This is a genomic window from Streptomyces sp. NPDC002513, from assembly GCF_053595355.1.
The window spans coordinates 169,612-225,338 of sequence record NZ_JBSFXK010000004.1 but is presented as its reverse complement, the minus strand read 5'-3'; the positions used below and the strand labels follow the sequence as shown (position 1 = coordinate 225,338).

The window sequence follows — 55,727 nt, the reverse complement described above, 5'->3', positions numbered from 1 at the left end:
TCTCGCCGACCGTCTCCTCCTCGTTGAGCGCGGGCAGCACGACGCTGACCGACGAGCCCGAGGCGCGTTTGGCGGCCAGGATCTGGTGGAGCGGACGATCGGTCACGGACCAGGAGCGGGTGCTCAGCCAGCGCTCGACTTCTTCCAGCACGGTCTGCGGCTCCTTGTCCCCGGCTTGACTCCGGCTTGTCCGTGGTGATCCATCTCGCGGTTCGGACGACTATCTCAACTGTCGTGGCCTTCGGTTACAGTCTTGAACAACGCCGGTGACCATCGCATGTCGGGGGTCGCCGCTGCTGACAACCAGTGAAACAACCGCATACAGCTCATCCAGAGGGGCAGAGGGACACGGCCCGATGAAGCCCCGGCAACCCTCCAGCCGGTTCTCGTAGATCAGTGATGATCGTCCTCGCGAGGCTCCCGGCTAGGGAAGGTGCCAAATCCGTCTCACGGCGAGATGCGTCGTGAGGAAGATGAGGAGAGAGGGCCTCGCCTGACATGGCTGTGCAGACAGTTGCAAGCAGCACCGACTCCGTGAACTCCGTGGACCTCGGCCCCGCCGCGGCCCTGTCCTGCCGCGAGTGCGGCCACCGGGTGCCGCTCGGCCCGGTCTTCGCCTGCGAGGAGTGTTTCGGCCCGCTGGAGATCGCGTACGACTTCTCGGGCTACGACACCGAGGAACTGCGCCGGCGGATCGAGGCCGGCCCCGCGAACATCTGGCGCTACGCGCCGCTGCTGCCGGTCCCGGCGGACGTCGCCGGCAAGCCGAACCTCAACCCCGGCTGGACCAAGCTGGTCAAGGCCGACAACCTGGCGCGCGAGCTGGGTGTGACCGGCGGGCTGTATGTGAAGGACGACTCCGGCAACCCGACGCACTCCTTCAAGGACCGCGTGGTCGCCCAGGCGCTGGAGGCGGCGCGCGCCTTCGGCTTCACCACCCTTTCCTGCTCCTCCACCGGCAACCTGGCGGGCGCGGTGGGCGCCGCGGCGGCCCGGGCCGGGCTGCGCTCCTGCGTCTTCATCCCGCACGACCTGGAGCAAGGCAAGATCGTCATGGCCGCGATCTACGGCGGCGAGCTGGTCGGCATCGAGGGCAACTACGACGATGTCAACCGCTTCTGCTCGGAGCTGATCGGCGACCCGGCCGGCGAGGGTTGGGGCTTTGTCAACGTCAACCTGCGTCCGTACTACGCGGAGGGCTCCAAGACCCTGGCGTACGAGATCGCCGAGCAGCTGGGCTGGCGGCTGCCGGACCAGATCGTGGTCCCGATCGCCTCCGGCTCCCAGCTCACGAAGATCGACAAGGGGCTGCGGGAGCTGATCGAGCTGGGACTGGTCGAGGACCGGCCGTACCGGATCTTCGGTGCCCAGGCCGAGGGCTGCTCGCCGGTGTCGACCGCGTTCAAGGCCGGCCACGACGTCGTACGGCCGCAGAAGCCGGACACGATCGCCAAGTCGCTGGCGATCGGCAACCCGGCGGACGGTCCCTATGTGCTCGACATCGCGCGCCGCACCGGCGGGGCCGTGGAGGACGTGACGGACGCGCAGATCGTGGACGCCATCAAGCTGCTCGCCCGCACCGAGGGCGTCTTCGCGGAGACGGCGGGCGGCGTGACGGTGGGCGTGACCCGCAAGCTGGTCGAGAGCGGTGCGCTCGACCCGACGAAGACGACCGTCGTCCTCAACACCGGCGACGGCCTCAAGACCCTGGACGCGGTGGCGGGCACCGGCCTCACCGCGACGATCCGTCCGACCCTGGACTCCTTCCGAGAGGCTGGCCTCGCATGAGCGTGACCGTACGTATCCCCACCATCCTGCGCCCCTACACCGGGGGCCGGGCCGAGGTCGCCGCCGAGGGGGCGACCCTCGCGGAGGTCATCGCCGACCTGGAGAAGAACCACACCGGCATCGCCGCCCGCGTCCTGGACGACCAGGGCAAGCTGCGCCGCTTCGTCAACGTGTACGTCAACGACGACGACGTCCGCTTCGAGCAGGGCCTTCAGACGGCGACCCCGGACGGCACGGGCGTCTCCATCATCCCGGCGGTCGCCGGCGGCTGACGGCCGCTCACCCCGGCGCGATCGTTCGCCTTCGGTAAGGCAAAGCGCCGAGAGTTCATCGAATTGCCCTCTCCGCGAGAGAAGCGGAGGGGGCAATTCTGCATGGTTGAGCACGGTAGAGTTGGGGAACCCGCTCCCGGATTCCGGTCGCGCCACCGGAGTCCTTAACCACCCGCTGGGCAAGAAGTAGCCAAAGTGGGCATGGGTTTTGCGCCATCCATTCCTTTTGTCGGGCCCGACTTGCCCTGAATTCTGGTGAATTCTCCGTACATTCCCGACCGGTCATGCCTGGATTTCTCGTCCAAGTGACCTGTTGCGCAGGGCAGTTGGACAGATACATTCAGCCGCGGTCGACGCGTTCCGGCGCACGCCCCCAACCGTTGGGGGGTGAGGTCTGACCCGGATCCGCGAAGTGTGGATCTGTGCAAGGGCCAGTAATAGGGGAGTTAGGCATGGCTCAGGGCACCGTCAAGTGGTTCAACGCGGAGAAGGGGTACGGCTTCATCGCGGTCGACGGTGGTGCGGATGTATTCGTCCACTATAGTGCGATCCAGATGGACGGCTACCGCACCCTGGAAGAGGGCCAGCGGGTCGAATTCGAGATCTCGCAGGGTCAGAAGGGGCCGCAGGCGGACATGGTCCGCCTGGCGGGCTGAGGTAGCGCGCCGACGACTGAACTGTTCGACGTGTCGAGGGGCTCGTATCCCGTAGGGGTACGAGCCCCTCGGTCTGTCCGGATCCGGTGGGTCGGTGGGTCGGTGGGCCGGGGGTGCGGCGGGGGCGCGCGGGAGCGGTGACGCGGGCAGGTGTGTGCCCCCCCTGGGCGGGCTCGCTTCGCGGGCGCGCCGTGCGCCCGCCCGTCACCCGGCCGCCACCCCCCGACGAGCCCGCTTCACGGGAAGCGCCTTGCACTCGACCGGGGCGAGTGCTAATCATTGGCGTTAGCACTCTGAAGGTGAGAGTGACAAAGAAGGACCGAGTCGGTGAGGCTGCGGGCCGGGTGGGGCAAGGAACCTCCGGTCGGGGCCGTCCGTCGCGGGCGCGGGCGCGGTCCGGAGTAATCACCCCCAGTCCTGGAGGGACCACTTCACATGGCCAAGATCATCGCGTTCGACGAGGAGGCGCGGCGCGGCCTCGAGCGCGGCATGAACCAGCTCGCGGACGCCGTCAAGGTGACCCTCGGCCCCAAGGGCCGCAACGTCGTCCTCGAGAAGAAGTGGGGCGCCCCCACGATCACCAACGACGGTGTCTCCATCGCCAAGGAGATCGAGCTCGAGGACCCGTACGAGAAGATCGGCGCCGAGCTGGTCAAGGAAGTCGCCAAGAAGACGGACGACGTCGCCGGTGACGGTACGACCACCGCGACCGTTCTCGCCCAGGCGCTGGTCCGCGAGGGCCTGCGCAACGTGGCCGCCGGTGCCAACCCCATGGCTCTGAAGCGCGGTATCGAGAAGGCCGTCGAGGCCGTCTCCGCCGCCCTGCTGGAGCAGGCGAAGGACGTCGAGACCAAGGAGCAGATCGCCTCCACGGCCTCCATCTCCGCCGCCGACACCCAGATCGGCGAGCTGATCGCCGAGGCCATGGACAAGGTCGGCAAGGAAGGCGTCATCACCGTCGAGGAGTCGCAGACCTTCGGTCTGGAGCTCGAGCTCACCGAGGGCATGCGCTTCGACAAGGGTTACATCTCGGCGTACTTCGCCACCGACATGGAGCGTATGGAGGCGTCGCTCGACGACCCGTACATCCTGATCGCCAACTCCAAGATCGGCTCCGTCAAGGACCTGCTCCCGCTGCTGGAGAAGGTCATGCAGTCGGGCAAGCCGCTGCTGATCATCGCCGAGGACGTCGAGGGCGAGGCCCTGTCGACCCTGGTCGTCAACAAGATCCGCGGCACCTTCAAGTCCGTCGCCGTCAAGGCCCCGGGCTTCGGCGACCGCCGCAAGGCCATGCTCGGTGACATCGCCATCCTCACGGGCGGCGAGGTCATCTCCGAGGAGGTCGGCCTCAAGCTGGAGAACGCGACCCTGGACCTCCTGGGCCGCGCCCGCAAGGTCGTCATCACCAAGGACGAGACCACGATCGTCGACGGTGCCGGCTCCGCCGACCAGGTCGCGGGCCGGGTGAACCAGATCCGCGCCGAGATCGAGAACAGCGACTCCGACTACGACCGCGAGAAGCTGCAGGAGCGCCTGGCGAAGCTGGCCGGCGGCGTGGCCGTCATCAAGGCCGGTGCCGCCACCGAGGTCGAGCTCAAGGAGCGCAAGCACCGCATCGAGGACGCCGTCCGCAACGCGAAGGCGGCCGTCGAGGAGGGCATCGTCGCCGGTGGTGGCGTGGCCCTGCTCCAGGCCTCCCAGGTCTTCGAGAAGCTGGACCTGAACGGCGACGAGGCCACCGGTGCCGCCGCCGTCAAGCTGGCGCTCGAGGCCCCGCTGAAGCAGATCGCCGTCAACGCCGGCCTCGAGGGCGGCGTCGTGGTGGAGAAGGTGCGCAACCTGACCCCGGGGCACGGTCTGAACGCCGCGACCGGCGAGTACGTCGACCTGGTCAAGGAAGGCATCATCGACCCGGCGAAGGTGACCCGTTCCGCTCTGCAGAACGCCGCCTCCATCGCCGCGCTGTTCCTCACCACCGAGGCCGTCATCGCCGACAAGCCGGAGAAGGCCGCCGCGCCCGCCGGCGGCGGCATGCCGGGCGGTGACATGGACTTCTGATCGACCCCTGGTCGATCGACGTCCCTAGCCGAGGGCGGCACTCCCTGTTCCGACAGGGGGTGCCGCCCTCGGGCGTGTCCGGGGTCACGCGACCCAGTGCCGGGGTGTGGAATGCGGGGTGCCGGGCCGATGGTTGTTTGAGGAGGTGCAACAATGCGCGTGCACATACCAACCGGTCAGCAGAGTCATCGACGAGGAGCCCCCACGTGACCGTCACCCCGCCCCCCGCCTCCCGCGCGGCCCGGATCCTGTCCCGGCCGATCGCCCTCAACGGCCTCACGGTCCCGAACCGGATCACGATGGCCCCGATGACCCGTATGTTCTCCCCGGGCGGCATCCCCGGCGAGGACGTGGTGGCGTACTACGCCCGCCGGGCCGCCGCCGGTGTCGGTCTGATCGTCACCGAGGGCACGTACGTGGGCCATGAGTCGGCGGGGCAGAGTGACCGGGTGCCCCGCTTCCACGGCGAGGAGCAGCTGGCGGGCTGGGCGAAGGTCGCCGAGGCGGTGCGCGCGGCGGGCGGCACGATCTTCCCGCAGCTGTGGCACATCGGCATGGTCCGCGAGCAGGGTCAGCCGCCGTTCGCCGACGCCCCCGCCGTCGGCCCCTCGGGTCTGCGCATCGGCGCCACCGAGGCCACCGGCAAGGCCATGGACCGCGCCGACCTGGACGCCGTCATCGGCGCGTTCGCCCAGGCCGCGGCCGACGCCGAGCGCATCGGCTTCCACGGTGTGGAGATCCACGGCGCCCACGGCTACCTCGTCGACCAGTTCCTGTGGGCGGGCACCAACCGCCGCACCGACGCCTACGGAGGCGACCCGGTGGCCCGGACGAAGTTCGCGGCGGAGATCGTGGCCGGCATCCGGGAGGCGGTCTCGCCGGAGTTCCCGATTCTGTTCCGGTACTCGCAGTGGAAGCAGGACGTCTACGGCGCCCGGCTCGCCGAGACGCCCGAGGAACTGGACGCCATCCTCAGCCCTCTCGCCGCGGCCGGTGTCGACGCCTTCCACGCCTCCACCCGCCGCTACTGGCTGCCGGAGTTCGACGACTCGGACCTCAACCTGGCGGGCTGGACCAAGAAGCTCACGGGCAAGCCGGTCATCACCGTCGGCTCCGTGGGCCTGGACGGCGACTTCATCAAGGGTTTCCAGGGCGAGGGCGCCCCGGTCAAGGCCATCGACAACCTCCTGGACCGCCTGGAGGCGGAGGAGTTCGACCTGGTCGCGGTCGGCCGCGCCCTGCTCCAGGACCCCGAGTGGGCGGCGAAGGTCCTGGCGGGCCGCTTCGACGAGCTGAAGCCGTACGACGCGGCGGCGCTGAAGACCCTGTACTGATCCGTGCCCGGGCGGTCCCCGCGCCCCGCACGGGCGTGGGGACCGCCCGGCCCGTGTCCGAAGGGGGCGTGGGGGAGCAGGACGGGGCGGCAGGCCCGACGGAATTCTCTTGCTTAAGTCAATCAATCCCCATAAGGTTGCCCGAGTCAATCACGCCTGCACTCCGACGGAGGCATCCTTCATGTCCGACGCACTCGCCCGGCCCGCCGGAGCCGGGCCGTCCGCGGCGCCGAGATCGACCGTCCTGGTCGCGGTGCTCGCCTTCGGCGGCATCGTGGTCTCGCTGATGCAGACCCTGGTCATCCCGATCGTCCCGGAGCTGCCGAAGCTCCTGAACGCCTCCTCCGCGGACAGCGCCTGGGCCGTCACCGCGACGCTGCTCGCCGCCGCCGTCGCCACTCCGGTGATGGGCCGCCTGGGCGACATGTACGGCAAGCGCCGCATGCTGCTGACCGGACTGACGATGCTGGTCGTCGGCTCGGTCACCGTCGCCCTCAGCGACGCCCTGACGCCGGTGATCGTGGGACGCGCCCTTCAGGGTCTGGCCTCCGGCGTCATCCCGCTCGGCATCAGCATCATGCGCGACGAACTGCCCGCCGAGCGGCTCGGTTCGGCGACCGCGATGATGAGCGCCTCGCTCGGCGTCGGCGGCGCCCTCGGTCTGCCCGCCGCCGCGGTCATCGCCGAGAACTCCGACTGGCACATGCTGTTCTGGACCTCCGCCGTGCTCGGTGTCGTCGCCGCCGTCCTCGTCCTGGCCCTGGTCCCGGAGTCGGCGGTGCGCAGCGGCGGCCGGTTCGACGTGCCCGGCGCGCTCGGCATGGCGGCCGGTCTGGTGTGCCTCCTGCTGGCGATCTCCAAGGGCGCCGACTGGGGCTGGGCCAGTGGCGCCACCCTCGGCCTGTTCGCCGCCGCCGTCGTGATCCTGCTGGTGTGGGGCGTCTTCGAACTGCGCGTGGCGGAGCCGCTGGTGGACCTGCGCACCACCGCCCGCCGTCAGGTGCTGGTGACCAACCTCGCCTCGGTGGCGCTCGGCTTCGGCATGTTCGCGATGTCCCTCGTCATCCCGCAGCTTCTGCAACTGCCCGCGGCCACCGGCTACGGCCTCGGCAAATCGCTGCTGACGGCCGGCCTGGTCATGGCGCCCTCCGGCCTGGTCATGATGGCGACGGCCCCGGTGTCCGCGGCCGTCTCGCGTGCCAAGGGCCCGAAGGTCACCCTGATGACCGGCGCCCTGATCGTGGCCGCCGGCTACGGCGTCAACGTCGCGCTGATGGACCAGGTCTGGCACTTCGTGCTCGTCTCCTGCGTCATCGGCGCCGGCATCGGCTTCACCTACGGCGCCATGCCCGCCCTCATCATGGGGGCCGTGCCCGCCTCCGAGACCGGGGCCGCCAACAGCCTCAACACCCTGATGCGCTCCATCGGCACGTCCACCGCGAGCGCGGTGGCCGGCGTCGTCCTGGCCAACATGACCACGACCCTCGGGCCCGTCACCCTGCCGTCGGAGAACGGTTTCAGGACCGTCCTGGCCGTCGGCGCCGGCGCCGCTCTCCTCGCCTTCGCCGTGGCGTCCTTCATCCCGCGCCGGGGTACGGCCGACGGGCAGAACACGACCGCCGCGGCGGCCGGCGAACCGGACATCGCGAAGGTGACGGCCGTGACGCAGGAGTAGGTCTGCCGGTGGGGCCCGGGTGCCGGATCATGGGAAGTGGTGCCGAACGCCGAAGCCCCCTCGCCCGGGAGGTCGCCGATGACCCAGCCCCCGCTCCCCGGAGTCCTCGCCGATGCCGCGCCGGTCCTCGACCACTGGGGCTATCCGGCCGTCGCCGTCCTGGTGTTCGCCGAGGACTTCGGTGTGCCCGTGCCCGGTGAGACGATCCTGATCGTCGCCGCCGTGTACGCGGGCGCGGGCCGGCTCAACCTCGTCCTGGTGGCCGTCCTCGCCTTTCTCGCCGCGGTCCTCGGCGACAACGTCGGTTACGCGATCGGCCGCTTCGGCGGCCACGGGGCGGTGGAGCGCTACGGCCGCTACGTCCTGCTCACCCCGGCCCGAGTCGCCCGGGCGGAGGCCTTCTTCGCCCGGCACGGCGGCAAGATCGTCTTCGTGGCGCGGTTCATCGAGGGGCTGCGCCAGGCGAACGGCATCATCGCCGGGCTGGCCCGGATGCCCTGGCGGCGCTTTCTGCTCTTCAACGCCCTCGGCGCCGCTCTGTGGGCCGGCGTCTGGGTCACGTTCGGCGCCCTAGCCGGAGCCCACCTGAAGACGCTGTACCCGGCGATCAGCCGCTACGAGCTGTACGTGCTCATCGTCCTGGCCGTCCTCGTCGTGCTCCTCGCCGCCCGCCACCTCAACAGCCGCCGCAAAGCGGCCCGCTGATCCCGGGGTCAGCCCGCCGCCTTCGCCAGCGCCGTGCGCAGACGGCCGTCGCTCTCGGCGAGAAGCCGGGCCGCCGCCGGGCCGTCCACTGTGCCGAGGATGGTCAGGATCGCGTTCTTGACCTCGCCGTCCGTGGCCGCGAGGGCGCGTTCGACCTCCTCGTCGTCCGCGCCCGTCGCCAGCGCCACGATGCGGCGGGAACGGGCGCGCAGCTTGTCGTTGGAGGCGCGCACGTCGACCATCAGGTTCCCGTACGTCTTGCCCAGCCGGATCATCGTGATCGTCGAGATCATGTTGAGGACCAGCTTCTGCGCCGTGCCCGCCTTCAGCCGGGTCGAGCCGGTCAGCAGTTCGGGGCCGACCACGATCTCGATGCCGTGGTCGGCCGCCGCCGCGAGCGGACTGCCCGCGTTGCAGGACAGACCGACCGTGAGCGCACCGGCCGTCCGGGCGTGCTCCACCGAGCCGACCGCGTACGGCGTGCGCCCCGAGGCCGAGACGCCGACCACGGTGTCACGGGCCGTCAGCCCCAGCCCGTCGAGGTCCCGGGCCGCCAGCTCCCGGGAGTCCTCCGCGCCCTCCACCGAGCTCACCGTCGCGCGGGGCCCGCCCGCGATCAGACCCACCACCTGCGAGGGGTCCGTGTTGAAGGTCGGCGGGCACTCGGAGGCGTCGAGGACGCCGAGCCGCCCGGCCGTGCCCGCGCCGGCGTACACCAGCCGGCCGCCCCGGGCCATCCGTTCGGCGACGGCGTCGATCGCGGCGGCGATCTGCGGGAGCCGCGCGGCGACCGCGGCCGGGACGGTCGCGTCCTCGCCGTTCATGAGCTGCGCGATCTCAAGGGTCGGGAGCCGGTCGATCTCGGCCAGCTCGGGGCGGAACGCCTCGGTGGTCAGGGTCTCCAGCTCGGCTCGCACGTCGTGCTGGTGGGACGAGGAGGTCATCGGGCGCGCCTCTTTCCGGTGCGGCACTGCTCGGGAGGGAGGACGGGCAAGGTCAGCGCTTCGTTCCGCCACGCGGGTGGTGACGGTGCGCCAGGGCCTCGTACGACGCGGACAGCGCCGGCGCCGCGGTCTCGTACGTCCGCTGCGCCACGCCGACGAACAGGCAGTCCACGACGAGGAGCTGGCTCGTGCGGGACGACATCGCGGCCGGCCTCAGCTCGCTCTCGCGCGCCGTGGAGGTGGTCAGGACGTGGTCCGCGTACTGCGTGACGGGCCCGTCCGGACGGCCGGTGACGGCGACGGTGGTCGCCCCGTGCTCGAAGGCCACGCGCAGCGGTTCGATGACGTCGCCGGTGGAACCCGAGTGCGTGATGGCGATCGCCGCGTCCTTGGCGCGCAACTGCACGGCGTTGGTGACCGCGAGATGCGGGTCGCTGTGCGCATGGGCTATGAGCCCTATCCGCAGCAGCTTCTGGACGAGGTCCTGGGCGACGAGCCCGGACGCCCCTATGCCGTACACGTCGATGCGGCGGGCGGCGGCGAGCGCGGTGACGGCGGCGCCGAGCTGCACGGTGTCGAGACCGGCCGCCGTGTCGGCGAGGGTCTGCTGCTCGTCGTAGGCGAGTTTCGCGACGACGTCCGCGATCGGGTCGTCGACCGCGATGTCGGCGGTGACGGACGGGGCGCGGCCCGACTGCTGCTGGGCGGCGAGGCCCGCGAGGGCCAGGCGCAGGTCCCGGTAGCCCGGATAGCCGAGGAGGCGGGCCGTGCGGACGACGGTGGCCTCGCTGGTGCCGGTCAGCTCGGCGAGCCCGGTGACCGTGAGCGCCGCGCACCCGGCCGGGTCGGCGGCGACGGCCTCGGCGACCCGCTGCATGGACCGGGTCATGGAGGGCGCGAGGGTGCGCACTTTGGCGGCGAGCGCGGCGGGTGCGGGCGGCGTGTTCCGGCCCGCCGGCCCCCGGCCCGACGAGGCGGAGAAAGTTTCCTTCGCGCGCTGGGTCACAATGTGAAAGATATTTTCCGTTCGGAGGTCCGGTCAAGAGGTGCGCACAATAGGGGCATGGATCCCATCATTCCCCTGGAGCAGGCCCTGCACGCGGCCCGAGCCCTGGTGCTTGCCGACCTGGTCGCGGGTGAGGTCGCCGAGGCGGATGTCGTCTCGCTCGTCGAAGACTCCGTCGCCCAGCGGCGATGGTGGGTCGAGCAGTGGCCGCAGGGCGCGGACTACGTGGCCGGGCTGGTCGCCCAGGACGTCCAGGACGCCCTCCTGGAGCGGTACGGACGCTGGCCGTTGTGCCCCGTCTGCGGCTCCGGCGACCCGCACGCCCTCGACGTCGAGCCCGAACTCGGCGCCGATCCGCACTGGGTGTGCGCGAAGGCGGGCGTGAAGGTCGCGGCGGTGGGGTCCCTCGGGGCGGCCACGGGCGGGATGTCCTCCTCGTGACGGTCTATATCGACCCGCCCACCTGGCCGGGCCACGGCCGGCTGTGGTCCCACCTGATCAGCGACGTCTCCTACGACGAACTGCACCGGTTCGCCGAGCTGCTGGACGTGCCACGCCGGGCCTTCGACCGCGACCACTACGACCTGGCCTCCCACCGGTACCGGGACGCCGTCCGGGCGGGAGCGGTGGAGGTGGACAGCCGGGAGGTGGTGCGCCTGCTGCTCGCCTCCGGTCTGCGCCTGCGCAAGGGCCGGGCCCCCACCGCGGCGCGCCGGTCAGCCTCGTAGCTCGTACGTCACCCGCGTGCCGGCCGTGCCCACCCGGCGGAACCCGGCGCGCGAGACCACCCCGTGCGAGGCGAGGTTGTCCCCGTCCACGACCGCGCACAGGGTGCGGACGTCCTCCCGGGCCAGTGTCCGCGCCGCCAGGGCGCGCAGGGCCTCGGTCGCGTAGCCGTGGCCGCGGGCGGCCTCGGCCAGGTCGTAGCCGACCTCCGCGCGTCCCTCCTCGCCCGGCGCGCCGTGGAAGCCCATGCCGCCGACCGCGCGGCCGTCCTTGGTCCGTACGAGGACGTACAGGCCCCACTCCGGCCGGTACACCCCGTTCTCGTACGCGGTCACCACCATCCCGGCGGCGTCCCGCGTGCCCTGGAAGGGCCCGCCCTCGATCCACTCGAACCCCCCGTCCCCGCCCAGGAGCAGATCACGCGCCGCCGCGGGTGTGACGCCCTCCAGGGTCAGGCGTTCCGCCGGGACCACCGGGGTGTTGTGCCAGCGCCACTCCGTGACCGGGGCGCGGCCGGGCAGGTCACCTCGCCCGGTGGCCCACAACAGGGTGGGCCAGGGCGCCGGTCCGGGCCGGACCTGCGGGAAGATCCGGGTCAGCACGTCCTCGCACAGCCCGGCGGGCGGCTCGTACCCGAGCCCCAGGCCCTCGGCGATGTCGTGCGTGTGCAGCAGGACTTCGGCGACGCCCATCGCGGCGAAGCCCTCACGGTTCGCGCTGCGGAAGGGGAACGGGTGGAAGGCGCGCACCGCGCGCGGGGTGGTGCGGACGGCCGCCGAGAGCAGGGCGCCGGTCGCCTCGATCACCTCCAGCACGCCCGACTCGTCGGTGCCCTCGTCGAGGGTGAGGGCGAAGGGCACGTACGCGTCCTGCGGCGCTCCCGCCAACTGCCCCGCGTAGGCGAGGAGATCGCTCGCGATGTGCTCCGCGGTCCGGCGGCAGCTCCACTCCAGCCGCCCGGCCTTCACCCCCTCCCAGTCCCGGTCCGTCGCCGTCCGCAGCAGGCCCGTGCAGCTCGCCACGGCCTCTTCCACCTGTTCCCCGCCCATGTTCCTCATACGGGCAGGCTAGGAGACCGCCGGTCCCGGGGTCGACAGCATGTCCAGTTCGGAGCCGACGTTGTAGCGGGCCGTCGCCTCCCACCGGGCCTGCCCGTACGGGGTGCGGAACAGCCGGGGCAGGGCGAGGAGTTCGCGCAGGATCGCGGAGCGGCCCGCACGGAAGGCGTCGCCGGGCACGAAGCCGTACTCCTCGCGGACGGCGGCGGTGTAGGCGGCGTACGCGGACGGGGGCGAGGCCAGGACCGCGAGGTCGGCGTCGCACAGAACCTGGCCGTCGCGGTCGTCGTCGGCCGGGTCGTGCGTGAGGGTGAGCCGGACCAGCCGGGCGACCTCGGCCGTCCGGTCCCCGGCGACTCCTGCCTCGGACAAGGCGCGCTCGGCGAGCCGGGCGGAGCGCTCCTCGTTCTCGGAGCGGTCGGGCAGATAGACGGCGTCGTGGAACCAGGCGGCCAGCCGCACCAGGTCCGGATCGTCCGCGTACTCCTGGAGGACGTCGATGTGGTCGAGGACCGCGGTCAGATGCGCGAGCGTGTGGTAGTGGCGCTGCGGCTCCTGCCAGCGGGCGAGCAGGTTCTCGGCGTACGGGGCGGGATCGGGCCCGCCGGCCGGTCCCCGGACTTCCTCCAGGGCCTGGGTCCAGCGTTCGCGCAGGGCTTCGAGATCGGCCATGCAGCCATTGTCCCTGTCGTGCTCCGGCCGTTCGACCGTTGTCCCAGGGCGGCTGGACGCCGGTCTGTGCGGGAGAGGGCGGTCGACGCGAGAAGGCCGGGCTCGGTTCGTGCCGTCTCCCTGTCGGCGGCCCGTCGTCGTACGCTTGGATTGGACTAGACCTGTAGCCGCTCCAGGGGAACACCAACGGAAGGGGTCCTATGAGCACGCGTGCAGTCCTGGAGGTGATCGCCCTCGGACCCGAGGACGCGGTCGCCGCCCAGGCCGGAGGCGCGGACCGCCTCGAGCTGGTCACCGACATCGCCGCCGACGGGCTCACCCCGCCGGTCGCGGCCTTCGCCGGGATCCGTGCCGCCGTCGACATCCCGCTGCGCGTGATGCTCCGGAAGCAGGACGGGTTCGCGGCCGGTGACGGCGGGGCGCTCGTCCGCGCCGCGCGCGAGCTGCGCGCGGCCGGTGCCGACGAGTTCGTGCTCGGGTTCCTCGGCGAGGACGGCGGGCCCGACCTCGACACGGTGGAACGGCTGCTCGCGGAGCTGGACGGCTGCCGCTGGACCTTCCACCGCGCGATCGACCGCGCCGCCGACCGGGACGCCCTGCGCAAGCAGCTCGCCGATCTGCCGGGCCTGGACACCTACCTCACCGCCGGCTCGGCCGACGGCGTGGACGACGGCCTGCCCACCCTCCTCACCGAGGCCGCCCGGCGCGGCGAGCCCGGCTACACCCAGCGGCTCATGGTCGGCGGCGGCCTCTGCCTCCACCACGTCCCGCCGCTGCGTGCCGCCGGCGTGGACGCCTTCCACATCGGCGGCGCGGCCCGCCCGGCCGGCTGGACCGCACCGGTCTCCGCGCGGGCGGTACGGGAGTGGCGTTCGGCCCTCGACGGCTGACGTCAGCCGAGCTGGGGCGGCAGCGGGGCCGCGTGGGTCACGGTCAGGCCCGAGACGGCGCGGGTGAGGGCCACGTACAGGCGGCGCAGGCCCGTCCGTTCGTCCGGTTCGCCGTCGACGACCGCCTGTGGCTCGTCGAGGACCACGTAGTCGTACTCCAGACCCTTCGCGAGGGACGCCGGGACCAGGGCCAGCCGGATCTCCCGGGTCGTCTCCTCGCCGGGGCCGAGGTAGCCGACGCCCGCGGCGGTGAGCGCCTCGGCCAGTACGGGGATCCGGGCGTCGGCCGCGATCAGGCCGATCGAGCCCTCGTGCCGCAGCGACTGCGCGCACGCGGCCACCACGTCGGCTGCCTCCGCGACCGGGCGCACCTCGAAGGACCCCGGGTTCTCACGCACCGACGCCACGGGCGTGAGCCCCGGCGCGATGTGCGGCAGCAGCCGGGAGGCGTAGGCGATCACGTCCGTCGGCACGCGGAAACCGGCCGTCAGCTCCTCGATCACCGCGTCCGGCTTGCCCAGGTGGGCGAGCGCCTCCTCCCAACTGCGCGTCGCCCAGGGCGTGGTGCCTTGCGCGAGATCGCCGAGCACGGTCGCCGAACCGGTGGTGCAGCGCCGGCCGACCGCCCGGTACTGCATCGGGGAGAGGTCCTGCGCCTCGTCGAGCACGACGTGCCCGAGCGAGTGGGTGCGCTGGACCAGGTCGGAGGCTTCGTCGATCAGGACGGCGTCCGCGGGTGACCACCGGGCGGACTTGACGGACCGCACCGGCCTCGTCCAGAGGATCTCCTTGCGCTCGTCCTCGTCGAGCAGTCCCTCCGCGTGCTCGGCGAGGAAGCCGGCGTCCGTGAGCAGCCGCAGGACCAGCTTGGCCGGGTCGACCGGCGGCCAGATCGCCTTGACCGCCGCCTTCACGGCGGTGTTGCGGGCCACGGCGTCCTGCACGCGGTCGTCCGGTGCCTCCCCGGCCCGCTCCATCTGGACCAGCACGGCGTGCGCGATCCGCTGCGGCAGGGCCTCGCGGGCGGCGCCGTAGCGGATGTCCCGGTCCAGCAACTCCCGGACGATCTCCTCCAGTTCGTACGCGGGCACGCGCCAGCGCCGGGAGCCGCGCACCACCACGACGGGCTCGGCCGGCAGCGTCACATGCGCGCGGACGGCCCGCCGCAGCACCTGGGCCATCCGGGCGTCGCCCTTGACGACGGCCGCCGCCGCGGTGTCCGTCCCGTGCACCTCGACCCGCGCGACGAGGTCGTCGACCGTCGCCTGCCGCACCTCCAGCTCGCCGAGCGCGGGCAGCACCTGCTCGATGTAGTGCAGGAAGGACGCGTTCGGCCCGATGACGAGGGTGCCGGTGCGGGCGAGACGCTCGCGGTGCGCGTACAGGAGGTAGGCGACCCGGTGCAGGCCGACGGCCGTCTTTCCGGTGCCGGGGCCGCCCTGCACACAGACCGTTCCCGACAGCCCGGACCGCACGATCTCGTCCTGCTCGGGCTGGATGGTGGCCACGATGTCGCGCATCGGGCCGACGCGCGGGCGCTCGATCTCCTGCTGGAGCAGTTTGCTGGTGGTGGCGGCCTCGGCGGGGTCGGACAGGTGCTCGTCCTCGTACGCGGTGAGGTCGCCGCCGGTGTAGCCGAAGCGGCGGCGCAGCCCGATGTCCATCGGGTCCTTCTTCGAGGCCCGGTAGAACGGCTGGGAGACGGGCGCGCGCCAGTCGATCACCATCGGGTCGCCGTCGGCGTCGTGCACATGGCGGCGCCCGATGTAGAACCGTTCGCTCTGCGCACCCTCCGCCTGATCGGCTCCGGGTGTGTGGAGATAGTCGAGGCGGCCGAAGAACAGCGGGGTGTGGCTGAGGTCGGCGAGGGCCTTGATGCGCTCGTCGATCTGGCGGGCGAGCACCTCGGCGTTGACCCAGTTCGCGGTGACATCGCTGATGTCGAGGTTCTCCACGTCCTCGCGCATCGCGCGCAGCGCGGCCCGGGAGGCGGCGAGGTGGGAGCGTTCGCGGGAGAGGGGGTCGGCGTCCGGGGAGCCGGAGCCGGAGCGGGGGGCGGGGGTTGACGGGGTGGACACGGAAAGCTGCCTCCGGGGCGGTGGCTCGTCGCGGGGACGGGGGCGGTGGTGCCGTCGACGGGCGGCGGTGGTGCCGTCCGGTTTCCGTCCGGACGACGGCTCTCCGTGAAGGGAGGCGGGCAAGGGAGGAGATTTTAGGTGACGGCGCCCGCGGCGGCCAACGGATTTCGCGGCGCCCCGGGGCGCACCCGCCCGTCACCCCCGGGGCCATGCCCGCCCGGCACCCCAGGGCCGCCCGCCCGGCACCCCTAAGGGGAGGGGTCCCTCCGGAGTACGACACCGGGCCGCCGCAAGGGGTACGCGAAAGCCGCGCAGATTACGTCCTTGGACCGACGCCATCCGGGGCCGGCGGTTCCACCATGGAGACATGAGCGCAGCAACCTTCACCCCCGCCCGACACGGCCCGCCGCCCGGTGCGACCGCCCTCGACGGGAAGAAGCAGCACCGTCACCGCCTCGGGGACGCCCTGCGCGCCGCCAAGGTGTTCCTGGGCGCCGCGATCGACGTGGTCGTCCTCGGCGAGTACGGGGAAGAAGCGGGCGTCCGCAGCCGCCGGTGACGGCGGCTCACCGGGCGCTCCACCCGCCACGGCCGGGCTCCACCGCCCGGAGGCGAGGGCCTCGACCCGTTCCCTGGCGGACCGTGACTCTTTGGCCACTCTCTGTGTCTTCGTCTCTGTCTGAGCCGTTGAAGCCCTGAAGTCTCGAAGCCCTTGACCCTCAGTTCTCGGCCAGCAGTTCGTCCGCGTCCATGATCCGGTACGCATAACCCTGCTCCGCCAGGAAGCGCTGGCGGTGGGCGGCGAAGTCCTGGTCGATGGTGTCGCGGGCGACCACCGAGTAGAAGTGCGCCTGGTGCCCGTCCGCCTTCGGCCGCAGTACCCGCCCCAGCCGCTGGGCCTCCTCCTGCCGCGACCCGAACGTCCCCGACACCTGGATGGCGACGGTCGCCTCCGGCAGGTCGATGGAGAAGTTCGCGACCTTGGAGACGACGAGCACGTTGATCTCGCCCTCGCGGAAGGCGTCGAAGAGCTTCTCCCGCTGCGCGTTGGAGGTCTCGCCCTTGATGACGGGCGCGCCCAGGTGCTCGCCCAGCTCGTCCAGTTGGTCGATGTACTGGCCGATGACCAGGATCTGCTGCCCCGCGAAGCGCCGCACCAGCGCCTCGGTCACCTTGCGCTTGGTGTCGGTGGTCGCGCAGAAGCGGTACTTCTCCTCGGTCTCCGCGGTGGCGTACGCGAGGCGCTCGGCGTCGGTGAGGTTCACCCGCACCTCGACGCAGTCGGCGGGGGCGATATAGCCCTGGGCCTCGATCTCCTTCCAGGGCGAGTCGAACCGCTTGGGCCCGATGAGGGAGAACACGTCCGACTCGCGGCCGTCCTCGCGCACCAGCGTCGCGGTCAGCCCGAGCCGCCGGCGCGCCTGGAGGTCGGCCGTGAACTTGAAGACGGGCGCGGGCAGCAGATGCACCTCGTCGTAGACGATGAGCCCCCAGTCGCGCGAGTCGAACAGCTCCAGGTGCGGGTAGACACCCTTCCGCTTGGTGGTGAGCACCTGGTACGTGGCGATGGTGACCGGCCGGATCTCCTTCCTCGCACCGGAGTACTCGCCGATCTCGTCCTCGGTGAGCGAGGTCCGCTTCACCAGCTCGTGCTTCCACTGCCGGGCGGAGACGGTGTTGGTGACCAGGATCAGGGTGGTGGCCTTGGCCTGCGCCATGGACCCGGCGCCGACCAGGGTCTTGCCGGCGCCGCAGGGCAGTACGACGACTCCGCTGCCGCCGTGCCAGAAGTTCTCCACGGCCTGCTTCTGGTACGGCCGCAGCGCCCATCCGTCCTCGGCCAGCTCGATGGGGTGCGCCTCGCCGTCGACGTACCCCGCGAGGTCCTCGGCGGGCCAGCCCAGCTTGAGCAGCACCTGCTTGATCTGCCCGCGCTCGGACGGATGCACGGCGACGGTGTCCTGGTCGATCCGGGTCCCGACCAGCGGAGCGATGCGCTTGGACCGCAGCACCTCCTCCAGGACGGGCCGGTCGGTGCTCGTCAGGACCAGGCCGTGGGCCGGGTGCTTGGTGAGGGTCAGCCGCCCGTACCGGTCCATGGTCTCGGCGATGTCGACGAGCAGCGCGTGCGGCACGGGATACCGGCTGTACTGCACGAGCGCGTCCACGACCTGCTCGGCGTCGTGCCCGGCGGCCCGGGCGTTCCACAGCCCGAGCGGGGTCACCCGGTAGGTGTGGATGTGCTCGGGCGCCCGCTCCAGTTCGGCGAACGGTGCGATGGCGCGACGGCAGTCGTCGGCCTGCTCGTGATCGACTTCGAGAAGCAGGGTCTTATCGGACTGAACGATGAGCGGACCATTCACGCGCGGCACCCTTTCCGTGTGGCCAAACGTCCAGTGTGCCTCATCGGGGGGTGATCACGGCTGGTCGTCCGCCAGCTCGGCCACTCCCGTGACCCGGTGCAGCGGATAGGTGCGGACCTCGTCCGCCGTGTGGTCGTACGCCGTCACGAAACCGCCCTCCACCCGCAGGGGGGCGATGACGCGCTGGGAGGCGGTCCCCTCGGCGTTGACATAGCCGATCCACACGGCGGTACCGGTGAGGACGGCGGCCTGCATGGTGGCGAGGGTCTCGGCGGAGGTGGTGCGCGGCAGGTCGCCGTCGGCGGCGGCCGGGGCCGGGCCGGGTTTGCGCGGCGCCGTCGAGGCGAGGTCCCCGGCCCGGATGGCGCGCAGGGCCGCCGTCAGCAGCGTCGCGTCGGGCGTCGGCGGCCCCTCCGGGACCGGCTCCGGCGCGGTACGGGGCGGGGTGCGGTGGGCATGGGCCCGGGTGATCAGCACATCGCCCTCCGCGGACTCCGCGGCCGGGGCGAAGCCCATGGCGCGCAGCCCCTCCAGCAGCGTCGCCGGGTCGGCCCCCGCGGCGAGGACCGTCGGGGCCAGCCGGCGCAGGCGCAGCGAGGCGGAGCGCTTGTCGGCGAGGATCTCGTTCAGCATGTTGTCGTCGTCGCAGCGCACATACGCCGAGGCCGCCCCGACGCGCAGATGCCCGTGCCTGCGCGCCACGTCGTCGATCAGATAGGCGAGCGGCTGCGGGACCGGGGTGCGGGAGTGCGTGGCGAGGAACGCGTGCAGATCGCTCGCGCTGCGCCCCGCGTCCAGGGCGCGGCGCACGGAGGCGGGCGTGAAGCGGTAGACCGTCGCGCCGCCCTTCGACTCGACGTCCGCGAGCACCCCGAGCACGTCGGCCAGCGGTCGCTGAAGCGGGCCCGGGGCCACCGCCGTCAGATCCGCCTGGAGCAGCACATGGTCCAGGGGCTCGGGCAGCAGCGGGGCGAGCAGCCGCGCGGCGCGGGCGGCGGCCGCCGCCCGCTCGGCCGCCGTGAGGGGCTCGCGGAGCGCGGGGCGGTGGTGCCGGTGGTGCACCGGCAGCTTGTCGCCGGGGCCGGCCGGCTCGGCGCCCGGCGCGTGCTCAGTGCCCTCACCGGCCCCGCCGGCCTCAGCGGCCCCGCCGTTCTCGTAGGCCTCGCCGAGCAGGGCGCGCCCGTGGACGGACAGCGCGCCACGGCCCGTGACGCCCAGCAGCTCCGCCTCGGACAGCGTCCACTCGGCGAGGCGCCCGCGCAGGTCCTCCGCCGCGGGCTGCGCGCCGCGCAGCGGGCGTTCCCAGCGGAGCCGGGCGAGGACCGAGTCGGGGGTGGCCGCGGCGCCCTCCGGCAGACCGGCGAGCAGCGTCAGCACCCGGTGGCGCACCTCGGGGGCGGGCGAGCGGTCCAGCCCGGGGCCGAGCGCGGACAGCGTGCGGTCCTTCGCGTCCCGGCCGCCGACCAGGCCCGGGGTGCGGGTCGCCGCCAGCCAGGCCGCGGCCAGCCGGCTCCACCGCTCGGCGGCGGGCAACTCCCGCCACTCGTCGTACGCCGGGGTCGCCGCGTACCGCTCGTCGGCCTCGCCGTCGGAGGCCAGCAGCCCCGCCGCGTAGGCGAGTTCGACCCAGAAGGCGGCCACGGGCTCGGACACGTCGAGCGCCACCGCCGTCCGCTTCAGGTCCCGCACGCTCAGGCCGCCCGCGCGCAGCACCGCCGGCCCGCCCTCGTCCCAGTCCTTCAGCAGCTCCTCGACGGTGGCGAGCGCGCTGTAGGCCTGACCGGCCGCCGTCGCGTCCACGAGCTGCGGACGGTGGGCGGCGGCGACGGCGAGGGCGGGCGGCAGCGGCTCGGTGTGCCGGTGCGCGCGCCCGGACCGCAGGTGCAGCGCCACCTCGCGGGGGAGGACGACGGTCCCGGGGGCGGTCGGCAGCAGCAGTCCCCGGTCCAGCAGCCAGCGCAGCCGCGCCGCCGGAGTGGCGGTGACCTGGCCGTACGGCGGTCCCCACACCAGCCGCGTCAGCACCTCCAGGGACTCGGCGGGGGCACCGGCGAGGAGCGCGGCCATCCGGGCGCGGTCGGTGAACAGAGCGGTCAGGGAGGCCACCGCGGACACCGCGTCATGGGTGCTGGGCAGCCCGGTGGCGGTCACGATCTCCTGGATCCGGCCCGGGGACATGCCGGAGGCGGCCTCGGCGGCGGTGGGGCCGAGACCGGTGGGCGAGGGGTGCTGCGGGGACGGGGCGAGCAGCTCCCGGGCCGTACGCACCAGCCGCAGGCGGTCGTCGGGGCCCCAGGCGAGGGCCTGCTCGCGGAGGGTGGCGAGGGCGCGCGGGAGGGCCTCGGCGACGACGGGGTCGGCCTCCGCGCCGCCGTCCGAGGCCATCAGCCCCAGCAGTTCGTCGTACGACGCCGGGTCCGGGGCCACGGCCAGGGCCTCCGCCGTCTGCAGGGCGAACCGGTCGAGGCGCTCCAGCGCCCGGACGACGCTCGCGCGGGTCGCGGCGCGGGTGGCGAGCTGGGTGAGGTCGGTGGGGACGGGGGTGATGAGATCCGGGCGGGCGCGCAGGAGAGCGGACAGGGAGGCGTCGTCCCGCGCACGCAGGGATTCGGCCAGTGAGCGGGGTGCGGCGGCGCCGGTGCCCGCGGCTTCCTTGCGTGAGCGCTCCTCGGGGGTCATCCGGTCAACCGTAGCGGGTGACGCCCGCTCATGGCCCGTCCGGCGCCCGAGGAGGAGGCCGGGGAGGCCGACAGGAGTCCCGGGCACGGCTTCCGGGAAGCATCCGCCGGGATACGGTACATACGGACAGCGGCCCACCCGGAGGGGCTTCGTGGGGATCGAGAGCGACCAGCTTGTCTTCGACTATCTGAGCCGGGTCGGAGACGTGGCCCAGCAGCACCAGCTGCCGTCGGCCGCGCGCATGCGGCTCGTGTCCGGGCTGCGCGAGGAGATCGACCGGCGGCGGGCGAAAGCCCCGGTGGACAGCCCGGCCGCCGTCCGGCGCATCCTCGCACGGCTGGGTACCCCCGACGAGGTCGTGACCGCCGCGTCCGAGGACACCGCGGGCGGCGGCGCCGCTCCGAGCCGTTCCGTGACCGTCCCCACACAGCGGACGAACGGCGTCGAGGACCTCGACCGCCCCAGGGGCCTGCGCCGTGTCGTGCCCCGCCCCCGCCGCGCCGAGCCCGGCCCCCCGGGTCCCTCCCGCAACGCCCCTTCGCCGCCCCATCTGGCCGGCCCGGACGAACTGGGCGACAGCGCCGCCCTGTCCGACTGGTGGCGGGTGGCCGGCACCTCCGGCGGCGGGTTCGCGCTCGGCGACTCCGTCCCCGGGTTCACGGGCGGGGTGGAGATCCCCGAACTGCTGAAGCCGCCGCCCCGGCCGGGCGGCCCGTCGAAACCGGGCACCGCGAAGGAACCGGCCGCCGACGGAACGAAGGCGAAGGAGCCCGCCGTCGAGGCCGCCCCCGTCGGGGAGAGCACCGGCAGGCGCCGCCGGCTGCCGCCCCTTCTCACGGCCCGGAGCAACCCGCTGCTGCTCCTGGCGGCCGGACTCCTGCTCGCCGGGGCCGTGCTCGGGAGCTGGCTCGCCCTGGGCCTCGGCTGGCTGATCGCCTGGGTGTCGCGCCGGCTGACCCCCGCGGAGTCCAAGTGGGCGGTCATGGGCCTGCCCGGCCTGGCCGCGGCCTCGGGGATCGTCTGGCTCTGGGGCCGCACCAGCGGACGCTGGGGCGATCCGATCGCCCAGGGGCACATGAACGACGCCCTCGCCCAGACCTGGCCCTGGGTGGTGCGCGGAGCGGCCGTCGCCTCGGCCCTGTATCTGGTGTGGCGGTCACAGCGGCAGAAGTGAGGCGGCGGCCGGCCCGCGGAGCCGCCGCCGGTGCGCAACGGCGGCGCTGGGACAATGGCCCCCATGACGTCTCGCGCCCTCACCGTCGGCTTCGACCTCGACATGACGCTGATCGACTCCCGGCCCGGTATCCACGCCTGCTATCGGGCGCTGTCGGCCCGCACGGGAACGTACATCGATGCCGACCTCGCCGTCACCCGGCTCGGCCCCCCGCTGGTGGACGAACTGGTCAACTGGTTCCCGGCGGAGCGGATCGAGGCGATGGCCGATCTCTACCGCGCGATGTATCCGGCCATCGCGATCACCGCGACGCCCGCCCTGCCCGGCGCCCGCGAGGCGATCGAGGCCGTGCGGGCGGCCGGCGGGCGCGCGATCGTCGTCACCGCCAAGTACGAGCCCAATGCCAAGCTGCACCTGGAGCACCTCGGGATCGAGCCCGACGAGGTGATCGGCGACCTGTGGGCGGAGCAGAAGGCGGAGGCGCTCCTGGAGCACGGCGCGGGTGTCTACGTCGGCGACCACGTGGGGGACGTGCGGGGTGCCCGTACGGCCGACGCGTACTCCGTCGCCGTGGCCACCGGCCCCTGCCCCGCCGAGGAGCTGCGGGCGGCGGGCGCCGACGTCGTGCTCGCGGACCTGACCGAGTTCCCCTCCTGGCTGACGGCGTACGAGCCCCGGTAGGCGCGCCGGCCGGTCAGGAGCGTGCCCCGCGGGCCCGTCTGCGGCCCTCCGCGATCGACCGCAGGAGGCCTGCGCCGGCCATCAGGAAGCCGACGCCCATGAGCATGCTCAGACCGAACATGAACGTCGGGAAGGGCTTCGTCCCGAGCAGGAACGGGGCCACGGTGACCAAAGTGGCCACCGCTCCGACGAAGAAGACGATCGCACCGGCACGGATCAGCCGGTCGCCGGCCGCGGCGGAATTCGCTTGGGTTTCGTCACGCACTGGACCAGGGTAGTTCCCGTCGCGAGGAACGACTCGGCGGCGTCTTGTCACCGGCCCCCGGACCACTAGCCTTGGTACCGGCGGGTCCGGGCGACCCGCCGCGGTGCTCTCCAGAGTGGTTTCCCGAAATACTTTGCAGACGCAGTTTCCGACGAGTACGAGTACGAGTACGGATGTGCCCACCGGCGAGGTGAAGCGGTTCAGCCGGGTACACCCGGTCTCCGCGCGCTTTCCGACGAGCCGTCCGGCTCCGACACACCGAGGACGAGGTTCAGGCTGATGCCGACGGGCAAGGTCAAGTGGTTCAACAGTGAGAAGGGCTTCGGCTTTCTCTCCCGCGACGACGGCGGCGACGTCTTCGTCCACTCCTCGGTTCTCCCCGCCGGAGTCGATTCCCTGAAGCCGGGACAGCGCGTGGAGTTCGGAGTGGTCGCCGGTCAGCGTGGCGACCAGGCGCTGTCCGTCACCCTTTTGGAGCCGGCTCCCTCGGTCGCGGCGGCCCAGCGCAAGAAGCCGGACGAACTGGCGTCCATCGTCCAGGACCTGACGACGCTCCTGGAGAACATCACCCCGATGCTGGAGAAGGGCCGCTACCCCGAGAAGGCCTCCGGCAAGAAGATCGCGGGCCTGCTGCGCGCGGTCGCCGACCAGTTGGACGTCTGACCGCGCGCACGCCGGTCCGGGACGGGACCTCCGTCAGGGGAACGCGAGCGCGTCAGGGCCGAGGGGCGGCAGCAGCCCCTCGGCCGCCGCGCGGGTGAGCAGGCCCCGGACCGCGGCGTAGCCGTCCTCGCCCAGGTCCGCGGTGAACTCGTTGACGTACAGCCCGATATGGGCGTCCGCCACCGCCGGGTCCATCTCCTGCGCGTGCTCCATGACGTACGCACGGGAGGCCTCGGGGTCGTCCCAGGCCGCCCGTACGGAGGCCCGCGCGGACTCGGCGAGCAGCTTCAGCGTGGCCTCGCCCAGTGAGCGCCGGGCGATGATCGCTCCCAGCGGGATCGGCAGGCCGGTCGTGGCCTCCCAGTGCGCGCCCATGTCGGCGAGCTTGTGCAACCCGTAGTTCCGGTAGGTGAACCGGGCCTCGTGGATCACGAGCCCCGCGTCGACCTTCCCGTCCCGCACGGCCGGCATGATCTCGTGGAACGGCATGACGACGATCTCGCCGACCCCGCCCGGCACGGTGTCCGCGGCCCACAGGCGGAAGAGCAGGTAGGCCGTCGACGTCTCGCTCGGCACGGCGACGGTCCGGCCGGTGAGCGGGGCCCCCGGCTCCCGGGTGAGCACCAGCGGCCCGCAGCCCCGGCCCAGCGCGCCGCCGCACGGCAGCAGCGCGTACTCGTCCAGGACGTACGGCAGCACGGCGTACGACACCTTCAGCACGTCGGACTCGCCGCGCTCGGCCATGCCGTTGGTGATGTCGATGTCGGCGAAGGTGACGTCGAGCTCCGGTGCGCCGGGGACACGGCCATGAGCCCATGCCTCGAAGACGAAGGTGTCGTTCGGGCAGGGGGAGTAGGCGATCCTCAGGGGCTGGGGCTCACCGGGTGCGGTCATGCTGTGTCCACCTCTCGAGTGCGGGCGCGAGCTTCCCGAAGCCCTCGGTGAGGGCCGCGAGGGCGTCGCCGACGCGCCAGGCGGCGCGGTCGCGGGGGCCGACGGGGTTGGAGACGGCCCGGATCTCCACGACGGGTGTGCCGTGCGCGGCGGCAGCCTCCGCGACGCCGAACCCCTCCATCGCCTCGGCGAGCGCATACGGATGCCGGGCGCGCAGCTCGGCGGAGCGCCGGGTGCTGCCGGTGACGGTCGAGACGGTGAGGACGGTGCCGGTCAGCGCGCCGGAGGCGGCCGCGAGGTCTCGTACGAGTGATGCGGGCGGCCGGTGGCTGACGGTCCCGAAGCCGAGGTCGGTGACCGGGAGGAAGCCGTCCGGAGTCTCGGCACCGAGGTCGGCGGCCACGATGTCGTCGGCGACGACGAGTGCGCCGAGGGGGGCGTGCGGTGCGAAGCCGCCCGCGATGCCGGCGCTGACCACGAGGGCGTAAGGGGCGCCCCTGAGGGCGGCGGCGGTCAGCGCGGCGGCGGTGGAGGCGGCGGCGAGGGCGGGGCCGACCCCGACGGCGAGGAGGTCGAAGGGCCCGGTCCGGTGCAGGGTGCCCGCAGGCAGCGGAACCCCGGCGGCCGGCCCCGGGAACGCCCCGGCCACCGCGTCCCGTTCGGCCGGGACCGCGGTGGCCACGAGGATGCCTCCCCCGCGAGCGGGGGACGTCTCGACGGACGACGTGGTCAGGATTCCTTCTTGAGCTTGAAGGTCCACAGACCCGTCACCTTGTTCTCGCCCTCCTTGACGGAGACGGTCGTGGTGTTGCCGCTCGCGCCGTACTGCGCGTTGAAGAACACGCTGCCCGGGATCGTGCGGTAGGTCTTCTTGCTGGAGTCGGTCAGCGGCTGACCGTTCATGAGGATCGTCCAGCCGTTGTCCGCGATGGCCGGGTCCACGCCGAAGCGGACCGTCGCATCGGGGTCGACGCTGATCGTCTTGATGTCCTTCGACTGCAGGCACTTCGCCAGATCCGCGGCCGCGACTTCCTTGCCGTCGTTGTAGCACTCGGTCTGGGAGTTCACCGAGTCCGTGCCGACCGTGACGGTCGCCAGCGGCGTCGGCTTGTTGCAGGCGGACAGCAGGAGAAGTCCGGCGGAAACGGCGCCGAGAGCGGCTACGGCGCGACGGGAACGCAGTGCGGTCATGGCCGAAGGCTATCGGGCACGTCCAGTCCCCTCCCCACGTGGGGTGCGCGACGTGCCGCGCACTCGTGCGATCAGGTGCCCGCGCGGGTGCCGCGGCGGGCCGAGGCGAGCAGGCCCCGTACGGTCGTCAGCCAGCCCGCCGCGACGAGCGCGGCGCCCACCGCGAGCCCCAGCACCCCGTTCAGCGGCAGCACGATGCCGATCGCGCCCCCCAGCACCCAGGCCATCTGCAGCAGCGTCTCCGAGCGCGCGAACGCCGAGGTGCGCACCAGTTCCGGCACGTCCCGCTGGATCAGCGCGTCCAGCGACAGCTTGGCGAGCGCCTGCGCGAACCCGGCGACCGCCGCCAGGCACGCCACCAGGAACGCGCCGAAGAAGACCGCCGCGGTGATCGCCGCGCCCAGCACGAGCGCCACGACCGTCACGATGATCACTTCCGGTGCGCGGGATTTCAGCCAGGAGCCGACGGCCGTGCCCAGCGCGTTGCCGGTACCCGCCGCGGCGCCCACGATGCCGAGCGACACCGCGGCGCTCTCCCCGGCGAGCGGGTGTTCGCGCAGCAGGAAGGCGAGGAAGAAGATCAGGAAGCCGGACAGGCAGCGCAGGGAGGCGTTGGCGGCCAGGGCGTGGGTGACGGCTGGGCCGACCGTGCGCAGCCCGGGGCGGCGCCCGGTCGCCCGGCGGCGCGGCCCGTGCAGGTGGGCGGCGTCGGCGGCGAGCAGCGCGATGTCCTCGCCCTTGGCGGAGTCGACCTTCGGGGGCAGCGAGAACGACAGAAACGTCCCCGCTACGAAGATCACGAAGGCCCCGTACAGCGGCCAGGCCGGGCCGATGGTGTGCAGGCCCGCGGCCACGGGAGCGGCCACGCCGGTGGCGAGAAGGCCGCCGAGGGTCACCCGGGAGTTGGCCTTCACCAGGGAGAAGCCGTGCGGCAGCAGCCGGGGCACCACGGCGCTGCGGACCACGCCGTACGCCCTGGAGGCCACGAGGACGCCGAGCGCGGCCGGGTACAGCTCCAGGCTTCCGCTGGCGACCGCTCCGGAGATGATCAGCGCGAGCAGGGCCCGGGTGAGCATCGCGGCGGCCATCGCGGCCCTGCGGCCGTGCGGCAGCCGGTCGAGGAGCGGGCCGATCACGGGCGCGAGGACCGTGAACGGTGCCATGGTGATCGCGAGGTAGAGGGCGACGCGCCCGCGGGCCTCGTCGGTCGGCACGGAGAAGAAGACGGTGGAGGCGAGGGCGACGGTGACCATGACGTCGCCGGCGCCGTTCACGGCGTGCAGTTCGATCAGTTTGCCGAGGCCGGACTCACCGGCGCCGTGCGCGTGGGTCACCTTGCGGATGCCGCGCGCGGCGCCGGTGAAGGGGAGGCGCAGGGCACGGCCGACCGCGCGGACGGACCCGCCGAACCGGCCCGAACCGCCACCCTCGCTGCGCCCCTCGGCCCCGCCCACCCCGGCGGCATCGTGGGACGACCTCGCGGCTGCCACCCCGTCATAGTGCCCCGAGAAGGCCGGGGGTAGTGCGGTTACCGCGCGGATGGGGCCCGCTGTGTCCCGCGCGGGCCGGTGCGCCGGTCGCGCCGTACGCGCCGGACAGGCCGGACACGCCGGACAGGCCGGACACGCCGGTCCCGGATATGCCGGACGGGCCGGAAGCGGTCACGCCGGTCGCGCTGGTCGCGCCGGACGGGCCGGGAAACCCCGCCGCGGCGCACCGGTTCGGTCCGCGAAGGGCCCGCGTCCGGGAAAGCACAGCCACTCGGTGTGGGCCCCGGGGCGCGGAGAGGGTAGCGTGCGTAGCGCGCCCTGGCGATTGTTCTCGGCCGCGCGCCTCTCATCCATCCCGCAGAATGGATGGGGTAGGTGCGCCCGAGCGCGATCGGGCGCGGACGTCGACGCGGTCCGCCGGTCCGCTCCGTCCGCACCCCCAGCCGGGAAAGGCGCACCCGTGAGACGGCGTAGGAGAGAAGCGATACCTGTGAGCGCAGCGACAACGCGAAGCCGTACCCCCGACCGTCTGTGTGCCGAGGCCGTCGACCTCGCCCGTGCTGCCGCCGAGGAGGTCGCCGCGCCCGGCGTCGTCGGGGAGCACGTCGGATTGGTGGCCGAGGGCGACCGCGTTGTCACCCACTTCTTCGAGTGCAAGGAGCTGGGGTACCGGGGCTGGCGCTGGGCGGTGACGGTCGCCCGGGCGTCCCGAGCGAAGATCGTCACGGTTGACGAGACGGTGCTGCTGCCCGGTTCCGACGCGTTGCTCGCGCCGGAGTGGGTGCCGTGGAGCGAGCGGCTGCGCCCCGGGGACATGGGTCCGGGCGACCTGCTGCCGACGGCCGCCGACGACCTGCGCCTGGAGCCCGGCTACTCGGGCGAGGAGGAGCCGCCGCCGAACGCCCCGGTCTCCGGGGAGATGGCGGAGCTGGTCGAGGCGGAGGACGTGGAGGTGACCGCGGGCGTTCCCGCGAACCTGCCGCTGGCGCCCTCGCGCGGCTCGATCGCGGCGGTCGCGGAGGAACTGGGCCTGCGCCGCGCCCGGGTCCTGTCCCGCTACGGACTGCATGTCGCCGCCGACCGCTGGGAGGAGGCGTTCGGCCCGAAGACGCCGATGGCGCTGGCGGCGCCGGCCTCCTGTGTCAGCTGCGGCTTCCTGGCGGCGATCGGCGGCTCGCTCGGACAGGCCTTCGGGGTGTGCGCGAACGAGTTCTCCCCGGCCGACGGCCATGTGGTCTCCCTCGCCTACGGCTGTGGCGGCCACTCGGAGGCGGCGGTCATGCCGAAGACTCCGCAGCCGCCCCCGCCGGTGGTCGACGAGACGAGGGTGGAGGCGTTCCCGCTGCGTCCCTCTCCGGACTCGGGTTCGGTACCGGCGGTGGCCGACGAGGCGACAGCCGAGCTGGGCCACTCGTAGGAACACCTCCTCGAAGCCTCCTCGCGGCCTCGCCGGCGGCCCGGTCGCGGTCCCGCGTGCTGCCGTACGGCCCTGCCGCGGCCCCCTCGCGCCGGCGCACGGCCCTGTCACGCCCCCGCCGGCGCCCCCGTCCAGGCCACGGACGGCCCGTCCGGTCACCGCGGACACGGCCGTACAGTCCTCGGCGGGAGCCCGGGAGCGCGACCTCCGGGAGCGGCCGGTCCGGCAGGCGGTACTTTCGTCCCGCGGCAGGCACGGGCACGCCGCGAGAGGGAGAGTGAAAGCGTGAGCGTATTCGTGCAGCCGGCAGCCGAAGGCGCGGACCCGTTCGGAACGGCCCGGCTGCGGCGCGGGGTGCTGGACGCCTGGGCCACAAGCCCGGCCCGGTTCCGCGAGGACGCCAACGCCGAGGAGGACCTGGTACTCGGCGGGTACCGCGACCGCCTGGTCGTCGAACTCGCACAGAACGCCGCCGACGCCGCGGCCAGGGCGAAGGCCCCCGGCCGGCTGCGGCTCACCCTGCGCGACGGCGTGCTCGTCGCCGCCAACACCGGTGCCCCCCTGGACGCGGCCGGCGTCGAGTCGCTGTCCACCCTCCGCGCCTCCGCCAAGCGCGACACCCATGAGCAGGCCGTCGGACGCTACGGCGTCGGCTTCGCGGCCGTCCTCGCCGTCAGTGACGAGCCCGCCGTCGTCGGCCGGCACGGCGGGGTCCGCTGGTCCCTGGCCGAGGCCCGGGAACTGGCCGCCGAGACCGCCCTGCACGGCCCGGGCCTCGGGGACGAGATCCGCCGCCGCGACGGCCATGTGCCGCTGCTGCGGCTGCCGTTCGCCGCCGAGGGCAGCGCCCCCGGCCCGTACGACACCGTCGTCATCCTCCCGTTGCGCGACGCGGCCGCCGCCGACCTGGCCGAGCGGCTGCTGCACACCGTCGACGACGCCCTCCTGCTCGCCCTGCCCGGCCTGGAGGAAGTCGTCGTCGAGATCGGCGACCAGGAGCTGCGGACCCTGCGCCGGCGCGCCGACGGCGCCGACACCGTGATCGAGGACTCCCGCGACGGCACCACCCGCTGGCGCACCGGCTTCCGGCACGGCCCGCTCACCCCGGACCTCCTCGCCGACCGCCCGGTCGAGGAGCGGCTGCGTCCTCACTGGTCCGTCACGTGGGCCGTCCCCGTCGCCGACGACGGCACCCCGGCCCGGCCCCGGACCGCACCGGTCGTGCACGCCCCCACGCCCAGCGACGAGGCGCTCGGCGTGCCCGCGCTGCTCATCGCCTCCTTCCCGCTGGACACCACCCGCCGCCACGCCGCGCCCGGCCCGCTCACCGACTTCCTGGTGGAGCGCGCGGCCGACGCCTACGCCGAACTCCTCGCCGGCTGGCGCCCGGTGACCGCCGGCGTCATCGACCTGGTGCCCGGTCCGCTGGGCAAGGGCGAGCTGGACGGCGCGCTGCGCCGGGCCGTTCTGGACCGGCTGCCGCGCACCGCGTTCCTGCCGCCCGCCCACGACGTCGGCGAGGACTCCGAACTGCCCGAGGCACTGCGGCCGCGGGACGCCGAGATCGTCGAGGGAGCCGGCGCCCAGACCGTGCGGGTCCTCGCCGAGGTGCTGCCCAGCCTGCTGCCCGCGGGCCTGGAGCGCCGTGCCGAGTTGCGGACGCTGGGCGTCGCCCGGGTCCCGCTGACCGAGGCGGTCGACCGGCTGGCGGGCCTGGAGAAGGAGCCCGACTGGTGGTGGCGGCTGTACGACAGCCTGGCCGGGGTCGATCCGGACCGGCTGACCGGGCTGCCCGTGCCGCTTGCTGACGGGCGTACGACCATCGGACCCCGCCAGGTGCTGCTGCCGACCCTCGACGGGCCGCCGGTGACGCCCGAGGCCCTGGCCCGGCTGGGCCTGAAGGTCGCCCACCCGGAGGCCGCCCATCCGCTCCTGGAGAAGCTGGGCGCCCTGCCGGCCACCCCGCGTGCCGTGCTCACCACCCCGCAGGTGCGGGCCGCCGTCGCCGCCTCCCTCGACGACGAAATGGCCGGCTGGGACGAGGAGGGCCTGGACGCCGAGGAACTGGCCGACACCGTGCTCGCCCTGGTCCGGGAGGCCGCGCTCGACCCCGGTGACGAGCCCTGGCTCGGCGCCCTCGCCCTGCCCGACGAGGACGGTGAACTCGCGCCCGCCGGAGAGCTCGTGCTCCCCGGCAGCCCCTTCGCGAGCGTGATGCGCGTGGAGGAACTCGCGCTGGTCGACGCGGAGCTGGCCGAGCGCTGGGGCGAACAGCCGCTGACCGCCTGCGGGGTGCTCGCGAACTTCGCCCTCGTCCGCGCCACCGACGTGGTCCTGGACCCCGATGAACTGGAGCCCCGCGACACGGACTTCGCCGAGCCGGACGACGTCGGGCTGCTCGACGCCGTCGACGTGTGGTGCGAGGACGTCCTGGACAGGCTGCCGGACACGCCCGTGCCGCCGGTGGCGACCGAGATCGTCGCCGTGCGCGACCTCGACCTCGTCGACGACGACCGCTGGCCGCAGGCCCTGGCCCTGCTGTCCGAGCCCCCGCTGCGGGACGCGCTCACCCAGTCGGTGCGCATCCTGCTACCTGACGGCACCCACGAGGTCGTACGGCCGTACACGGCCTGGTGGCTGCGCGGGCATCCGGTCCTCGGCGGGCGCCGCCCCGCGGGCCTGCGCGCCGCGGGCGGCGACCCGCTGCTGCACGGGCTGTACGACGAGGCCGACGCCACCGGGTTCGACGACGAGCAGGTGCTGCGGGCGCTCGGCGTACGGACGACCCTGGCCGCCCTGCTCGACGAGCCGGGCGGCGGCGCCGAACTGCTCGACCGGCTCGCCGACCCCGAGCGGCCCGTCTCCGCCGCCCGGTTGCACGCCCTCTACACAGCCCTGGCCGACCTCGACCCGGAGCAGGTGACCCTGCCGGACGAGCTGCGCGTGGTGGTCGACGGCCGGGTGACCGTCGTGGACGCCGCCGAGGCGATGGTCGTCGACTCGCCCGATCTGCTGCCCTTCACCGAGGGCGTCCCGCTGCTGCCGGTGCGCCCGACGCGGGCCGCCGATCTCGCCGAGCTGTTCCAGGTGCGGCGGCTGAGCGAGTCGGTGACCGGCGAGGTGACCTCCGAGGGCGCCGAGCACGACATCCCGGAGCCGGTGCGGGTCCTGCTCGGACCGTCCACCCCGGCGTCGTACGTCGAGCACGAGGAACTCGTCGTCGACGGTGTGGAGATCGACTGGCGGCTGACCTCGGACGGCGTGCTGCACGCCGCCACCCTGGAGGGTGTCGCCGCGGGTCTCGCCTGGGCGACGGGCCAGTGGCCGCGCCGCTTCGAGGTCGCCGCGCTGCTGGAGGACCCGTCGCGCACGGAGGAGCTGGCACGGGACCGCTGGTTCGACTGAGCCCGCCCCGCGGCCGTACGGGCCCGCCCCGCGGCCGTACGGGCCCGCTCCGCGGCCGTACGGCGGGGACGGGACCGTAATCGACATGCGGTGACCCGACCCGGGCACCGCCCGGTCCCCGCGCTCCGTCCGGGCGCGGGGACCGGCCTTTCCCCGGGGCCGACGGCCGGACGGGCGGTCAGAGAAAAAACCTCCAGCCCCGTACAACCTTCTGTTCCGGCCGTGGATCTGATCATGCGAGTCAACCGACTCCCCAGACACGCGGGGCTCGTGAGTCACACCACGATCCCCTTTTCTCCACGTGGAGAACGTCATGCACATTCGTGCCACTGTGGCCGCCGTCTCTGGCGCCCTGGCCCTCTCCGCCTTCGTTGTGCCGGCCGCGCAGGCCGCCGACGCCGCCCCCGCCCACCGCGCGGCCGTCGAGAAGGTCCTGAAGTCCGCTCACGCCACCTCCGGCATGCAGGCGTTCACCGCCGGCACCGGTACCTCGGGCGAGCCGTACCCCCTGAACGTCACCTTCTCCAACCTCAAGATCGGCAAGGCGTACAAGGTCGGCGTCGGCGGCCACGTCTCCATCCCGGTCTCGTACAACCTGACCCACGGCGCCGACGTCAACATCGCCGCGTCGGACTTCGAGACGGACCCCTACCTCTACAAGGGCTCCTTCGACACCCCGGACAACCTCCTCTTCGGCGACGCACCGGCCACCTGCACCGCGACCTCGTCGACCGTCGCCGCCTGCAAGGGCAAGATCGACATCTACCCGGCCGACGGGGAGCTGGAGAACGCGAACGCGGGCTCCTGGAACGCCGCCGCCGGCGCCATCGACTGGAACGGCCAGCTCGGCTCGGCCAACCCGGACATCTCCAAGGTCGGCATCGCCGAGCAGGGCGGCCTCGCCAAGACCCTGATCCAGCGCAACTCCACGCTGACGGCCGACGCGTCGCCGGAGCCGGTGCGCAAGGGCGCGACCCTCACGGTCAAGGGCAAGCTGGCCCGCGCCAACTGGGAGACCCACAAGTACGCCGGGTACACCGGCCAGCCGGTGAAGCTGCAGTTCCGTAAGAAGGGCAGCACCACCTACACCACGCTCAAGACCATCAACACGGACAGCACGGGCAACCTGAAGACCACGGTCAAGGCGTCCGTCGACGGCTACTACCGCTACTCCTTCGCGGGCACCACGACCACCCCGGCGGTCAGCGCCACGGGTGACTTCGTCGACGTGAAGTAATCCTCCGCCACGTCAAAGCCGCCCCGCCGGGACTCCCGGCGGGGCGGCTTTGACGTGGCGGGCGGTGACTGTTGCTGCAGCCGCTGGGGCCGACGGTGCCGTTGCGGGTTTCGCGTGCGAGTTGGCAGCGGCTTGAGGGAACGAGGTGGATCAGCCTCGGAATCCGGCGAAGTCCGTCACGGCGGAGTGGGTTTTGAGGGCCTCGATGAAGGTGGTGAAGGCTCCGGTCGGAATGGAGAGGGTGGCCCTGGCCGGGGTCTTGGAGTCGCGTATGGATACGTGGGTGGGCGAACTGGCTATTTCCACGCAGTCGTTGCCGTCGCCGGGGCCCGAGTAGGACGACTTCCGCCAGTTGCTGAGGACGGGCATGGGGCGCCTCACAGTTCCTTCGCCAGCCTGTGGATGAAGTCACGGGACTGGTCGGATTCGAGTGATACAGCTTTCACTCTACGGAAGAGCGTTCGAAACGAGCCCAGTTGGGCCTCTGAGTCGATGAACGCGGTGCCGTGGGGAGCATCTCGGACCACGGTGTCGAGCTTGGGTACGGGGCCACCCGCGTATTTCATCGTGCTCGTGGCTCCGGCGAAGCCGTCCAGCTCAAACGGAATGACGCGCAGAGTGATGTGTTCCGCTTCGGAGAGTTGCAGGAGACTGGAAAGCTGAGCCCGTGAGGCGGTGCGATCGCTCACTCTGATCCGCAGGGCTGTCTCGTGGATCACTGCTTCGTAGGGAACTGGGACGGGTTCTTCGAGGATGACCTTGCGCTGCATCCGGTGACGGACGCGCAACTCAAGCTCGTCGTACGGGAGTTCAGGAACCCTGAAGGAGTAGACCGCGCGGGCGTAGTCCTCCGTCTGTAGCAAACCGGGGATGTACGGCAGCGCAACCTCTTGCAGGAAAGTGGCGTGGTGCTCCAGCTCGGCGAGGTCGAGGAACGGTGCGGGCAGCAGCCTTCGGTACTCCTCCCACCAGCCACGTGTCCGGTCGGTCGCCATCGCTGCCAGGGCATCGATGAGGGCGTCGTCCGTGCAGGCGTAGTGAGCCGCGAGCCGGCGCAGCCGCTGCTCGCTGACGCCTGAGATGCCGGATTCGATCTGGCTCATCTGGACGGAGTTCGCGCCGAGCAGGCTCGCGGCCTCGGTTGCCTTGAGTCCTGCGGCCTCACGCAGCCTCCGCAGTTCGGTGCCCAGGCGTACCTGACGTGCTGTGGGGTGCCGTCTTGCTGGCACGGCGTCCTTCTTTCCTTCAACGTCCTTGTTTGCGTGACTCGTTCGGGGCTAGGTTACGCGACCGGCTTGCATGGACTGAAATTTATGACCTACCGTCAGTGACCTAACGCACACGCTGCGGAAGTGCACCGCTCTGTCGTGCCACGACGGCTGCGGCAATGCCACCGTCTGCCTCGAAACCCATCTCGTCCGAACGGAGCTGACGCATGCCTGAAAACGAGTCCGAATCCTGGGAGTACTGCCTCTACATCCCCAACGACCCGCGTGCTGTCACTATCAGTCGCCGCACCCTCCGCCTCATCCTCACCATGCACGGCCTGATCCGCCTGGTCGACACCGCCGAACTCCTTGCGACCGAGCTGGTCTCCAACGCCGTACGCCACACCAAGGGCCCGGCCGCGCTGCGGGTGCGCTGGTCGGCAGGGGTGCTGCGGATCGGCGCGTGGGACGCCGACCCCGAGCCGCCGGAGCCGCCCGTGCCGCTCGAGCAGGTCGCCGACCTGGAGGAAGGGCGGGGGTTGGGGCTGGTCCGTGCGTGTGCCGACCTGTGGGGCTGGCAGCCGCTGGCGAGAGGCGGCAATCGGGGCAAGGTCGTGTGGTGCGAGCTCGCCGCCGTATAAAGCGTGCCAAAAGGGGCTCTGGCCGCTCCGGGCCGGGTGGTCAGGCACGTGGACACCCTTGCGGCGGTCGTGTCCCCGAAGGTGGTGTACGGCCCGAACTGCGACACATTCGGGAAATGTGTCGCACCTGTGGAGCCAACTACCCGCCCTCAGCCGCTGTGCACCACGGCCGCGGACGTGACCCAAGCCCTGACGGACTCGCACTTCGGTGTTCTGGCATGCGTGCAGCAGTCATCTCCTGTCACCCTGACCGGTTCGCCGAACGGACGCTGACACACCTGGTGTGGCGGTGCGCCGCTTCGGCAAGTACCCCATCTGCGGCGAACGCTCGGCAGACACTGCCGACGCGGACGACGCACGGTTCGCACCGCCAGGCCCCGGTAGCTGAGTCGGTTCAAGCGACATTCGGCATGTTCACATCCGCACGGGAAATGTAGCGTCGCAATCATGGGACAGCTGACTGGAACCACCACTGACCAGGCGCCGGCTGATCCGGCCGTCACCGACCACATGCTGGCCACTCAGCCCGTCGGTTACTGGAGCGGCCTGGCCCATGCGGCCGTCACCCGGCATCTGCGCGACGCTATGGCCAAGGTCGACGTCACGCAGCCGCAGTATTGGGTGCTCAACCGCGTGAACGGTGGGCCCGCGGCGCCGAGTCGCGAGGAGGTGGTCGCTCAGCTGTCGCCACTTGCGGACGGGCAGAACGAGATCGCCCGGGTCGTCGACCAGTTGCTCCACCGTGGCTGGATCCAAATCGACACCGAGCAGCGCCTGCACCTCACAGACACCGGGGAGGCTGCCAGGGTGAGGCTGCGCGAGCTGGTGACCGAGCTGCGCACCGTGGTCCACATGGGTATCAGCGACGAGGAATACGTAGCCGTACTGAAGGTGCTACGCAGGATGATCGCCAACATCGAGGGCCGCAAGCACTCCTAGCCTCGCGCTCTGGCGGCGGCTGTCGTCCAGCAGGTGATCGTGTCAGCAGAAAGTCCTCTGACCAGCGAGAACGAGTGACACCGGGGAGCCGGTGGGCCCAAGACTCATCAAGATCTTGGGGAAGTGTCCAGCCGTGTCGGGCCCGTTGGCAGCGCATCGAAGCGCGACCCGGAATTTTTTGTCGTGCTCTTGCGTGCTGAAGACGGGTAGAGAGGTGGTTGCCGTTGCGTGGGAGGGTGAGAAGACGTGGATGTGTATGAGGCCGTGGACAGTCGCCGGGCTGTGCGGGCGTTCAGCGACGAGCCGGTGTCCAAAGAGTTACTCGAACGAGTGCTGGCTGCAGCGACGCGGGCTCCGTCGAGTGGGAACCTCCAGCCGTGGCACGTGTATGTCGTGACCGGCGAGCCCTTGGCCGAACTGAAGAGGCGCGCGACGGCCAGGGCACTGGCGGGGGACCCGGGTGATGAGCGGGAGTATCCGATGTACCCGGCCGAACTGACCTCGCCGTATCTGGGCCGTTTCTCCGCCGCGGCCGCCCAGCGGTACAACGCGCTGCGGATCGAGCGCGACGACCCCGACAGGCCCAAAAAGATCGCCGCCATGAACGCGGAGGCGTTCGGGGCGCCAGTCGTACTGTTCTGCTACCTCGACCGGACGATGGGGCCCGCACAGTGGGGGGACGCGGGGATGTACTTGCAGACGGTGATGCTGTTGCTGAGGGCGGAAGGGTTGCACAGCTGCCCCCAGATGATGTGGACGATGTATCGCAAGACCGTCAGCCGGATAGTCGGGGCCGATGACGGGCTCGTGCTGTTCTGCGGTGTCTCGGTGGGATTCGAGAGGGAAGGCGTGCCACGGCTGCGTACCGGGCGGGCGGACATGACAGAAACGGTGAGCTTCATCGGAGTGTGACCGCGTCGTCCGGGAGGTGCTTGCCGGTCGCCATGGACGCGCCCGCATCCGCAGCGAGAGGGGCATCCGCCGGGGCGGACGCTCCCTCGCAGTCGCAGCCTGGACTTGAATGGGCCCTCACGTCACCTTCGCCAGAACAGGTGGTGCGTCACGCCGCTCGGGCTGGGTACGACCTCCAGGTGGAACCGGTCGAGCAGCTCATCGGGGGATTCCCAGAGTCGTAGGCCGGACCCGAGCTTCACCGGCGAGACCGCCACATGCAGGGTGTCGACGAGGTCGGCATCAAGGAACTGCCGGATGGTGGTGACCCCGCCGCCGAGTCGGACGTCCTTGCCCTGTGCCGCTTCCCGCGCCCGTTCGAGGACCGTGGCCGGGGCGCCGTCGACGAAGTGGAACGTGGTGTCGGAGAGCGTGAACGACGGACGCTCGTGGTGGGTCATGACGAACACCGGCGTGCGGAACGGGGGCTCCTCCCCCCACCAGCCGCGCCACTCATGGTCCTGCCAGGGGCCGCGCTGGGGCCCGAACTTGTTGCGGCCCATGATCTCGGCACCGATGTTGTGTGCGAAGTCTCGCGTGAAGTAGTCGTCGAGGCCCCGGCTGCCGCCGGGGTCGGTACGCATGGCCCAGCTCGCCGTGGCTCCGGCCCAGGCGAACAGCCTCTCGGGGTGGTCGACGCCGAACGGCCGCTCGAGACTCTGGTGCTCACCGGCACCGATTCCGTCACTCGAGACGTTGAAGTTCATGACTCTCAGCAGTTGATCCACGTGTTTCCTCGTCAGGTCCTGTCGCGTCCTCGTGTGGCGGGGTGCCGCACATCATGACGTCGAACGGGATGCGGCCGGATCGACAGCGGCCCACAACCTTCTTCCAGGGCGGACGTGGCCGGCATCGAGTACGGCGATAGAAGTAGTGGCGCAGGTCACACTCGGGCGAGGTTGTTTGAATTTGAACTTCTGGGCTAGCGTTCCGTCTCGTCAGGTAGTTCCAATTCAAACAACTTGCCTCGGGAGAACGCCATGTCCCGCAAGAGCCTCATCGCTACCGCCGCCCTCGTCACCGCCGGTGTGGCGACCGCCGTGCTGACCACCCTGCCCACCGCGTCCGCCGCCCCGAACAGCACCGCGGCCCAGACCGCCGCCACGACGAGTGTCGGTACCGCCCCCTACCTGCCGCTGTCGGTGGCCAAGAAGATCTCCGACATCGCGATGCAGAAGGGCATCGAGAAGGGCTACCCCGTCTCCGTGACCGTCGTGGACCGTGACGGCGTGGTCATCAACGAGCAGCGTGCGGACACCGCGACCGGCGCCACCGTCCAGGTCAGCTTCGAGAAGGCCTACGCCGCGGCCGGCTTCCAGACCCCCACCGCCGACCTGCAGAACGCCGCCAAGACCTCACCCGGCTTCACCTACATCCCCGGCTTCAGCGTCCTGCCCGGCGGCGTCCCCATCACGGTCCACGGCAAGATCGTCGGCGGCATCGGTGTCTCCGGCGCCCCCACTGGCGAACTCGACGCCGACTTCGCCAACGCCGCCCTCAAGACCCTCTCCTGACGACCGGTCGCGCCTCATGGACATGCCGCCCCGCCACCGGCCGGGCGGCACACCCATGTCCGCCGACGCGCGGCCGGCCGGCGGCCCGGGCACACCGCATCGCCCGGTACCCCGCGGCAAAGCGGCGCGCACCGGCCACCGAGGCGCCGCCGGGATCGGCGGATTCGTTCGGTGGCCCTTTCAGGAGGAACGGGTTCCCGGGTCGGTCAGCCGGCTGACAAGGGCGCTGAGTCCTTTGCTGAGCCCGTCGAACTCGTCATCCGACAGGCCGTCGACGAACAGGGCGCGGACCAGGCCGGCATGCCCGGGAGCAGTCGCGCGGACCCTCTCCAGCCCGGCGTCGGTCAAGGAAGCGACGACGCCGCGATCGTCGCCGGCACACGAGCGGCGCCGGACCAGCCCCGCCTTCTCCAGCTGTGTCACCTGGTACGTCAGCCCGCTCTTCGAGGTGAGGGCCACATCCGCCAGGACAGTCATACGCAGCTCACCGCCCGGGGCGTCAGCGAGACGGCTGAGAACCTCGTACTGCTGATGAGACAGCTGCGCGTCGTCCCTGAGCTGCTGCTCGACCTGGCGCTCGATAAGCGAGCTGGCCAGCAGAAACGCTCTCCACGTAGCCAGCTGGCGCTGATCGAGCCAAACCGTGTCGGCCACCGTGTTCTCCCCTCGCCGTCCTGCACTCCCACCCCATTGGTTCCAATTTTAATGACACCGGCGAGTAGCGGGCCCCGGCTGCCCGACGCTTCTCAGCCTTAGGCAGGCACGCGGCGGTCGACCCACTTCCAGACGAACTCCAGGACGGCCGCCGCCAGCGCCGCGATCCCCACCGCGATCCAGGGGATCGAGACGCCCACCAGCCTCAGCGCGAAGAAGTGCTGGAGCGCGGGTACGGCCAGGACGAACAGGAACGCCACGCCCATCGCGGCCACCAGGGCGATCCGCCACCAGGTGTAGGGCCGCGCGATGATCGCCAGCACCCACATCGAGATCAGGAAGAGCGTGAGGGTCGCCGCGCTGGCCTCCGCCTCCAGTGAGCCGGGGCCCGTGTAGTGGTGCCGGGCGATCAGATACGTCACGAAGGTCGCGACGGCCGCCATGACCCCGCCCGGGATCGAGTACCGCATGACCCGCCGTACGAAGTGGGGCCTGGCCCGCTCCTTGTTGGGGGCGAGCGCCAGGAAGAAGGCCGGCACGCCGATCGTGAGGGTCGACAGCAGGGTCAGGTGCCGGGGCAGAAACGGGTACTCCACCTGCCAGCACACCACCAGCACCGCCAGCAGCACCGAGTAGACCGTCTTCACCAGGAAGAGGGTGGCGACCCGGGTGATGTTGCCGATCACCCGGCGGCCCTCGCCGACCACCGACGGCAGCGTCGCGAAGCTGTTGTCGAGCAGCACGATCTGCGCCACGGCCCGGGTCGCCTCCGAGCCGGACCCCATCGAGACGCCGATGTCCGCGTCCTTGAGCGCGAGCACGTCGTTCACGCCGTCGCCCGTCATCGCCACCGTGTGTCCGCGCGACTGCAGCGCGCCCACCATCTCCCGCTTCTGCTGCGGGGTGACCCGCCCGAACACGGTGCCCTTGTCCAGCGACTTGGCCATCTCCGCCTGGTTCGGGGGAAGGCGACGGGCGTCCACGACCTCGCCGACGATGCCGAGCTTCCCGGCCACCGCGCCCACGGACACCGCGTTGTCGCCGGAGATCACCTTGGCGCGGACGTTCTGCTGGGCGAAATAGCGCAGGGTGTCGGCGGCGTCCGGGCGCAGCCGCTGTTCGAGGACGACCAGGGCGGTGGGCCGGGCGCCGTCCTTGACCTGGGGGTCGTCCAGGTCCCGGGTGGTGCGGGCCAGCAGCAGCACCCGCAGTCCCTGCTCGTTGAGGCGCTCGGTCTCGGCCAGGGCCGGGTCGTCGGGGTTCAGCAGGATGTCCGGGGCGCCGAGGAGCCAGCTGCTGGCCTCGCCGTCGCCCTCGCTGAAGGACGCGCCGCTGTACTTCCGGGCGGAGGAGAAGGGCAGGGCCTCGGTGCAGCGCCAGTCCTCGCTGTCCGGGTAGGCGTCGATGATCGCCCGGAGGGAGGCGTTCGGGCGCGGGTCGGACTCGCCGAGCGCGCCGAGGACCTTGCGAATGTACGTCTCGTCGGCGCCCTGGAGCGGCCGCAGTTCGGTGACGTCCATGCCGCCCTCGGTGAGGGTGCCCGTCTTGTCCAGACAGACGGTGTCGACGCGGGCGAGGCCCTCGATGGCGGGCAGTTCCTGGACCAGGACCTGTTTGCGCCCCAGCCGGATGACGCCGATGGCGAAGGCCACGGAGGTGAGCAGGACGAGCCCCTCGGGGACCATGGGCACGATCCCGCCGACCGTGCGGGCCAGGGATTCCTTGAACCCGGACTGCTTGACCACGAGCTGGCTGATGACGAGGCCGATCGCGGTCGGGATCATCATCCACGTCACGTACTTGAGGATCGTGGAGATACCGCTGCGCAGCTCGGAGTGGACGAGGGTGAAGCGGGTCGCCTCCTCGGCGAGCCGGGCGGCGTAGGCCTCGCGTCCCACCTTGGTCGCGCGGAAGGCGCCGTTGCCGGCGACGACGAAGCTTCCGGACATGACCGGGTCCCCGGCCCGTTTGACGACGGGGTCGGCCTCGCCGGTCAGCAGCGACTCGTCGATCTCCAGCCCGTCGGCCTCGACGCAGACGCCGTCGACGACGATCTTGTCGCCCGGTCCGGTCTCGATGATGTCGTCGAGCACGATCTCGGAGGTGCCGATCGCGGCGGCCACCCCGTCCCGGCGGACCGTGGGTCTCGCCTCGCCGATCACGGCGAGGGAGTCCAGGGTCTTCTTGGCGCGCCACTCCTGGATGATGCCGATGCCGGTGTTGGCGATGATCACGTAGCCGAAGAGGCTGTCCTGGAACGGCGCCACGAACAGCATGGCCAGCCAGAGCACGCCGATGATCGCGTTGAAGCGGGTGAAGACGTTGGCGCGGACGATCTCGTTCAGGGAGCGGCTGCTGCGGACGGGGATGTCGTTGACGTCACCGCGGGCGACCCGCTCGGCCACCTCGGCGGCGGACAGTCCGCGTGTTCGCCCGGGTGCGGGGGCGGGGTGGACGGGATCGAGTTCGGCGCCCGCGTCGATGTGGGTCATGCATTCGACGGTACGTGCCGTTTTACGCCTTCACCCCTTGAGCCCCCCAAAGATCCGACCAGGGGAGGAGGGGGCTCGTGCGGTGGTTGTACGGGACGTCCCGGGCTGTCACTCGGCCGCCGCCTTCTTGATCGCCGCGTCCCGTTTGATCGCCGCGTCCCGCTTGCGCACGTACCAGACGCCGATGCAGCCGAGCCCCGCGCCGGCCAGGCACGTCCACAGCCACCAGGTGTGCCCGTGGTCGGCGAACCAGGCGTAGAACGGCAACTGGACCAGGAAGAGGACGAACCAGAGGATCGTGCCGCCGGTGATGGTGGCGACCACGGGGCCCTCCAGGGGCTCCGGCGCCTCGTGTTGCGGGGTCCACTTCGCCATGCGCACAGCTTACGAGGGGCGGCCGGCGCGGCCGGGGCTGGCCCCGGGCCCATGTGCGCCAAGGGTCTACGCGCGAAGATAGCGATCTACGGCTTATATGTTCATACTGAAGCGGTTCGAGTCTGGCCGCTTATATTCGTATGAATCACCAACAACGCCATGGGGGGAACCCGTTGGTGATCAGGTGACGGCGAGACTCGATCGCGTCTGTCCGCAGTCCCCCGAACCCTGAGGTCCCGCATGTCCACCTCGGCTCCTGCCCAGGCCACCCAGCAGCCGGGCACCCGGCCCCCGTTCGGCGCCCTCGACCGCTACTTCAAGATCTCCGAGCGGGGCAGCACGCTCCCGCGCGAGATCCGGGGCGGTTTCGCCACCTTCTTCGCGATGGCGTACATCATCGTGCTGAACCCGATCATTCTCAGCAGCGCGAAGGACATGTACGGGCACCACCTGGACAACGGCCAGCTGGTCACCGCGACCGCCCTCACCGCCGCCTTCAGCACACTGCTCATGGGCGTGATCGGCAATGTCCCGATCGCCCTCGCGGCCGGCCTCGGCGTGAACACGGTCGTCGCCCTCCAGCTCGCGCCGCGCATGTCGTGGCCGGACGCGATGGGCATGGTCGTCCTCGCCGGCATCGTGGTGATGCTGCTGGTCGCCACCGGACTGCGTGAACGCGTGATGAACGCCGTGCCGCTCGGTCTGCGCAAGGGCATCGCCATCGGCATCGGCCTGTTCATCATGCTGATCGGACTCGTCGACTCCGGCTTCGTCACCCGTATCCCGGACATCGCGCAGACCACGGTCCCGCTGCAGCTCGGCACCGGCGGCCATCTGACCGGCTGGCCGGTCCTGGTCTTCGTCCTGGGCACCCTGCTCACCTTCGCGCTGATCGTCCGCAAGGTGCCGGGCGCCATCCTGATCTCGATCGTCGCGATGACGGTGCTCGCGGTGATCCTCAACGCGACCGCCAAGATCGCCTCCTGGGGTCTGACCGTCCCGAAGTGGCCGGGCAACCCGCTCTCCACCCCGGACTTCGGCCTGATCGGCAAGGTCAGCCTGTTCGGCGGCTTCGACAAGGTCGGCGTCCTGACCGGGATCCTCTTCGTCTTCACGGTCCTGCTGTCGTGCTTCTTCGACGCGATGGGCACGATCATGGGCATCAGCGACGAGGCGAAGCTGACCGACGCCGAGGGCGCCATGCCCGGCATGAACAAGGTGCTCTTCGTCGACGGCATCGCGGTCGCGGTGGGCGGTGCCAGCTCCTCCTCGGCCACCACCTGCTTCGTGGAGTCCACGGCGGGCGTCGGCGAGGGCGCGCGCACGGGCTTCGCGAACGTCGTCACGGGCGCTCTCTTCGCCGTGGCCCTCTTCCTCACCCCGGTCGCCACGATGGTCCCGTCCCAGGCGGCCACTCCGGCCCTGGTCGCGGTCGGCTTCCTGATCCTGTCCCACTCGGTCAAGGAGATCGACTGGGCGGACTACACGATCGCCGTCCCGGCCTTCGTGACGATGCTGATGATGCCCTTCACGTACTCGATCACGAACGGCATCGGCATGGGCTTCATCGCCTTCGTGGCCCTGCGCCTGGCCGCGGGCCGGGGCCGGGAGGTCCCCGCCGCCATGTACGTGGTGGCGGCCGTGTTCGCCTTCTACTACCTGATGCCGGCGCTGGGCCTGACCTGACCGGCTCCCTTCCATCCCGAATGAGCGTCCGGACGACATCGTCCTGGACGCTCATTCCGTTTCTGGCGGCGTGCCGGCGGAGCCGTTCGAGCGACTCCCCGTCCACCCGCACTCCCTGACCGCCGCTCCCGTTCGGGTGATGCGTGCCGCTTCGGAGTTTCCCGGGAGGACTCGGGATCACGGGCCCGTAGTGGCGGGAGTCACCCGGGAGGCGGTGCGGCGCGATGGTCTTTAGGGAAAGTAATGAGTTATCCTAAAGAGCATGGTTGACCTGACCCATGGCGACGACCCTGCCGCCGTGAACGCTCTCCGCTCCTCTGTGATGCGCCTCTCGCGCCGACTCAAGCACCAGCGGGTCGACGAGTCGCTGAGCCCGACCGAGATGTCGGTGCTCGGCACCCTGTCCCGCTGCGGCTCCGCCACCCCCGGCGAGCTTGCCCGCAAGGAGCATGTCCAGCCGCCCTCGATGACCCGCATCGTGGCGCTGCTGGAGAGCAAGGGGCTGGTCGGGCTGGAGCCGCATCCCGAGGACCGCCGCCAGAAGGTGGTCACCCAGACCGAGCGGGCCGAGGCGATGCTCGAGGAGAGCCGCCGCAAGCGGAACGCGTTCCTGGCCGGCCTGGTCGAGGGCCTGGACGAGGACGAGTGGGCGAAGCTCCGCGCGGCGGCCCCCGTCCTGGAAAAGCTCGCGCATCTGTGACGGTGGGCGTCCGCCCCGGACGCCCACCGTGATGCCCGCGGCCCCACCCGCGTACGTACGAAGCCGTCATCGCAAGGAGGCGAACCCCTTTGAGTACGGGAACCGGAGTAGCTTCCGCCCCCGCACCAGCCACCCACGACTCCCCGCCCGCCCTCTCCGAACGCCCCGGACCCCCAACGGCTCCCGGGACTCCCGGGCCCGCCACGCCCGCCACGGCTTCTGATACGCACGAGCCCCCCAGTTCTTCCGGGACGTCCGAGCCCCCCACGGCGCCCGGGACCCCGGACCCCGTCGAACGGCCCGAATCCCGCGCGTCCTCGATGTTCAGCTCCCTGCGCGTGCGGAACTACCGGCTCTTCTTCCTGGGCCAGGTCGTCTCCAACATCGGCACCTGGATGCAGCGCATCGCACAGGACTGGCTGGTGCTGAGCCTGACCGGCTCCTCCGCGGCCGTCGGTGTCACCACGGCGCTCCAGTTCCTGCCGATGCTCCTCTTCGGGCTGTACGGCGGTGTCCTCGTCGACCGGCTGCCCAAGCGCCCGACCCTGCTGGTCACCCAGTCCGCGATGGGTGCCACGGGCCTCGTCCTCGCCTTTCTGACGCTCTCCGGCCATGTCCAGGTCTGGCACGTGTACGTCGCCGCCTTCGCCGCCGGACTCGCCACGGTCCTGGACAACCCCGCCCGCCAGTCCTTCGTCTCGGAGATGGTCGGCCCCGGGCAGCTGCAGAACGCGGTCAGCCTGAACTCGGCGAACTTCCAGTCCGCCCGCCTGGTCGGCCCGGCCGTCGCGGGCGTGCTGATCACCGGTGTCGGCACGGGCTGGGCCTTCCTGTTCAACGGCCTGTCCTTCCTCGCCCCCATCGCCGGACTGCTGCTGATGCGCGCCCGCGAGCTGCACGTCGTGGAGCGCGCCCCGCGCGGCAAGGGCCAGCTCCGCGAGGGGCTGCGCTATGTCGCCGGACACCCGGAGCTGATCTGGCCGATCGTCCTGGTCGGCTTCATCGGCACCTTCGGCTTCAACTTCCCGGTGTGGCTCTCGGCGTACGCGGGGCACGTCTTCCACGCGGGCGCGGGCGCCTACAGCCTCTTCAACACGCTGATGGCGCTCGGCTCGCTGACCGGCGCGCTGCTCGCCGCCCGCCGGGGCACGGCCCGGCTGCGGGTGCTGATCGCGGCGGCGGCACTGTTCGGCGGGCTGGAGGTCGTGGCGGCCGGGGCCCCGTCGCTGTGGCTGTTCGCGCTGCTGATGGTCCCGATAGGGATCTTCGGACTGACGGTGAACGTCACCGCGAACACAGCCGTCCAGATGGGCACCGACCCGGCGATGCGCGGCCGCGTCATGGCCCTGTTCATGATGGTCTTCGTGGGCGGTACGCCCCTGGGAGCGCCGCTGGTCGGCTGGATCACGGACGCCTACGGCCCGCGGATCGGCTTCGCCCTGGGCGGTCTGATCTCGCTGGCGGCGGCCGTGACCATCGGTCTGGTGCTGGCCCGGGCGGGCGATCTGCGGCTGTCGGTCGGCTGGCACCACGGTCACCCGCGGGTCCGCTTCGTCCCGCGCACGGGGACGGAGGAGCTGGCGGCCGCGTAGCCGCCGGACTCCGAACCCGCTGATCCCGGCCCCGGGGGGCCGGGATCAGTCCCTGGGGAACTCGTCCGTCTTGAGGACCAGCCCCACCACGGTTCCGGTCAGGTCGATCTCCTCGCCGAAGTCCAGGCTGAGCGTGCCGCGGTACGCGCCGTCCTGCGGCAGGGTGTGCAGATGCCATGTGCGGGTGTACGGGTCCACGATCAGGTACACCGGCACCTCGGCGGCGGCGTAGGCGGCCTTCTTCGGCCCGTGGTCGTTGTGGGCGGTGCCCCTGGAGATCACCTCCGCGACGAACTCGACGTCCTGGTGGCGCCAGTGGCCCTTGTCGTCTTTCTGGGCGTCCTTCGCGAGCGTCACGACGTCGGACGCGAAGCCGTTGAGATGCCCCGGGTAGTCGATCCGGACATCGGACTTCACGCGCGTGCGCGGGTACTTGGTGCGCAGTTGCTCGACGATGTCCAGGATGATGTCCCAGTGGGTGTCCCGCTGCGGCGTCACGAAGATGCCCCCCTCGACGATCTCGGTCTTGAAACCCTCGGGGATGTGCATCCGCTCCAGCCACTCGAACATGGTGTCGAGGCTGAGTTCTTCGCCCTGGTCGGCCATCTCGATCCTGTCTGCCAGAACAGTCACTGTGCCGCTCCTCCCCGCTGCCGCCTGGTCGCATGCAGCCGCGCGGTACAACGATACGCACGGTGACGAGGACACGCCGGGGCGTTTCCCGGGGAGACTGGTGCCATGAGACTCTTCGCCGCGGTGCTGCCGCCGCAGCGCGCGCTGGGTGAACTCGCCTCGGTCGTGCGCGAGGTGGAGGGCATGCCGGGCGCGGACGGGCTGCGCTGGACGGAACGGCCGGGCTGGCACTTCACGCTCGCCTTCTACGGCGAGGTGGACGAAGAGGTCGTACCGGAGCTGTCGGAGCGGCTGGCGCGGGCGGCCCGGCGCGCCGAGCCGTTTCCCCTGGCCCTCGCCGGGGGCGGCCGTTTCGGGGACCGGGCGCTGTGGGTGGGCGCGTCCGGGGACGCGGCGGCCCTGCGGCTGCTCGCCGACCGCACGGAGTCCGCGGGGCGCAAGGCGGGCGTGGAGATGGGGGAGCACCGCCGTCACCGTCCGCATCTGACCCTGGCCCGCAGCCGGGGCAGGGGAGCGGACCTGCGGCCGTACGCCGCCGCGCTGGACGCCTTCGAGGGGAGCACCTGGACGGTCGGGGAGCTGTGCCTCGTGCGCAGCCGGCTGCCGAGGTCGGGGGTGCCGGGGGAGCAGCCGCGCTACGAGACGGTGGAGCGGTGGGGGCTCGGCGCGGGCCCCTGACGAGGTCCGGTTACGCTCGATGCGTGGACCCGAAGACCCGTAACCGGATCATGGCCGGTGTGCTTGTGCTGATGTTCGCGGTGGTGGCGCTGGCGGCGGCGGTCGGCAGGTAGACCGCCGCCGCCGAGCGCACCGCCGCGCGCGGCCCTGGCCCCCGAGGAGACCCGGCCCTGTCGGCTACCAGGCGAACGCCTCCGGTGACGGCCCGGGCCCCGGGAAGATCTCCTCAAGGCCGGCCAGGACCTCCCCCGGGAGCTCCAGCTCGACCGCCCGCAGCGCCGACTGAAGCTGTGCGCCGGTGCGCGGGCCGACGATCGGGCCGGTGACGCCGGGCCGGGTCAGCAGCCAGGCCAGGGCGGCCTCGCCGGGCTCGATCCCGTGCTTGTCGAGCAGGTCCTCGTAGGCCTGGATCTGTGCGCGTGCGGTGGGGTCGGCGAGGGTGTCGGCGGCCCGTCCGGACGCCCGGCGGCCACCCTCGACCTCTTTCTTGATCACCCCGCCGAGCAGGCCGCCGTGCAGCGGGGACCAGGGGATGACCCCGAGGCCGTACTCCTGCGCCGCCGGGATGACCTCCATCTCGGCGCGGCGTTCGGCCAGGTTGTAGAGGCACTGCTCGCTGACCAGCCCGATCGTGCCGCCGCGCCGGGCGGCGATCTCGTTGGCCTGGGCGATCTTGTAGCCGGGGAAGTTGGACGAGCCGGCGTAGAGGATCTTCCCCTGCCGCACCAGGACGTCGATGGCCTGCCAGATCTCCTCGAAGGGAGTGCTGCGGTCGACGTGGTGGAACTGGTAGAGGTCGATGTAGTCGGTCCCCAGCCGCTTCAGGCTGGCGTCGACCGCCCGTCGGATGTTGAGGGCGGACAGCTTGTCGTGGTTGGGCCAGGCGTCGCCGTCCGCGGCCATGTTGCCGTACACCTTGGTGGCGAGGACGACCTTGTCGCGCCGGTCGCCGCCCTTGGCGAACCAGCTGCCGATGATCGATTCCGTACGGCCCTTGTTCTCGCCCCACCCATAGACATTGGCCGTGTCGAAGACGTTGATGCCCGCGTCCAGCGCCGCGTCCATGATCGCGTGGCTGTCGGCCTCGTCGGTCTGCGGGCCGAAGTTCATGGTCCCGAGGACGAGCCGGCTGACCTTGAGTCCTGTGCGTCCGAGCTGCGTGTACTTCATGTCTGCCTAGCCAACGGCGTGGAGTGCGCTCTAGGCAAGGGCGTTGTGGGGCGGTCGGGTTCAGTCGCGGGGGAAGTCGTCGGTCTGGAGCGTGAGGCCGAGGGGAGTGGTGGTCATGTCGACATCGGTTCCGTAGTTGACGCGCAGCTCGCAGGCGTAGTCGCCCTCCTTCGGCTCGGTGTACACGTGGCATGTGCCCCGGTAGGGGTCGACGATGAGGTACACGGGGACTTCGGCGAGCGCGTAGGCGGTCTTCTTGGGACCGTAGTCGTTCCGGGCCGTCCCCTTCGAGATGACTTCGGCGATGAACTCGACGTCCTCGCACCGCCAGCGGCCCTTGTCGTCCTTCGTTGCGCCTTCGCGCAGCTTGGCCACATCGGGGCAGAAGCCGTTCTCCGGACCGGGAAAGTCGATGCGGACGTCCGAGAACACCCGTGCGCGCCTTCTTCCGAAGTGGTCCTCGAGCGCCCAGAGGATCTCGCGAATGGTTTCCCAGTGGATGTCCCGCTGCGGCGTCATGAAGACACTGCCCCCCACGATCTCAACCTTGTAACCCTCGGGGACGGGCATCCGCTCAAGCCGCTCGAACCACTGGTCCAGGCGTTCGGCGTTGGTGTCGGCCATCTCGATCTCGATCCTGTCTTCCAGGATGGTCATAGTGGCGCTCCTCCCCGGCCGCCCTCCGTACGAGTGCAGCCGCGCAGTACAACGATACGCACGGTGACCAGGAGACGCCGCTATTCGGTCAATCCGTTCCGGCCTCGTAAGGCCCCGCGATCCCCCACCCCTGGTACATCGCCTCCGCGAACGCCCCCGCGATCTTGTGTTCGCCGCTCGCGTTCGGGTGTGTGCCGTCGTAGGTGTCCCGGTGGATGTCGTACGACGGCGGGAGAGAGGCCGGCAGGATCGGCGATCCGGGCTCGTCGAGGTCCGCCGCCGTCTTCGCCAGGAGTTCGTTGAAGAGGCTCACCTGGGCCCCGAACGTGGCGTCCGCCTCGGCCCGGATGTTCGGGATCACCGGCAGCAGCACCATACGGATGCGCGGCCTGGCCCGGCGTGCCTGGTCCACGAACGCCCGTACGTTCTCCGCCGTCTGTTCCTCGTTGGTGTAGAAGCCCAGGTCGATCAGGCCCAGCGAGATCAGCAGAACGTCCGCGCGTGACTCCCGCACGGCGTCCGCGATGAGCGGCGCCATATGGATCCAGCCCTCGCCCCAGCCCGCCAGGTGGGCCCGGGGGAAGTCGGGTTCGGCGTAGGCGTACGACGTCGGCGCGTCCGTCGCCTTGTCGTGGAGCGTCTCGCGCGGACCGACGAGCGAGAACGGGCCGTCGTACGTCGCGCACAGGTGCCGCCACAGCCGGTAGCGCCACGTGTGCTCGCCCGCGCTGCCGATCGTCATGGAGTCGCCTACGGGCATGAACCTGAGCATCCGCTCATCATGGACGATCGCCCCGGGACGCAGGGGGGACGTATGGGGCGGGCCGGTGTGAGGATCGACACGCCCGCCCGGCACCGGCGGGCGGACCGGCCGCCCCGGTGAACCGGGGCGCCGGATGGCAGGCTGGGGACATGCGTCGACCGCTCGCGTTCCTTGCCGGGGCCCTTCTCGTCGGTGCGCTCGCCGCGCCGGCATCCGCGTCCGCGTCCGCCTCCGCCGACGACGATGGCGGCTTCACCATCAAGGATCCCCGGATCACCGAGTCCAGCGGGCTCGCCGCCTCACATCTGCACCCCGGGATCTACTGGACCCACAACGACAGCGGCGACGGACCGTACCTCTACGCCGTGGACGGCCGCACCGGGAAGACCGTCGCCACCGTCACCCTCCGCGGCATCGGCACACCCCGCGACGTCGAGGCCATATCCATCGGCCCGGGCAACCAGATCTACGTCGGTGACATCGGCGACAACTTCGGCGGCCGATGGCCCCATGTGTGGATCTACCGGCTGCCCGAGCCCAAGGTGCTGAGGGACCAGACGATCCGCGCCACCCAGTACGTGGTGACGTACGCGAACGGGCCCCGGGACGCCGAGTCCCTCGTGGTCCACCCCAGGACCGGGCGCGTCTACATCATCGACAAGAAGGAGGACGGCGGGCACCTCTACGAGGGACCGGCCCGGCTGTCGTCCACCGGGGCGAACGTCTTCCGGCCCGTCGCCCCCGTCGATCTGTGGGCCACCGACGCCGCCTTCTCGCCCGACGGCGGACAGCTCGCCGTGCGCGGCTACTTCGGCGGCATCGCCTACGCGTGGAACGGCGGGCGGATCACCCGGCAGGGCCGGCTCGACGTGCCCCTGCAACGGCAGGGCGAGTCGGTCACGTACACCGTCGACGGCTCGAAACTCCTCTACGGCAGCGAGGGCAGCGACAGCCCGGTGCAGGCCGAGAGCGCGCCCGGGCACGGCGGAGCCGGCAGCGCGGCGTCGCCCTCGGGGAAGGGGACCCCGCCGGCCACATCGGGCGGCGGCACACCCGTGAACGCCGACTACAAGGTCGGTGCCCTGGTGCTGGCCGTGGGCCTGGCGCTGGTCTTCGGCCTCAAGCGGCTGCTGGGCAGGAAGCGGTAGGGACGGCCGAGGGCGCCCGGTGCACACAACACCTGGCGCCCTCCCGCGACCTGACGGGCGAGAAGGTCAGAGCTTCTCGATCACGTAGTCGATGCACGCGGTCAGCGCCTCGACGTCCCCCGGGTCGATCGCCGGGAACATCGCGACGCGCAGCTGGTTGCGGCCCAGCTTGCGGTACGGCTCGGTGTCCACGATGCCGTTGGCGCGCAGGACCTTGGCGACGGCGGCCGCGTCGACCTCGTCGAAGAAGTCGATCGTGCCGATGACCTGGGAGCGCTGCGCCGGGTCGGCGACGAACGGGGTCGCGAACTTCACGTCCTCGGCCCAGCCGTACAGCTTCCGGGCGGAGGTGGCCGTGCGGCGCACCGCGAAGTCCAGACCGCCCTGGCCGTTCAGCCACTCCAACTGCTCGTTGAGCAGGAACAGGGTGGCGAGGGCCGGGGTGTTGTACGTCTGGTTCTTGCGGGAGTTGTCGATCGCCGTGGGCAGGCTGAAGAACTCCGGGATGTGACGGCCGGAGGCGTGGACGCGCTCGGCGCGCTCGATCGCGGCCGGGGAGAACACGCCGATCCACAGGCCGCCGTCGGAGGCGAAGGACTTCTGCGGGGCGAAGTAGTAGACGTCGGTCTCGGCGATGTCGACCGGGAGGCCGCCGGCGCCGGAGGTGGCGTCCACCAGGACCAGGGAGCCGGAGTCCGCGCCCGCGACCCGCTGAATCGGCATCGCGACGCCCGTGGACGTCTCGTTGTGGGTGAAGGCGTAGACGTCGACGCCCTCCTCCGCCCCGGCCTCGGGGTGCGTGCCGGGCGCGGAGGAGATGATCGTGGGTTCGGCGAGCCACGGGGCGAGCTTCGCGGCCTTGGCGAACTTGGAGGAGAACTCGCCGAAGCTGAGGTGCTGCGACTTGTTCTCGATCAGGCCGTGGGTCGCGATGTCCCAGAACGCGGTGGAGCCGCCGTTGCCGAGGATGACCTCGTAGCCGTCGGGGAGCTCGAAGAGCTCGCGGATGCCCTCGCGCACCTTGCCGACCAGGTTCTTGACCGGGGCCTGGCGGTGGGACGTGCCGAGCAGGGAGCTACCCGTGGCGGCGAGGGCGTCCAGCGCCTCCACCCGCACCTTGGAGGGACCCGCGCCGAAACGGCCGTCAGCGGGCTTGAGGTCAGCAGGAATCTGGATGTCAGCCACGAGCCGGAGGGTATCTCTTCGGCGAAACCGGCGGAAACGTGTCCGTTCGATGAGACGCCCTCTCCGGCCCGCGGACGGGTGAGGACCCGCAAGGGCCCGCGGCCGGGGATCGGGCGTTCCGTGGCTGGGGATCGTGCGGGCCCGCCGCCGGGAATGGTGCGGACGCGCCGCCGGGAGTCCGTGCGGACCGGCGGCCTGGGATCGTGCGGTCCGTGGCCGGGAGTCCGCGTGGACCGGCGGCTGGGGATCGTGCGGACCGGCCGCCGGGAGTCCGTGCGGACCCGCCGCCGGGAATCGTGCGGACCGGCCGCCGGGAAAACCGCGCGACCCCGTGTCGTTCCCCTGCCGTTCCCGCGCCGTCCTACGAGGTCAGCCGCACCGGCAGCGCGAAGAGGTCGTTCTGCGTCACCACCGGCTTGTTGCGCAGGTCGCCCGCCGGGACCGCCAGGTCCAGGCCGGGGAAGCGGGCGTACAGCGCGGGCAGCGCCACCCCGGCCTCCAGGCGGGACAGGGCCGCCCCGGGGCACACATGCGGGCCGTGACCGAAGGCGATGTGCCGGTTCTTTGTTCCCCGGGTGATGTCGAAGACGCCCGCGGTCGGGCCGTGCGCCTTCTCGTCCCGGCCGATCGCGCCGTGCGACACGATCAGGGCGTCCCCCGCGGGGATGACCCGGTCGCCGACCGGCACGTCCTCGGTGGCGAACCGGATCAGGACGTGGGAGGTGGGGGTGGAATAGCGCAGGGTCTCCTCGACCACCGCCGACCAGTCCGCCTCACCCGCGAGGACCAGCGCGCGCTGGTCCGGATGGGCCGACAGATTGACCACCGCGTTGACGATCAGCGAGATCGTCGTCTCGTGTCCCGCCGCCACCATCAGCTGAAGAGTGGAGACGATCTCCTCGTCGGTGAGGCGGTCGCCGCCCTCGGAGGCCTGGACGAGGGCGGAGGTGAGGTCCTCGCCGGGCTCGGCGCGCTTCGCCGCCACGGTGTCCGTCATGATCCCCGCCAGTTCGGTGAGCGTCGCGACCACCTCCGCGGGCGGGGTCTGCGTCGAGAAGAACTTCTCGAACAGCTCCTGAAGGCGCGGCAGCCGGGACTCCTCGATGCCCATCAGCTCCGCTATGACGTACATGGGCAGCGGATACGCGAACTCCGCCTTGAGGTCGACCACACCACCGTCCGTGGGCAGCCGGTCCAGCAGGCCCTCGGTCAGCCGGGTGATCCGCTCCCGCATCTCCTCCACCCGCCGTGGCGTCAGCGCCTGGGCGACCAGTGTGCGCAGCCGCCGGTGGTCGGCCCCGTCCACGGTGAGCATGGAGCGGCCCGGGTTGGCGAGCCCGATCAACGGCCAGTCGGGGGCGATCTCGCCGCGCTGCCAGGCACCCCAGACGGTGATGTCCTTGACCAGCCGGGGGTCCGTCAGGAGCTGCCGGGCCTCGGCGTGGTGCGTGACCGCCCACACGGGAACCCCGCCGGGCAGCTCCACGGCGGCGAGCGGTCCCGCCGTGCGGAGCCGCGCGCTCTCGGCGTCGAGGTCGCGGACGAAGGGGTCCAGCGCGATACGGGGGATGCCGGCAGTGGTCATGCGGAAGCGCCTCCTGGAGAACGGGTGGGGGTGAAGCTCACCGGCAGTGCCGTGAGCCCTCGCAGCCACGGCGACGGACGGCGCGTCAACTCCTCGGCGGGTACGGCCAGATCGATGTCCGGAAGCCGGTCCAGGACCACCTCGATGGCCGTCCTCGCGATGATCTCCGCCACCTCCTGCGCGGGGAACGGGCAGCGGTGTTCGCCGTGCCCGAAGGAGAAGTGCGCGTGGTTGCCACCGGTCAGCGCGGAGCCGTCGGTGCGCACCTGCGGATCGCTGTTGGCGCCCTGGAGGCCGAGCAGCAGCAGATCGCCGGCCCGGATGTGCCGGCCGCCCAGCCGGGTGTCACGGGAGGCCCAGCGGCCCGCCACGTTCTGGTTGGGGGTGTCCTCCCACAGCACCTCGTTCATGGCCTCGGCGACGCTGTTGCGGCCGCCGAAGAGGGAGGCGGCGAAACGGTCGTCGGTGAGCATCAGCCGCAGCGAGTTGCCGATCCAGTCCGCGGTCGGCTGATGGCCCGCCGCCATCATCACCATCAGGTCCTGGGTGATCTCCTCGTCGGTGAAGCCGCTTTCGTCGGCGAGCATCCGGGAGACCACGTCGTCGGCCGGGCTCGCCTTCCGGGCGGCCAGCAGTTCGGTCATGGAGCCGGCCAGATGCCGCTGGCCCGTGATCGCCCGCTCCCGCCCGTCGATCATGTCGTTGAGGGCGGTGACGAGTCCCGGGCCCTGCTCCTCCGCGAAGCCGTAGAGGACCGCGAGGACGCGCACGGGCAGCAGCATCGCGTAGTCGGCGATCAGGTCCGCCGCGCCCCTGCCGCACACGGTGTCGATCAGCTCGTCCGCGAACCGTTCGGCGTGGCCGCGCAGTTCGAAGGGGTCGACGGCCTCCAGCGCGTCGCTGATCATCGCGGCGCGTGCGCGGTGGCGTGCGCCGACGGTGTAGAGGATCGACGGCTGCCTGCGGCCGATCATCGGCAGCAGTGGCCAGTCCTCGGGGATGCCGTCCCACTGGTTCCACAGCTCGGAGTCCCGGCTGAACAGCACCGGGTCGCCGGTGACCTGGTGCAGCTCGCGGTAGCCGAGCACCAGCCACGCCGGTATGCCGCCGTCGAGGACGACCGGGGTCACGGCGCCGTGCTCGCGCCGCATCTCCCGGTACAGCGCGGCGGGTTCGGTCTGGAAACGGGGCCCGCTCAGGGGCACGGGGGCGGGGGTCACACCAGCTCCTGTTCGGCGGTGGGGACGAGGCCGGCGCCGAACCGCCGCACGTGTTCGACGAGCGTGATCAGGACCTGCTTGCCGGACTCCCGGGAGCGCGCGTCGCAGTCGACGAGCGGGATGTGCGGGGCGAGGTCGAGGGCGGCGCGGACCTCGGCGGGCGTGTACCGGGGGCCGCCGAAGTCGTTGCAGGCCACGATGAACGGCATCCCGTGGCGTTCCAGGCGGTCGATGGCGTACCAGGAGTCGTCGATGCGCCGGGTGTCGAGGAGGACCACCGCGCCCAGGGTGCCGGCGAAGAGCCGGTCCCACAGGAACCAGAACCGCTCCTGCCCGGGCGCCCCGAACAGGTACAGCACATTGCGGGCGTCCAGCGTGATCCGGCCGAAGTCGAAGGCGACGGTGGTCGCGGACTTGTCCCGGACCCCGCTCACGTCGTCGACCGTCGCGCCGGCCTGGGTCATGGTCTCCTCGGTGCTGAGCGGGCGGATCTCGCTCACCGAGCGGACCAGGGTCGTCTTGCCGACGCCGAGGCCGCCGACGACCACGATCTTCAGGCCGTTGTCGGCCTGTGCACCCAGCGGAGTGCGGGTGTCAGAGGTTGCGGAGTCCAAC

The 55,727-nt window shown here is 71.6% G+C and carries 54 protein-coding genes and 1 riboswitch (2 of these 55 only partly in view); of the genes, 26 read left to right on the top strand and 28 right to left on the bottom strand.

Translation table 11 applies throughout. The annotated features are described in order from the left end of the window. Window positions 1–151, bottom strand: the beginning of a protein-coding gene (locus ACWD5Q_RS05085; RefSeq protein ID WP_451425620.1) for a glucosyl-3-phosphoglycerate synthase. 818 nt of this gene lie to the left of the window's left edge; 151 of the gene's 969 nt are visible here — the first part of the coding sequence; its start codon is at window positions 149–151; its stop codon lies beyond the left edge, outside the window. A 172-nt stretch (window positions 152–323) separates the two neighbouring features. After that, window positions 324–480, top strand: a riboswitch (SAM riboswitch). A gap of 18 nt (window positions 481–498) precedes the next feature. Between ACWD5Q_RS05085 and thrC the strand changes: the two genes are divergently transcribed. The 7 genes from thrC (at window position 499) to ACWD5Q_RS05050 (ending at window position 8,488) form a co-directional block, all read left to right on the top strand. Then, a complete protein-coding gene (gene thrC / locus ACWD5Q_RS05080; RefSeq protein WP_451425619.1) occupies window positions 499–1,788 on the top strand; it encodes a threonine synthase in 1,290 nt (429 codons plus the stop codon). Continuing rightward, window positions 1,785–2,060, top strand: coding sequence for a MoaD/ThiS family protein (locus tag ACWD5Q_RS05075; RefSeq protein ID WP_451425618.1), 276 nt, complete (start codon window positions 1,785–1,787; stop codon window positions 2,058–2,060). Before thrC ends, ACWD5Q_RS05075 begins: the two co-directional genes overlap by 4 nt. 452 nt (window positions 2,061–2,512) lie before the next feature. After that, window positions 2,513–2,716, top strand: coding sequence for a cold-shock protein (locus ACWD5Q_RS05070; protein ID WP_009339379.1), 204 nt, complete (start codon window positions 2,513–2,515; stop codon window positions 2,714–2,716). Between the two features lie 435 nt (window positions 2,717–3,151). Next, complete coding sequence (gene groL, locus ACWD5Q_RS05065; RefSeq protein WP_451425617.1) at window positions 3,152–4,774, top strand: chaperonin GroEL; 1,623 nt, start codon at window positions 3,152–3,154, stop codon at window positions 4,772–4,774. Between the two features lie 206 nt (window positions 4,775–4,980). Continuing rightward, the gene (locus tag ACWD5Q_RS05060; protein WP_451425616.1) at window positions 4,981–6,108 is read left to right on the top strand and encodes an NADH:flavin oxidoreductase; all 1,128 of its coding nucleotides are present in this window, start codon (window positions 4,981–4,983) and stop codon (window positions 6,106–6,108) included. 181 nt (window positions 6,109–6,289) lie between these two features. Beyond that, window positions 6,290–7,783, top strand: a complete 1,494-nt coding sequence (locus tag ACWD5Q_RS05055) for an MFS transporter (protein ID WP_451425615.1) — start codon at window positions 6,290–6,292, stop codon at window positions 7,781–7,783. A gap of 78 nt (window positions 7,784–7,861) precedes the next feature. Then, window positions 7,862–8,488, top strand: coding sequence for a DedA family protein (locus ACWD5Q_RS05050; RefSeq protein ID WP_451425614.1), 627 nt, complete (start codon window positions 7,862–7,864; stop codon window positions 8,486–8,488). 8 nt (window positions 8,489–8,496) lie between these two features. Here ACWD5Q_RS05050 and murQ read toward each other — a convergent pair whose 3' ends face one another. Together murQ and ACWD5Q_RS05040 are read right to left on the bottom strand one after the other, a co-directional pair. Then, window positions 8,497–9,432, bottom strand: a complete 936-nt coding sequence (gene murQ / locus ACWD5Q_RS05045) for an N-acetylmuramic acid 6-phosphate etherase (RefSeq protein ID WP_451425613.1) — start codon at window positions 9,430–9,432, stop codon at window positions 8,497–8,499. A 52-nt stretch (window positions 9,433–9,484) separates the two neighbouring features. Next, entirely contained in the window at window positions 9,485–10,438 is a 954-nt protein-coding gene (locus ACWD5Q_RS05040) for a MurR/RpiR family transcriptional regulator (protein WP_451425612.1), read from the bottom strand. A gap of 57 nt (window positions 10,439–10,495) precedes the next feature. On the opposite strand from ACWD5Q_RS05040, the gene ACWD5Q_RS05035 reads away from it, so the two are divergent. Next, on the top strand, window positions 10,496–10,879 hold the full coding sequence (locus ACWD5Q_RS05035; RefSeq protein WP_451425611.1) for a hypothetical protein: 384 nt from the start codon (window positions 10,496–10,498) through the stop codon (window positions 10,877–10,879). After that, window positions 10,876–11,166, top strand: a complete 291-nt coding sequence (locus ACWD5Q_RS05030) for a DUF4031 domain-containing protein (protein WP_451425610.1) — start codon at window positions 10,876–10,878, stop codon at window positions 11,164–11,166. Before ACWD5Q_RS05035 ends, ACWD5Q_RS05030 begins: the two co-directional genes overlap by 4 nt. Here the strand turns inward: ACWD5Q_RS05030 and ACWD5Q_RS05025 are convergent. Further along, window positions 11,155–12,222, bottom strand: a complete 1,068-nt coding sequence (locus ACWD5Q_RS05025) for a GNAT family N-acetyltransferase (RefSeq protein ID WP_451425609.1) — start codon at window positions 12,220–12,222, stop codon at window positions 11,155–11,157. The genes ACWD5Q_RS05030 and ACWD5Q_RS05025 overlap by 12 nt on opposite strands. A 9-nt stretch (window positions 12,223–12,231) precedes the next feature. After that, a complete protein-coding gene (locus tag ACWD5Q_RS05020; RefSeq protein ID WP_451425608.1) occupies window positions 12,232–12,894 on the bottom strand; it encodes an HD domain-containing protein in 663 nt (220 codons plus the stop codon). Between the two features lie 200 nt (window positions 12,895–13,094). Here ACWD5Q_RS05020 and ACWD5Q_RS05015 point away from each other — a divergent pair, with 200 nt between their 5' ends. Continuing rightward, a complete protein-coding gene (locus ACWD5Q_RS05015; protein WP_451425607.1) occupies window positions 13,095–13,784 on the top strand; it encodes a copper homeostasis protein CutC in 690 nt (229 codons plus the stop codon). A 2-nt stretch (window positions 13,785–13,786) separates the two neighbouring features. Here ACWD5Q_RS05015 and ACWD5Q_RS05010 read toward each other — a convergent pair whose 3' ends face one another. Next, on the bottom strand, window positions 13,787–15,862 hold the full coding sequence (locus tag ACWD5Q_RS05010) for a HelD family protein (RefSeq protein ID WP_451425606.1): 2,076 nt from the start codon (window positions 15,860–15,862) through the stop codon (window positions 13,787–13,789). A 367-nt stretch (window positions 15,863–16,229) separates the two neighbouring features. Here ACWD5Q_RS05010 and ACWD5Q_RS05005 point away from each other — a divergent pair, with 367 nt between their 5' ends. Further along, window positions 16,230–16,421 (top strand): hypothetical protein, encoded by a 192-nt coding sequence (locus tag ACWD5Q_RS05005; protein WP_451425605.1) that lies wholly within the window; start codon window positions 16,230–16,232, stop codon window positions 16,419–16,421. Window positions 16,422–16,581: 160 nt separating this feature from the next. Here the strand turns inward: ACWD5Q_RS05005 and ACWD5Q_RS05000 are convergent, their stop codons facing one another. Together ACWD5Q_RS05000 and ACWD5Q_RS04995 are read right to left on the bottom strand one after the other, a co-directional pair. Beyond that, window positions 16,582–18,225: a DNA repair helicase XPB gene (locus ACWD5Q_RS05000; RefSeq protein WP_451425604.1), complete on the bottom strand. Its 1,644-nt coding sequence runs from the start codon at window positions 18,223–18,225 to the stop codon at window positions 16,582–16,584. A gap of 54 nt (window positions 18,226–18,279) precedes the next feature. Continuing rightward, the gene (locus tag ACWD5Q_RS04995) at window positions 18,280–20,904 is read right to left on the bottom strand and encodes a helicase-associated domain-containing protein (RefSeq protein ID WP_451425603.1); all 2,625 of its coding nucleotides are present in this window, start codon (window positions 20,902–20,904) and stop codon (window positions 18,280–18,282) included. Window positions 20,905–21,055: 151 nt separating this feature from the next. Here ACWD5Q_RS04995 and ACWD5Q_RS04990 point away from each other — a divergent pair, with 151 nt between their 5' ends. Then, window positions 21,056–22,078, top strand: coding sequence for a hypothetical protein (locus ACWD5Q_RS04990; RefSeq protein WP_451425602.1), 1,023 nt, complete (start codon window positions 21,056–21,058; stop codon window positions 22,076–22,078). Between the two features lie 63 nt (window positions 22,079–22,141). Continuing rightward, window positions 22,142–22,759 (top strand): HAD family hydrolase, encoded by a 618-nt coding sequence (locus tag ACWD5Q_RS04985; RefSeq protein WP_451425601.1) that lies wholly within the window; start codon window positions 22,142–22,144, stop codon window positions 22,757–22,759. Window positions 22,760–22,772: 13 nt separating this feature from the next. Here ACWD5Q_RS04985 and ACWD5Q_RS04980 read toward each other — a convergent pair whose 3' ends face one another. Next, window positions 22,773–23,024, bottom strand: a complete 252-nt coding sequence (locus ACWD5Q_RS04980) for a hypothetical protein (protein ID WP_451425600.1) — start codon at window positions 23,022–23,024, stop codon at window positions 22,773–22,775. A gap of 279 nt (window positions 23,025–23,303) precedes the next feature. Between ACWD5Q_RS04980 and ACWD5Q_RS04975 the strand changes: the two genes are divergently transcribed. Then, window positions 23,304–23,687 (top strand): cold-shock protein, encoded by a 384-nt coding sequence (locus ACWD5Q_RS04975; RefSeq protein WP_451425599.1) that lies wholly within the window; start codon window positions 23,304–23,306, stop codon window positions 23,685–23,687. Window positions 23,688–23,720: 33 nt separating this feature from the next. On the opposite strand, the gene ACWD5Q_RS04970 is transcribed toward ACWD5Q_RS04975, so the two are convergent. From ACWD5Q_RS04970 to ACWD5Q_RS04955, 4 genes are all read right to left on the bottom strand, one after another. Continuing rightward, window positions 23,721–24,581, bottom strand: a complete 861-nt coding sequence (locus ACWD5Q_RS04970) for a 1,4-dihydroxy-6-naphthoate synthase (protein ID WP_451425598.1) — start codon at window positions 24,579–24,581, stop codon at window positions 23,721–23,723. Continuing rightward, window positions 24,565–25,263 carry a futalosine hydrolase gene (locus tag ACWD5Q_RS04965; protein ID WP_451425597.1) on the bottom strand — a complete coding sequence of 233 codons (699 nt, stop codon included), beginning with the start codon at window positions 25,261–25,263 and terminating at the stop codon, window positions 24,565–24,567. The genes ACWD5Q_RS04970 and ACWD5Q_RS04965 overlap by 17 nt, the downstream gene beginning before the upstream one ends. Before the next feature lie 47 nt (window positions 25,264–25,310). After that, on the bottom strand, window positions 25,311–25,772 hold the full coding sequence (locus tag ACWD5Q_RS04960; RefSeq protein ID WP_451425596.1) for a DUF2771 domain-containing protein: 462 nt from the start codon (window positions 25,770–25,772) through the stop codon (window positions 25,311–25,313). Between the two features lie 71 nt (window positions 25,773–25,843). Next, window positions 25,844–27,262, bottom strand: coding sequence for an MFS transporter (locus ACWD5Q_RS04955; protein WP_451425595.1), 1,419 nt, complete (start codon window positions 27,260–27,262; stop codon window positions 25,844–25,846). Window positions 27,263–27,752: 490 nt separating this feature from the next. Here ACWD5Q_RS04955 and ACWD5Q_RS04950 point away from each other — a divergent pair, with 490 nt between their 5' ends. From ACWD5Q_RS04950 to ACWD5Q_RS04940, 3 genes are all read left to right on the top strand, one after another. Continuing rightward, window positions 27,753–28,679: a DUF3027 domain-containing protein gene (locus ACWD5Q_RS04950; protein ID WP_451425594.1), complete on the top strand. Its 927-nt coding sequence runs from the start codon at window positions 27,753–27,755 to the stop codon at window positions 28,677–28,679. 285 nt (window positions 28,680–28,964) lie between these two features. Further along, on the top strand, window positions 28,965–32,084 hold the full coding sequence (locus tag ACWD5Q_RS04945; RefSeq protein WP_451425593.1) for a sacsin N-terminal ATP-binding-like domain-containing protein: 3,120 nt from the start codon (window positions 28,965–28,967) through the stop codon (window positions 32,082–32,084). A gap of 313 nt (window positions 32,085–32,397) precedes the next feature. Next, window positions 32,398–33,321: a hypothetical protein gene (locus ACWD5Q_RS04940; protein ID WP_451425592.1), complete on the top strand. Its 924-nt coding sequence runs from the start codon at window positions 32,398–32,400 to the stop codon at window positions 33,319–33,321. Between the two features lie 150 nt (window positions 33,322–33,471). On the opposite strand, the gene ACWD5Q_RS04935 is transcribed toward ACWD5Q_RS04940, so the two are convergent. Next, a complete protein-coding gene (locus ACWD5Q_RS04935; protein WP_451425591.1) occupies window positions 33,472–33,690 on the bottom strand; it encodes a DUF397 domain-containing protein in 219 nt (72 codons plus the stop codon). 8 nt (window positions 33,691–33,698) lie between these two features. Continuing rightward, entirely contained in the window at window positions 33,699–34,550 is an 852-nt protein-coding gene (locus tag ACWD5Q_RS04930) for a helix-turn-helix domain-containing protein (RefSeq protein WP_451425590.1), read from the bottom strand. Window positions 34,551–34,756: 206 nt separating this feature from the next. On the opposite strand from ACWD5Q_RS04930, the gene ACWD5Q_RS04925 reads away from it, so the two are divergent. The 3 genes from ACWD5Q_RS04925 (at window position 34,757) to ACWD5Q_RS04915 (ending at window position 37,021) form a co-directional block, all read left to right on the top strand. After that, window positions 34,757–35,170: an ATP-binding protein gene (locus ACWD5Q_RS04925; RefSeq protein WP_451425589.1), complete on the top strand. Its 414-nt coding sequence runs from the start codon at window positions 34,757–34,759 to the stop codon at window positions 35,168–35,170. A 447-nt stretch (window positions 35,171–35,617) separates the two neighbouring features. Next, a complete protein-coding gene (locus ACWD5Q_RS04920) occupies window positions 35,618–36,109 on the top strand; it encodes a MarR family winged helix-turn-helix transcriptional regulator (protein ID WP_451425588.1) in 492 nt (163 codons plus the stop codon). A gap of 246 nt (window positions 36,110–36,355) precedes the next feature. Next, window positions 36,356–37,021 carry a nitroreductase gene (locus ACWD5Q_RS04915; protein ID WP_451425587.1) on the top strand — a complete coding sequence of 222 codons (666 nt, stop codon included), beginning with the start codon at window positions 36,356–36,358 and terminating at the stop codon, window positions 37,019–37,021. A 122-nt stretch (window positions 37,022–37,143) separates the two neighbouring features. On the opposite strand, the gene ACWD5Q_RS04910 is transcribed toward ACWD5Q_RS04915, so the two are convergent. Continuing rightward, window positions 37,144–37,788 carry a dihydrofolate reductase family protein gene (locus tag ACWD5Q_RS04910; protein WP_451425586.1) on the bottom strand — a complete coding sequence of 215 codons (645 nt, stop codon included), beginning with the start codon at window positions 37,786–37,788 and terminating at the stop codon, window positions 37,144–37,146. Window positions 37,789–38,040: 252 nt separating this feature from the next. Here ACWD5Q_RS04910 and ACWD5Q_RS04905 point away from each other — a divergent pair, with 252 nt between their 5' ends. Continuing rightward, the gene (locus ACWD5Q_RS04905) at window positions 38,041–38,574 is read left to right on the top strand and encodes a GlcG/HbpS family heme-binding protein (RefSeq protein WP_451425585.1); all 534 of its coding nucleotides are present in this window, start codon (window positions 38,041–38,043) and stop codon (window positions 38,572–38,574) included. Window positions 38,575–38,754: 180 nt separating this feature from the next. On the opposite strand, the gene ACWD5Q_RS04900 is transcribed toward ACWD5Q_RS04905, so the two are convergent. From ACWD5Q_RS04900 to ACWD5Q_RS04890, 3 genes are all read right to left on the bottom strand, one after another. Next, complete coding sequence (locus tag ACWD5Q_RS04900) at window positions 38,755–39,228, bottom strand: MarR family winged helix-turn-helix transcriptional regulator (protein WP_451425584.1); 474 nt, start codon at window positions 39,226–39,228, stop codon at window positions 38,755–38,757. Window positions 39,229–39,326: 98 nt separating this feature from the next. Beyond that, entirely contained in the window at window positions 39,327–41,720 is a 2,394-nt protein-coding gene (locus ACWD5Q_RS04895; protein ID WP_451425583.1) for an HAD-IC family P-type ATPase, read from the bottom strand. A 108-nt stretch (window positions 41,721–41,828) separates the two neighbouring features. Then, a complete protein-coding gene (locus ACWD5Q_RS04890) occupies window positions 41,829–42,095 on the bottom strand; it encodes a DUF2530 domain-containing protein (protein WP_451425582.1) in 267 nt (88 codons plus the stop codon). Window positions 42,096–42,335: 240 nt separating this feature from the next. Between ACWD5Q_RS04890 and ACWD5Q_RS04885 the strand changes: the two genes are divergently transcribed. The 3 genes from ACWD5Q_RS04885 (at window position 42,336) to ACWD5Q_RS04875 (ending at window position 46,073) form a co-directional block, all read left to right on the top strand. Then, window positions 42,336–43,781, top strand: coding sequence for an NCS2 family permease (locus ACWD5Q_RS04885; protein WP_451425581.1), 1,446 nt, complete (start codon window positions 42,336–42,338; stop codon window positions 43,779–43,781). Window positions 43,782–44,043: 262 nt separating this feature from the next. Further along, window positions 44,044–44,481, top strand: coding sequence for a MarR family winged helix-turn-helix transcriptional regulator (locus ACWD5Q_RS04880; protein ID WP_451425580.1), 438 nt, complete (start codon window positions 44,044–44,046; stop codon window positions 44,479–44,481). 320 nt (window positions 44,482–44,801) lie between these two features. Next, entirely contained in the window at window positions 44,802–46,073 is a 1,272-nt protein-coding gene (locus tag ACWD5Q_RS04875; RefSeq protein ID WP_451425579.1) for an MFS transporter, read from the top strand. A 45-nt stretch (window positions 46,074–46,118) separates the two neighbouring features. On the opposite strand, the gene ACWD5Q_RS04870 is transcribed toward ACWD5Q_RS04875, so the two are convergent. Beyond that, window positions 46,119–46,706, bottom strand: coding sequence for a Uma2 family endonuclease (locus ACWD5Q_RS04870; RefSeq protein ID WP_451425578.1), 588 nt, complete (start codon window positions 46,704–46,706; stop codon window positions 46,119–46,121). A 105-nt stretch (window positions 46,707–46,811) separates the two neighbouring features. Here ACWD5Q_RS04870 and thpR point away from each other — a divergent pair, with 105 nt between their 5' ends. Continuing rightward, the gene (gene thpR, locus ACWD5Q_RS04865) at window positions 46,812–47,384 is read left to right on the top strand and encodes an RNA 2',3'-cyclic phosphodiesterase (protein ID WP_451425577.1); all 573 of its coding nucleotides are present in this window, start codon (window positions 46,812–46,814) and stop codon (window positions 47,382–47,384) included. A gap of 177 nt (window positions 47,385–47,561) precedes the next feature. On the opposite strand, the gene ACWD5Q_RS04860 is transcribed toward thpR, so the two are convergent. The 3 genes from ACWD5Q_RS04860 to ACWD5Q_RS04850 form a co-directional block, all read right to left on the bottom strand. Then, entirely contained in the window at window positions 47,562–48,554 is a 993-nt protein-coding gene (locus ACWD5Q_RS04860; protein WP_451425576.1) for an aldo/keto reductase, read from the bottom strand. Window positions 48,555–48,614: 60 nt separating this feature from the next. After that, the gene (locus ACWD5Q_RS04855; RefSeq protein ID WP_451425575.1) at window positions 48,615–49,211 is read right to left on the bottom strand and encodes a Uma2 family endonuclease; all 597 of its coding nucleotides are present in this window, start codon (window positions 49,209–49,211) and stop codon (window positions 48,615–48,617) included. A gap of 88 nt (window positions 49,212–49,299) precedes the next feature. Then, window positions 49,300–49,983 carry an SGNH/GDSL hydrolase family protein gene (locus tag ACWD5Q_RS04850; RefSeq protein ID WP_451425574.1) on the bottom strand — a complete coding sequence of 228 codons (684 nt, stop codon included), beginning with the start codon at window positions 49,981–49,983 and terminating at the stop codon, window positions 49,300–49,302. A gap of 140 nt (window positions 49,984–50,123) precedes the next feature. On the opposite strand from ACWD5Q_RS04850, the gene ACWD5Q_RS04845 reads away from it, so the two are divergent. Next, window positions 50,124–51,122: a WD40 repeat domain-containing protein gene (locus ACWD5Q_RS04845; protein WP_451425573.1), complete on the top strand. Its 999-nt coding sequence runs from the start codon at window positions 50,124–50,126 to the stop codon at window positions 51,120–51,122. A gap of 66 nt (window positions 51,123–51,188) precedes the next feature. On the opposite strand, the gene serC is transcribed toward ACWD5Q_RS04845, so the two are convergent. From serC to ACWD5Q_RS04820, 5 genes are all read right to left on the bottom strand, one after another. Further along, on the bottom strand, window positions 51,189–52,307 hold the full coding sequence (gene serC / locus ACWD5Q_RS04840) for a phosphoserine transaminase (protein WP_451425572.1): 1,119 nt from the start codon (window positions 52,305–52,307) through the stop codon (window positions 51,189–51,191). 361 nt (window positions 52,308–52,668) lie between these two features. Then, window positions 52,669–53,892, bottom strand: a complete 1,224-nt coding sequence (locus tag ACWD5Q_RS04835) for a cytochrome P450 family protein (protein ID WP_451425571.1) — start codon at window positions 53,890–53,892, stop codon at window positions 52,669–52,671. Then, window positions 53,889–55,112 (bottom strand): cytochrome P450, encoded by a 1,224-nt coding sequence (locus ACWD5Q_RS04830; protein WP_451425570.1) that lies wholly within the window; start codon window positions 55,110–55,112, stop codon window positions 53,889–53,891. Before ACWD5Q_RS04830 ends, ACWD5Q_RS04835 begins: the two co-directional genes overlap by 4 nt. Then, complete coding sequence (locus ACWD5Q_RS04825) at window positions 55,109–55,726, bottom strand: GTP-binding protein (RefSeq protein WP_451425569.1); 618 nt, start codon at window positions 55,724–55,726, stop codon at window positions 55,109–55,111. The genes ACWD5Q_RS04830 and ACWD5Q_RS04825 overlap by 4 nt, the downstream gene beginning before the upstream one ends. Then, window positions 55,707–55,727: the 3' end of a DUF742 domain-containing protein gene (locus ACWD5Q_RS04820; RefSeq protein WP_451425568.1), read on the bottom strand. It continues 327 nt past the right edge of the window; the window shows 21 of its 348 coding nt (coding positions 328–348); its start codon lies off the right edge, out of view; it ends in the stop codon at window positions 55,707–55,709. Before ACWD5Q_RS04820 ends, ACWD5Q_RS04825 begins: the two co-directional genes overlap by 20 nt.

Coding starts and splice junctions, on each gene's coding strand:
- thrC (WP_451425619.1), top strand. CDS start 499: ATGGCTGTGCAGACAGTTGCAAGCAGCACCGACTCCGTGAACTCCGTG.
- ACWD5Q_RS05075 (WP_451425618.1), top strand. CDS start 1,785: ATGAGCGTGACCGTACGTATCCCCACCATCCTGCGCCCCTACACCGGG.
- ACWD5Q_RS05070 (WP_009339379.1), top strand. CDS start 2,513: ATGGCTCAGGGCACCGTCAAGTGGTTCAACGCGGAGAAGGGGTACGGC.
- groL (WP_451425617.1), top strand. CDS start 3,152: ATGGCCAAGATCATCGCGTTCGACGAGGAGGCGCGGCGCGGCCTCGAG.
- ACWD5Q_RS05055 (WP_451425615.1), top strand. CDS start 6,290: ATGTCCGACGCACTCGCCCGGCCCGCCGGAGCCGGGCCGTCCGCGGCG.
- ACWD5Q_RS05050 (WP_451425614.1), top strand. CDS start 7,862: ATGACCCAGCCCCCGCTCCCCGGAGTCCTCGCCGATGCCGCGCCGGTC.
- murQ (WP_451425613.1), bottom strand. CDS start 9,432: ATGACCTCCTCGTCCCACCAGCACGACGTGCGAGCCGAGCTGGAGACC.
- ACWD5Q_RS05035 (WP_451425611.1), top strand. CDS start 10,496: ATGGATCCCATCATTCCCCTGGAGCAGGCCCTGCACGCGGCCCGAGCC.
- ACWD5Q_RS05025 (WP_451425609.1), bottom strand. CDS start 12,222: ATGAGGAACATGGGCGGGGAACAGGTGGAAGAGGCCGTGGCGAGCTGC.
- ACWD5Q_RS05020 (WP_451425608.1), bottom strand. CDS start 12,894: ATGGCCGATCTCGAAGCCCTGCGCGAACGCTGGACCCAGGCCCTGGAG.
- ACWD5Q_RS05015 (WP_451425607.1), top strand. CDS start 13,095: ATGAGCACGCGTGCAGTCCTGGAGGTGATCGCCCTCGGACCCGAGGAC.
- ACWD5Q_RS05005 (WP_451425605.1), top strand. CDS start 16,230: ATGAGCGCAGCAACCTTCACCCCCGCCCGACACGGCCCGCCGCCCGGT.
- ACWD5Q_RS04995 (WP_451425603.1), bottom strand. CDS start 20,904: ATGACCCCCGAGGAGCGCTCACGCAAGGAAGCCGCGGGCACCGGCGCC.
- ACWD5Q_RS04985 (WP_451425601.1), top strand. CDS start 22,142: ATGACGTCTCGCGCCCTCACCGTCGGCTTCGACCTCGACATGACGCTG.
- ACWD5Q_RS04975 (WP_451425599.1), top strand. CDS start 23,304: ATGCCGACGGGCAAGGTCAAGTGGTTCAACAGTGAGAAGGGCTTCGGC.
- ACWD5Q_RS04970 (WP_451425598.1), bottom strand. CDS start 24,581: ATGACCGCACCCGGTGAGCCCCAGCCCCTGAGGATCGCCTACTCCCCC.
- ACWD5Q_RS04960 (WP_451425596.1), bottom strand. CDS start 25,772: ATGACCGCACTGCGTTCCCGTCGCGCCGTAGCCGCTCTCGGCGCCGTT.
- ACWD5Q_RS04940 (WP_451425592.1), top strand. CDS start 32,398: ATGCACATTCGTGCCACTGTGGCCGCCGTCTCTGGCGCCCTGGCCCTC.
- ACWD5Q_RS04935 (WP_451425591.1), bottom strand. CDS start 33,690: ATGCCCGTCCTCAGCAACTGGCGGAAGTCGTCCTACTCGGGCCCCGGC.
- ACWD5Q_RS04925 (WP_451425589.1), top strand. CDS start 34,757: ATGCCTGAAAACGAGTCCGAATCCTGGGAGTACTGCCTCTACATCCCC.
- ACWD5Q_RS04920 (WP_451425588.1), top strand. CDS start 35,618: ATGGGACAGCTGACTGGAACCACCACTGACCAGGCGCCGGCTGATCCG.
- ACWD5Q_RS04905 (WP_451425585.1), top strand. CDS start 38,041: ATGTCCCGCAAGAGCCTCATCGCTACCGCCGCCCTCGTCACCGCCGGT.
- ACWD5Q_RS04895 (WP_451425583.1), bottom strand. CDS start 41,720: ATGACCCACATCGACGCGGGCGCCGAACTCGATCCCGTCCACCCCGCC.
- ACWD5Q_RS04890 (WP_451425582.1), bottom strand. CDS start 42,095: ATGGCGAAGTGGACCCCGCAACACGAGGCGCCGGAGCCCCTGGAGGGC.
- ACWD5Q_RS04885 (WP_451425581.1), top strand. CDS start 42,336: ATGTCCACCTCGGCTCCTGCCCAGGCCACCCAGCAGCCGGGCACCCGG.
- ACWD5Q_RS04880 (WP_451425580.1), top strand. CDS start 44,044: ATGGTTGACCTGACCCATGGCGACGACCCTGCCGCCGTGAACGCTCTC.
- ACWD5Q_RS04875 (WP_451425579.1), top strand. CDS start 44,802: ATGTTCAGCTCCCTGCGCGTGCGGAACTACCGGCTCTTCTTCCTGGGC.
- thpR (WP_451425577.1), top strand. CDS start 46,812: ATGAGACTCTTCGCCGCGGTGCTGCCGCCGCAGCGCGCGCTGGGTGAA.
- ACWD5Q_RS04860 (WP_451425576.1), bottom strand. CDS start 48,554: ATGAAGTACACGCAGCTCGGACGCACAGGACTCAAGGTCAGCCGGCTC.
- ACWD5Q_RS04855 (WP_451425575.1), bottom strand. CDS start 49,211: ATGACCATCCTGGAAGACAGGATCGAGATCGAGATGGCCGACACCAAC.
- ACWD5Q_RS04850 (WP_451425574.1), bottom strand. CDS start 49,983: ATGCTCAGGTTCATGCCCGTAGGCGACTCCATGACGATCGGCAGCGCG.
- ACWD5Q_RS04845 (WP_451425573.1), top strand. CDS start 50,124: ATGCGTCGACCGCTCGCGTTCCTTGCCGGGGCCCTTCTCGTCGGTGCG.
- ACWD5Q_RS04835 (WP_451425571.1), bottom strand. CDS start 53,892: ATGACCACTGCCGGCATCCCCCGTATCGCGCTGGACCCCTTCGTCCGC.